At 44.8% G+C, this 57,671-nt stretch carries 37 protein-coding genes, 2 pseudogenes and 1 riboswitch (1 of these 40 only partly in view); of the genes and pseudogenes, 20 read left to right on the top strand and 19 right to left on the bottom strand.

The features are described from left to right. A protein-coding gene (locus DWX84_RS10510; protein ID WP_048927120.1) for a porin family protein crosses the window boundary here: on the bottom strand, positions 1-990 show its 5' portion. It extends 393 nt beyond the left edge of the window; 990 of the gene's 1,383 nt are visible here — the first part of the coding sequence; it begins with the start codon at positions 988-990; its stop codon lies off the left edge, out of view. Beyond that, positions 977-1,528: an RNA polymerase sigma factor gene (locus DWX84_RS10505; RefSeq protein ID WP_048927119.1), complete on the bottom strand. Its 552-nt coding sequence runs from the start codon at positions 1,526-1,528 to the stop codon at positions 977-979. The genes DWX84_RS10510 and DWX84_RS10505 overlap by 14 nt, the downstream gene beginning before the upstream one ends. 101 nt (positions 1,529-1,629) lie before the next feature. Between DWX84_RS10505 and DWX84_RS10500 the strand changes: the two genes are divergently transcribed. Further along, positions 1,630-2,448, top strand: a complete 819-nt coding sequence (locus DWX84_RS10500) for a hypothetical protein (RefSeq protein ID WP_048927118.1) — start codon at positions 1,630-1,632, stop codon at positions 2,446-2,448. Here DWX84_RS10500 and DWX84_RS10495 read toward each other — a convergent pair. The 9 genes and pseudogenes from DWX84_RS10495 to DWX84_RS10455 form a co-directional block, all read right to left on the bottom strand. Then, positions 2,401-3,516, bottom strand: a complete 1,116-nt coding sequence (locus tag DWX84_RS10495; protein ID WP_048927117.1) for a DUF4249 domain-containing protein — start codon at positions 3,514-3,516, stop codon at positions 2,401-2,403. The two genes, DWX84_RS10500 and DWX84_RS10495, sit on opposite strands and share 48 nt — an antisense overlap. 4 nt (positions 3,517-3,520) lie before the next feature. After that, positions 3,521-6,282 (bottom strand): annotated as a pseudogene (locus DWX84_RS10490) (TonB-dependent receptor domain-containing protein). Between the two features lie 140 nt (positions 6,283-6,422). Next, positions 6,423-7,445: a DUF4249 domain-containing protein gene (locus DWX84_RS10485; RefSeq protein WP_009016870.1), complete on the bottom strand. Its 1,023-nt coding sequence runs from the start codon at positions 7,443-7,445 to the stop codon at positions 6,423-6,425. 3 nt (positions 7,446-7,448) lie between these two features. Continuing rightward, a complete protein-coding gene (locus tag DWX84_RS10480; protein ID WP_009016869.1) occupies positions 7,449-10,112 on the bottom strand; it encodes a TonB-dependent receptor in 2,664 nt (887 codons plus the stop codon). A 13-nt stretch (positions 10,113-10,125) separates the two neighbouring features. Further along, on the bottom strand, positions 10,126-10,971 hold the full coding sequence (locus tag DWX84_RS10475; protein ID WP_048927116.1) for a FecR family protein: 846 nt from the start codon (positions 10,969-10,971) through the stop codon (positions 10,126-10,128). 201 nt (positions 10,972-11,172) lie between these two features. Beyond that, positions 11,173-11,982, bottom strand: coding sequence for a porin family protein (locus DWX84_RS10470; protein ID WP_005867490.1), 810 nt, complete (start codon positions 11,980-11,982; stop codon positions 11,173-11,175). An 88-nt stretch (positions 11,983-12,070) separates the two neighbouring features. Then, positions 12,071-12,583 carry an RNA polymerase sigma-70 factor gene (locus DWX84_RS10465; RefSeq protein ID WP_005859552.1) on the bottom strand — a complete coding sequence of 171 codons (513 nt, stop codon included), beginning with the start codon at positions 12,581-12,583 and terminating at the stop codon, positions 12,071-12,073. 149 nt (positions 12,584-12,732) lie between these two features. Beyond that, positions 12,733-13,785, bottom strand: coding sequence for a tryptophan--tRNA ligase (trpS, locus tag DWX84_RS10460; protein ID WP_005859555.1), 1,053 nt, complete (start codon positions 13,783-13,785; stop codon positions 12,733-12,735). An 82-nt stretch (positions 13,786-13,867) separates the two neighbouring features. Continuing rightward, positions 13,868-14,170: a PAAR domain-containing protein gene (locus DWX84_RS10455; protein WP_005859557.1), complete on the bottom strand. Its 303-nt coding sequence runs from the start codon at positions 14,168-14,170 to the stop codon at positions 13,868-13,870. 99 nt (positions 14,171-14,269) lie between these two features. Between DWX84_RS10455 and DWX84_RS10450 the strand changes: the two genes are divergently transcribed. Both DWX84_RS10450 and DWX84_RS10445 read left to right on the top strand, forming a co-directional pair. Then, positions 14,270-15,211: a DMT family transporter gene (locus tag DWX84_RS10450; RefSeq protein ID WP_048927115.1), complete on the top strand. Its 942-nt coding sequence runs from the start codon at positions 14,270-14,272 to the stop codon at positions 15,209-15,211. 129 nt (positions 15,212-15,340) lie between these two features. Beyond that, the gene (locus tag DWX84_RS10445; protein ID WP_009275353.1) at positions 15,341-16,603 is read left to right on the top strand and encodes a DUF4933 domain-containing protein; all 1,263 of its coding nucleotides are present in this window, start codon (positions 15,341-15,343) and stop codon (positions 16,601-16,603) included. Positions 16,604-16,610: 7 nt separating this feature from the next. Here DWX84_RS10445 and DWX84_RS10440 read toward each other — a convergent pair whose 3' ends face one another. Next, positions 16,611-17,783 (bottom strand): ATP-binding protein, encoded by a 1,173-nt coding sequence (locus DWX84_RS10440; protein WP_005859561.1) that lies wholly within the window; start codon positions 17,781-17,783, stop codon positions 16,611-16,613. Between the two features lie 929 nt (positions 17,784-18,712). Continuing rightward, on the bottom strand, positions 18,713-19,720 hold the full coding sequence (locus tag DWX84_RS10435) for a helix-turn-helix domain-containing protein (RefSeq protein WP_224201987.1): 1,008 nt from the start codon (positions 19,718-19,720) through the stop codon (positions 18,713-18,715). A 192-nt stretch (positions 19,721-19,912) separates the two neighbouring features. Here DWX84_RS10435 and DWX84_RS10430 point away from each other — a divergent pair, with 192 nt between their 5' ends. From DWX84_RS10430 to DWX84_RS10360, 14 genes and pseudogenes are all read left to right on the top strand, one after another. After that, the gene (locus DWX84_RS10430) at positions 19,913-20,131 is read left to right on the top strand and encodes an NVEALA domain-containing protein (RefSeq protein ID WP_005867482.1); all 219 of its coding nucleotides are present in this window, start codon (positions 19,913-19,915) and stop codon (positions 20,129-20,131) included. An 8-nt stretch (positions 20,132-20,139) separates the two neighbouring features. Beyond that, the gene (locus tag DWX84_RS10425; protein WP_005867481.1) at positions 20,140-21,189 is read left to right on the top strand and encodes a TolB-like 6-bladed beta-propeller domain-containing protein; all 1,050 of its coding nucleotides are present in this window, start codon (positions 20,140-20,142) and stop codon (positions 21,187-21,189) included. A gap of 12 nt (positions 21,190-21,201) precedes the next feature. After that, a complete protein-coding gene (locus DWX84_RS10420) occupies positions 21,202-22,056 on the top strand; it encodes a DUF1573 domain-containing protein (protein ID WP_005867480.1) in 855 nt (284 codons plus the stop codon). A 206-nt stretch (positions 22,057-22,262) separates the two neighbouring features. Next, the gene (locus DWX84_RS10415; RefSeq protein WP_005859565.1) at positions 22,263-22,493 is read left to right on the top strand and encodes an NVEALA domain-containing protein; all 231 of its coding nucleotides are present in this window, start codon (positions 22,263-22,265) and stop codon (positions 22,491-22,493) included. A gap of 187 nt (positions 22,494-22,680) precedes the next feature. After that, a complete protein-coding gene (locus tag DWX84_RS10405) occupies positions 22,681-23,733 on the top strand; it encodes a BF3164 family lipoprotein (protein ID WP_005859567.1) in 1,053 nt (350 codons plus the stop codon). A 95-nt stretch (positions 23,734-23,828) separates the two neighbouring features. After that, positions 23,829-24,689 (top strand): signal peptidase I, encoded by an 861-nt coding sequence (gene lepB, locus DWX84_RS10400; RefSeq protein ID WP_048927114.1) that lies wholly within the window; start codon positions 23,829-23,831, stop codon positions 24,687-24,689. A gap of 6 nt (positions 24,690-24,695) precedes the next feature. Further along, positions 24,696-26,105 carry a transglutaminase domain-containing protein gene (locus DWX84_RS10395; RefSeq protein ID WP_008777849.1) on the top strand — a complete coding sequence of 470 codons (1,410 nt, stop codon included), beginning with the start codon at positions 24,696-24,698 and terminating at the stop codon, positions 26,103-26,105. Positions 26,106-26,107: 2 nt separating this feature from the next. Further along, complete coding sequence (locus tag DWX84_RS10390) at positions 26,108-27,916, top strand: O-antigen ligase family protein (RefSeq protein WP_009275349.1); 1,809 nt, start codon at positions 26,108-26,110, stop codon at positions 27,914-27,916. Between the two features lie 100 nt (positions 27,917-28,016). Further along, entirely contained in the window at positions 28,017-29,084 is a 1,068-nt protein-coding gene (locus tag DWX84_RS10385) for an efflux RND transporter periplasmic adaptor subunit (RefSeq protein WP_008772846.1), read from the top strand. Between the two features lie 27 nt (positions 29,085-29,111). After that, entirely contained in the window at positions 29,112-32,177 is a 3,066-nt protein-coding gene (locus DWX84_RS10380) for an efflux RND transporter permease subunit (RefSeq protein ID WP_022192522.1), read from the top strand. Further along, complete coding sequence (locus DWX84_RS10375; RefSeq protein ID WP_005867468.1) at positions 32,174-33,667, top strand: TolC family protein; 1,494 nt, start codon at positions 32,174-32,176, stop codon at positions 33,665-33,667. Before DWX84_RS10380 ends, DWX84_RS10375 begins: the two co-directional genes overlap by 4 nt. Continuing rightward, complete coding sequence (locus tag DWX84_RS10370; RefSeq protein WP_121961556.1) at positions 33,657-36,887, top strand: efflux RND transporter permease subunit; 3,231 nt, start codon at positions 33,657-33,659, stop codon at positions 36,885-36,887. The genes DWX84_RS10375 and DWX84_RS10370 overlap by 11 nt, the downstream gene beginning before the upstream one ends. Before the next feature lie 52 nt (positions 36,888-36,939). Next, positions 36,940-38,286 carry a family 10 glycosylhydrolase gene (locus DWX84_RS10365; protein ID WP_122377507.1) on the top strand — a complete coding sequence of 449 codons (1,347 nt, stop codon included), beginning with the start codon at positions 36,940-36,942 and terminating at the stop codon, positions 38,284-38,286. A 74-nt stretch (positions 38,287-38,360) separates the two neighbouring features. Then, positions 38,361-38,736, top strand: a pseudogene (locus DWX84_RS10360) (DUF6078 family protein). A gap of 193 nt (positions 38,737-38,929) precedes the next feature. Here DWX84_RS10360 and DWX84_RS10355 read toward each other — a convergent pair. Further along, positions 38,930-40,648 (bottom strand): ATP-binding protein, encoded by a 1,719-nt coding sequence (locus DWX84_RS10355; RefSeq protein ID WP_048927111.1) that lies wholly within the window; start codon positions 40,646-40,648, stop codon positions 38,930-38,932. A gap of 316 nt (positions 40,649-40,964) precedes the next feature. Here DWX84_RS10355 and carB point away from each other — a divergent pair, with 316 nt between their 5' ends. The 3 genes from carB (at position 40,965) to DWX84_RS10340 (ending at position 47,900) form a co-directional block, all read left to right on the top strand. After that, positions 40,965-44,183 (top strand): carbamoyl-phosphate synthase (glutamine-hydrolyzing) large subunit, encoded by a 3,219-nt coding sequence (gene carB / locus DWX84_RS10350; protein ID WP_005867460.1) that lies wholly within the window; start codon positions 40,965-40,967, stop codon positions 44,181-44,183. Positions 44,184-44,260: 77 nt separating this feature from the next. Next, positions 44,261-46,321, top strand: coding sequence for a transcriptional regulator (locus tag DWX84_RS10345; protein ID WP_034530151.1), 2,061 nt, complete (start codon positions 44,261-44,263; stop codon positions 46,319-46,321). A 202-nt stretch (positions 46,322-46,523) separates the two neighbouring features. Further along, positions 46,524-47,900, top strand: coding sequence for an NAD(P)/FAD-dependent oxidoreductase (locus tag DWX84_RS10340; RefSeq protein ID WP_005867456.1), 1,377 nt, complete (start codon positions 46,524-46,526; stop codon positions 47,898-47,900). A 100-nt stretch (positions 47,901-48,000) separates the two neighbouring features. Here the strand turns inward: DWX84_RS10340 and DWX84_RS10335 are convergent, their stop codons facing one another. The 5 genes from DWX84_RS10335 to DWX84_RS10315 all read right to left on the bottom strand — a co-directional run bounded on the left by DWX84_RS10335 (position 48,001) and on the right by DWX84_RS10315 (position 57,377). After that, positions 48,001-50,772, bottom strand: coding sequence for an FAD-binding and (Fe-S)-binding domain-containing protein (locus DWX84_RS10335; protein WP_044544685.1), 2,772 nt, complete (start codon positions 50,770-50,772; stop codon positions 48,001-48,003). A 63-nt stretch (positions 50,773-50,835) separates the two neighbouring features. Next, on the bottom strand, positions 50,836-51,954 hold the full coding sequence (locus tag DWX84_RS10330; protein ID WP_122377506.1) for an ABC transporter substrate-binding protein: 1,119 nt from the start codon (positions 51,952-51,954) through the stop codon (positions 50,836-50,838). Continuing rightward, a complete protein-coding gene (locus DWX84_RS10325) occupies positions 51,954-53,318 on the bottom strand; it encodes a DUF5074 domain-containing protein (RefSeq protein WP_005859612.1) in 1,365 nt (454 codons plus the stop codon). The genes DWX84_RS10330 and DWX84_RS10325 overlap by 1 nt, the downstream gene beginning before the upstream one ends. A gap of 20 nt (positions 53,319-53,338) precedes the next feature. Beyond that, entirely contained in the window at positions 53,339-55,342 is a 2,004-nt protein-coding gene (locus DWX84_RS10320) for a TonB-dependent siderophore receptor (protein WP_005859614.1), read from the bottom strand. Positions 55,343-55,379: 37 nt separating this feature from the next. Further along, positions 55,380-55,585: riboswitch (cobalamin riboswitch) on the bottom strand. A gap of 109 nt (positions 55,586-55,694) precedes the next feature. Next, a complete protein-coding gene (locus tag DWX84_RS10315) occupies positions 55,695-57,377 on the bottom strand; it encodes a putative transporter (RefSeq protein ID WP_005859616.1) in 1,683 nt (560 codons plus the stop codon). Positions 57,378-57,671 lie beyond the last annotated feature (294 nt).

Below are 57,671 nucleotides of genomic sequence, written 5' to 3'. Positions count from 1 at the left end.
TGTAGTGGATAAATACGTATACATCAATCCACTTTCCACGGCTATACGCCGGCTCAAATCCTTCCGTACCGTAAAACCAAAAGATATCGGAAGGGAGTAGCTAACGTCCGGATAAGATTCGAACGAACGATTATCCAAGAAGTTCTCATCCACCTTAGAACTCCGTAATACCGGGGCATTACGGAATGAGGCCGTTTGGGGAGGCGTATTGCCATTCTCCTTCTCATTATCGTCTTTATCCGGCTTATTCGGATCAGGATCTTGGGAAGGAACATTCATATCTCCCGGAGAAGAAACATCGCCATAACTCATATCCGTATTTAAAAAGCTATCTACATAACCACTAGAGCCAACGGCGGCGGCCAATAACCACTTATTCCGTTTACTCTTCTTGGCTTTCTTTTTCAAAGAGGCTTTTCGTCGGGGACTTCGTTCGCCTTCCGGTAGAGGAACCGTAGAGTCACCTCGCTTAACGACTATGTCCGTCGAATCCTCAGACGCATCCTCCTTCGCAGACGGTTCTTCTACGATAGCCGCAATCGCATCCTTCTCAATAATCTCGATAGTCTCACACTTCTCATCCTCCCGGATCGCTTCCTTTTCCCCGACAATAGCGGAAAGCTTAGCCTTTTTTTCCCATTTCAGCACTTTCGCTATACGTTTCTTTACAGGCTCTACAGGTAAAACGGGATGCTCCGGAAGAATATTCATTTCCTCCGCTTTCTCCGATATCTCTTTCTGAAAGGGGCTCAATTCCTCCAATGGCATCTTCTCCGGGGAAGGTAGCAGCCAAATAACCAAAGCCAGCACTGCGGCGGCGGCCAAGCCTCCCGTCCACAACCAACCCCGTGATCTCGCTCTCCGGTTCATCCGGGCCTCCACCTCATCCCAGCAGCCGGCATCTACCGGCAACCGGTGCTCTTCCAAGCGCTGCCGCATATAGCCGCTGAAATCATCCAGCCGTTCGTTATGATCCTTATCGTCCCGCATTTTCATGCCTTATTAAAGATTGTACACTCTTTTGCAAAGCGTTCCTCGCCCGGATAAACTGGGAGCGGGAAGTCGCCTCCTGTACATGCAGCATCTCGGCGATCTCGCTATGCGTATATCCCTCTATCGCATATAAGTTGAAGACCGTACGATATCCCGGCGGCAATTGGGCCACGCAAGCCAACAAGTCGTCCGCCGATAAACGGTCCAATACGGAATAGTTGATATCTTCCAAACTGTCGTCATAGCCGTCCAGACCTACACTTAGCCTCGTGTTCTCTGAAGACCGGAGATATTCAAGAGCCGTAGTGACAAAGATCCGCCGTATCCATCCCCCGAAAGCCCCGGAGCCGGAATACGACCGGATCTTCGTAAATATCTTCACGAACCCGTCCTGCAGAAGATCACGGGCCGTCTCCCTGTCACCCACGTAACGCATGCAAACACTCATCATAGCAGGAACATATTGCTCGTACAATTCCTTACGAGCCCATGATTCGCCTCGCATACATCCATCGATTAACAGTTGTTCATCCATAAGTACTTATGCTCTCTATTATATGGATGAAATAGGTATCCTAAAAGTTGCATCTTATTCAAAAAAAAGTTACCTTCACATCAAAAATAGGAGGAGAGTGTATGAGACGAGGATTATTTATATTCATGGCATGGATATGTGTCGTTGGAATCCAGGCACAGTCTGACTTTTCGTTTATTTTAAATAAAGAAGGTAAAATCATCGTCCTGCCTAAAAACAAGACGTATGAGTTGAACATCCCGAAAGCCTCTTATAAGACATTTACCCCTGCGGGGACACGGGATATCGATATTAAATTGCGGGAGTTCACGCCCGATATTCCCCATACGTCCCTACAAGAGCGTCCGATGGATATGCAGATATCTTCCGCCGCCTATCAGCCGTTCTTTAACGTATATACCCCGATGCTTCGGGAGGTATCGCCAATGGCGTTGGATTTCAATGAGACTTATATGAAACGGCTAAACGAGAGCTTCGATCTTATCGCTAACGGTGTTCAATATACATGGCCGGGAGTCGGAGGCATGACGATCATGAACGGGGGTATTTCTTGGCACAGCGGCAATTGGAGTCTTTATGGCGGAGGATTCGGTGGTCGTTTCTTTAGTCCCTTCAACCCTAGTCCCGGAATAACAGCGGGCGCAAACGTACAAGTGGAATATCAACCTACTGACTGGTTGAAACTGAAAGGCTGGGGACAATACGCTTATTACGCCGACGAGTACAACAACCCCCATATGCTCAGCAACCCTTTTCTCTACCATACCCAAGTGGGCGGCTCAATGGAGTTCAAGGTTACTGATAATTTCTGGATGGGAGCCGGTATCAACTATGAATACAACCCGGTACGACGGAAGATGGAACCACAGTTCCTAGTCTATCCCGTCTTCAAATCGGGCCGCTTCAAGATTGGAATGTGAGGAAGACGCTATTTCCGTCTCAAACATTCCTACATGGCAACTGCCTAGGATACCGACACCACCGTCTATATTGCTAAATACACGGATCGGTTCGGCCAGACCGCCATCGATCAAAAGGTTCGAAACTGAATCCGTGTCTTTATCTTGCAAAACTTTCAGATATCGATAGTATTCCGCTGAGATAGCATATAGGTGTACCCGTAGGTGCTTGGGAGGAATCGGAAGAAAATCTTCCTCATTTAGATCTTCTATCCCTATCGAATCCGGGACTACTTTTAGCGGATATGATCCATAATAAGGTTCATAATAATACTCATCCGTTAAGTGCAAGGTATATTCTTGCCCGTTTATTAACTCATCAGAAAAGACCTTCCCATCATACCCATACATCCAGTCATTGCCAAAGATTTGATCCAAGGCCGTCAACGATTGGCCAAAAACAGGTTCAGTCGCATAGTTTGGACTCACCGAGAACCATTTATATTCTCCTGTATATTCCTTAGCTATTCCATCAAAAACAGGAATGCCCTCTTCCATACGAAGTAAATAATAATTCTCCTCGGCAGGGTTATCTTTGAGCGTTACCTGATAAATCGCATTCTGGCGAGCAGAACCAAAAGAGCCAGCTACCGTGGCATAGGTTACCCCCGCTTTCAAGACCTGAGCAGGCTCAGGCATGACCGTCTCAGCACTTGCCACACCATATTCCGGATAAGAGGCTTCCACACGGATACGATCCCCTTTCACCGGTATAAAATCAGACTTGAAATAACCTTTCGTGTTAAATGCCTCATCCCCCTCCTGAAAGCTCATACGCTCTTTAAAAACGCCATTCACGAATAAATTCACCTCGGCTTTATCCAAAGTCACGTTCGGATGATCATCCGTGAAAAACCAAGTACGGGAGACACTTACAGTTAAGGGTTCGCCGGTTATAGCGACACAGTTCACTACCAAGGTAGGATCCGGCCGTAAGGATTCAAGGTCGATCTCCTTGATGCAAGACATCAAACCAAACAGGCTTACTATACAAATCGTATTTATTAGAATATTCTTTATCTGTTTCATCTTCCTAGAATTTATAAGTATATGATATGGAAGGTATGATAGGCATAATACCTATCAACTTAAAACAAGGTTTTGTTTTACCGCTATAGGGAGAAGAAGAACCCGGGACTAAGTTATTCGTTCGTTCCCAGTTATCACTTTTATAGACCATAAACGGATTCATCCGGCTATATACATTATAAATACTGATATTCCAGATGCCCATTCGTCCCTTCTTCTTCGGACGGTAAATATTAAGTCCCAAATCCAGACGATGATAAGCCGGCATCTGGTAATTATTACGGCGTGTATACAAATCCACCACTTCCCCGGATGATCCCGACCAGTTATCCTGTCCGTATGGGTCAAGGGAATTAAGCGTGCCAGCCTGCGCTTGCTCATAACTCTCCAACGACAAGGTCATTCGATTGCCGGAAGTATACGTCCAAGCGGCTGTCAGTTCCACCTTGTCCGACAGTTTATGCGAAACCACGATATTCAGCTTATGCCGGTTATCGTAACGTGCCGGAAAGCGTCGCCCGTTATCGATCTCATCGAAACGCCGATCCGACCATGAAAGTGTATATCCTATCCAACCGGTCGTACGTCCGCTTTCCTTGCGAGCCAAGAACTCCACGCCATACGAACGTCCCTTGCCGACCGCCATTTTTTCCTCCCAAGCCGCCGTACCGGGCAAGAAGGAATAGCCGTCTTTATAATCCAACAGGTTCTTCATCCATTTATAATACCCCTCCACCGAGAAACTATAAGAACGCATCAGATTATAATAGAAACCAGCGGAGACTTGATCGCTGATTAAAGGTTTCAACTTACGGGTAACAGGCATCCACGCATCCGTCGGCAAATTTATATAACTGTTGCCCAATAAATGGATATATTGCCCCATACGGGCGTATGAGGCTTTGAAGCTAAGATCGTCACGTAGCAACCATCTCAAGGAAGCGCGAGGCTCCAATAAGGTATAAGCCTTCCGCTCCACATTGAACAGGCTAAACCGAAGCCCCGCATTCAAACGCAAGCTAGGTAAGACATTCCAATCATCCTCTCCGAAGACAGCCGCCTCACGGGCCCATAGCAGATCATTCGTATATATTTTCCCTATATTCGAAAACTCCAGCATACCGGAACCGGCTGCTTTCACCTCATTATACTCCGGGCGGAAACGGTGCATCAAGAAATCCCCTCCAAAACGAATCACATGCGACGTAGAAGGCGTGTAATCAAAAGAGGAACGGACGCCCATATCCAAGATAGAGGTAGAACTACTCGTTTCCGATGAAGAAGAGAGATAATTATCTTCTCCTTCCACACCATAATTATATTCTTTTGAACTCCGTACATTCGAGCGATACCGTGAAAAGACCCCGGAAACCCGTCCGAACAAACGGTTATTGAAGACATAAGTCCAGCCCAAGGTTCCCATCAAATTACCCCAACGCAGCGATGAATGGGTACCATCCGTATAAGGGACTTGCTCTTCTTTTGTTGAGAAATCCGTTCCCCCTCCTTTTAATACATCATTCCCGTTATATAAGCTGAAAAACATCCGGCTGCGATCGCTGAAACGATGATTAAGCTTTAAATTCAAATCGTGAAAAGCGTAACGAAGATTTATTTTATGACCGTCTTTTCGAATCTTATTTGCTATCGCTATCGCTGGGGCAGAGAGTACATCCAGCCACGAGCGTCTAAGCGCTATCTGAAAAGCCGTGCGGTCCTTGATGATAGGGCCTTCCAAGCTCAGATTACCGGAGATCAGCCCGATCGTAGCGCTACCATGGTACTCTTTCATATTGCCCTCTTTGGTATGGACATCTACTACAGACGAGAGTCGCCCGCCATATCTCGCAGGGAAACCCGCCTTGAAAAAGTCCAGATTACGGATCGCCTCCGGATTGAAAGCGGAGAATAGCCCGCCGACATGATTGATCTGGTAAACCGGATTACCGTCTATCAAAAACAGATTTCCATCTTGGTCGCCGCCACGAACATATAAACCGGCCAGTCCCTCTGTCCCACTGGCTACACCCGGAGTCAGTTGCAAGGTCTTCACGATATCGGACTCACCAAACAGGGTCGGTGTCGCCTTGATCGTCTTCTGGCTAAACCCCATCGTTCCCATCAAGGTGTTATTTACAGACAAACGATCCCGCTCCGAAGCCGTAACTACCACTTCCTCCAGACGGGCGTTCGGACGCAACTCAATATTTAACAAAGTATCCCTATCCAATTCCGTGAAATTAAAGGAACAGCTCTCATAGCCAATGTAAGAAGCATGCAAGCGGATATTCCCGGCGGAAGCGTCAAACTGAAAAAACCATAGCTATTCGTAGCCGAGCCTTTCCGGCTGGCGACCTCATAAACAGAGGCTCCGATCAGAGACTCCGAGGACGCTTGGTCCCTCACGAAGCCGCTGATCGTTACCTGTCTCTGTCTACGCTTCAGAATCACGATCTTTCTACTCACCTTATACACGATCGGATACGACTCGAACAAGCGGGTCAAACAATCCGTCAATGCCTCATCTTTCACTTGGAAACTGATCTTCGGAAGCTCTTTCAACAAAGAAGACTCATACGAGAAGCTCACGCCCGCCTGCCTTTCGATCTCCGACAAGACCTCCGGCAACGAAACCTCCTTCATACGCAACGTAATCCGGGGATCATCCTTCGTCTTGGCTGATTGGGCCAAGAGGTCTGGTACAGGCATAAAAATCATCCAGCAAAAAATGGCCATAAGCCATTTATTCATCCACTCTGTCATCATTCTACTTTATTGAGTTCATTGATAAGACAGGATCTCCCGGGAATACCCTTATCAAGGAAAAGCCTTTTTTTCATACCTCGTGAACTTACCGCTTCATGATGTATGAACCGGCAAGCGCAGGTCGTCAACGCGGGATGGGCTTATCCATCCCAAGGATTCCAATAAGGAGGCACCGTGTCTCTCGGCATCGTGATACGCAATTTATCCTCTTGATATCCGGCGACAATCCCAAAGCCGTTCTCCACATTCGAATACGTATCGGCAGGCTCTATCAACGCCCCGAAATTCGCGTCGCCGATCGTGATAGAGTACCCCCTCATAATCTTCATATATCGATAATAATCCTCGGAGATAGACAACAGGCGCACATCGTAATGAACGTCCATAGAAAGGGTATCACTCTCATACGAGTATTCAACAGGAAAAACAGAAACCTTAATAGCATTCGTATTAACCAGATCCTCCCCTCTAAATACACCCATACAGTAACGCCCATCCATCTGGCTCGTGATAGGACTACCTCCAAAAGACTGGAAAACAGGATCCTCATAATCCACGCTAAAACCAGAATAATACCAACTATATCCTCCTAAGCTACGGAAAGAGGTTACGGTACGGGTACTATCCCCCTTCCGGAAGTCCAAGATCTGCTCCACGATTAAACGATAATAGGAATCCGTCTCAACCCCGATTTTAACAGAGAAACGCAGATATTCGGCATAGCAGGCAGAAGATCGATAGGATAAGGTATCCACCTCATAAATCCGTGCCCGACCGGGGATACGAGTTTCCCCGGATACCGGCTCATACCCATCGGCCTCGGCCTCTATACGCAAACAATCCCCCTGTCTCACGAAACAACCGGGCAGAACATATTGCCCCCGTGAATGTATAGAATCTTCCGGCAGGTCATCATTGCGCATAAGACCTTGAAACTCATCATTGACATAGACACGGACTTTTGCGTCGGATAGCTCAAAATCGGGAACGCTATCCATGATAAACCATGTTTTCGAGAGATGAGCACACACCTCCTTTCCGGGACATACCGATGCGTTCAGTACAATCCGATCCGGCAGATCCTCCAAATCAATCTCCACATCCCGAACGCAAGAGACCATCAATAATCCTAACACGAACAGGTAAGGTAAATATCTTCTCATAAGCTAGAATTTATAAGTATAAGAAACCGAGGGCATGCAATAGAACAAAATCGTCTCCTGTAGCACTACATGATATCGCTGATTTATATCCTGGTTTACCATAACCTCCGTCATGAAGGGATTCGGTTTCAAATACGTATTGTATATACTTATGTTCCAAATCCCCATCCGACCCTTCTTTTTATATCGATAAAAATTCACGCCCAGATCCAAACGGTGATAAGGAGACAATTGATAATTATTACGAGCGCTCAAACCTGAATTCATCGGTCTGTATGAATCTACTCCGGCATACCCGTTCTCTTTCTGATAAATCGGAGACAGATATTTATACTCCGGCAAGCTAATATGGTTTCCTGAGGCGAACACCCAAGCTCCCGTTAACTCCACCTTCCGGGATAACTTACGAGAAACGACCACATTCACCTTATGCCGGTTGTCGAAGCGAAACGGGAAATGACGCCCCTTATTCACGGAACCATCCGGAAACCACCGATCCGACCAAGAGAGCGTATACCCGATCCATCCGGTTGTCTTCCCATTTGTCTTTTGCGCCATAAACTCCACACCATAGGTCTTACCCTTTCCCAAACCGACCCGGTCTTCCCAACCGGAGAAATGTGTCTCAACCGGCCAATGATCCTTATAATCAATCAAGTTATTCAACCGTTTATAATACCCCTCGATCGAGAAATCATACATCCGTTTCAGATTATAATAAAGCCCGGCAGTAATCTGGTGAGAACTCATCGGAGGGACTTGCTCCGTCACCGGGACCCAAATATCCGTAGGCTGGTTCACATAGGTATTCGATAATAAGTGGACATATTGGTTCATCTTACTGTAGGATATCTTCGCCGATAGATCCGGACGAAGTAAATAACGTGCCGACAAACGAGGCTGAAAAGAATGATAGATCTCATTCTCTACATGAAACAAGGTATACCGCAATCCGGCATTCACCCGCAAGCGATCCGTGACCCGCATCTCATCCTCGGCAAACAAAGAGAACTCATGCCCTTTTATCAAGGAATAATCATACAAAAGCTCATATACGGGATTTACTAACGAATCGTTCACCCAAGACCGTTGCTGGCTATTCTCCGGGCGAAAATTATGATACAGGTAATCCGTGCCCATTCGTATCCGGTGATTCATTGAAGGACTGTAATCCACTGACAGCCGTACGCTCAGATCCTCCATCTCCGATTTATAACGGCTATCCCGCTTAATTGATTGCCGTTCTGCCCTATTTCCTTCGATTTCATACCCCTTCGCCTCTTGCCGGATATGCGAGCGAAAACGGCTGTAGCCCACCATTAGATTACCAAACAGCTTTTGCCCGAACACGTAGTTCCACCCTGCGGAGCCGATCAAGTTTCCCCAACGCCAGAGAAACATATCATCCGAATCCTCATGCTTCTCCTTGCTTCCCTGCCGAAAAGCATCTTGCCCCATATAAAAGCTCAAATAGGCCCGGCTACGTTCCGAGAAAGAATGGTTCACCTTCGCATTTATATCAAAAAAGTGATAACCGAAACTCTCCTTGGTATCACTGTTCTTATTAACGATCGCCAAAGCCGTCCCTGTTATCAAATCCAACCACGTACGGCGTACCGAGACATTAAACGAGGAGCGATCCTTAACAATCGGCCCCTCTAGATTCGCCCGTGCGGAAAGCAACCCTACGGAGATATTCCCGTGATACTCCTGCCGGTTACCGTCATTCATACGGACATCTACAACCGACGAGAGCCTTCCCCCGTATTCCGCCGGAAAGCTCCCTTTATAAAACCGGGTATTCTTTATCGCGTCCGGGTTGAACGCCGAGAAAAACCCCAACAAATGGTTCACATGATAGACCGGATTTCCATCCAGCAGATACAAATTCTCATCGGCCCCGCCCCCACGAACATACAAGCCGGTCATTCCCTCGGTGCCTACCGCCACGCCCGGCAACTGCTGTAAGGTCTTCACCAGATCCGCCTCCCCCAGCAAAGCGGGCATCGACTTCACCCGCTCGGCAGGTACGTCGATCACCCCCGCACGGCTACTCAATATCTCGTAGCGAGGCCGGGTCCCCCGAATAACGACCTCGCCTAACGAGGCCAATGACCTCAACGGGAAGTCGATCATCGTATCCCTTTGCAAATCGATCTCTATCTCCATCGCCTTAAAGCCCACGTACGAGGCCCTAAGGCGAACCTTACCGGGTGGAAGTATCAAGCTGTAAAAGCCGTAATTATTAGACATCGTCCCTCCCCTCGAACTTTTCACCAGAACCGAGGCCCCCAACAAACTCTCATACGAGGCTGAATCCCTGACGAATCCGCTGATCGTATATTGACGGGGCTTTCGCTTTAAGATGATATATTGCCCCGTAACCCGATAAATAATCGGTAATGGGGAAAATAAGCGCTTCAAGCAGTACGACAAGGATTCATCCCGGACCGACAGGGAAACCTCTGGCAGCTCTTTCAGCAGAGAGGACTCGTACGAGAAGAACAATCCGGTTTGTTTCTCAAGCTCCATCAATATATCCAACAGGGGAACCTGCCGCATATCCAACGTAACCGTCGGCGTAGGTTCGGGCATCTGCGCATATAGATGTCCCATCCAACCGGGAAGCAAAAGAATCCCTATCAGCCATACAACAATAGATCTCATAAATGATCTGATTTTATTTCTTCGAAGTGGAAACCAAACGTGCGTCCAATGTCTGGTTAACAACCTGCAAGACATCCTCCAAAGGCAGATTATTAAAAGTAGCGGTCAATCTCGCTCCCTCATTCTTTGTCTGGTTCGCAATCTTGACTTGATAATAATCACTCAAGTCCTCAATCACCTTATCCAGCGGTGTCTCCATAAAACGAAGTTGCCCTGTCCTCCAAGCCAACTTGTTCACGTCTTCTTCCGTCACTACCGTTATCTCCTTGTTCTCCATAGAATACTGAGCCGACATTCCAGCGGTAAGTATCACATTCTCCTTTTCCTCCCCGGCGGTAAAACATACCTTGCCGGTAACTACATTGACTTCCGTAACGGTAGGCTTCTCATCTATCTGGAAACTTGTTCCCAGCACCGTAACTTCCGTTTGGCTCGTTTTCACTGAGAAAGGGCGTGCCTCGTTCCTCGTCACTTGGAAAAAGGCCTTTCCATTCATCTCCACGGCACGCCTCTCTTTATCATATCTCTTCGCGTCATACCGGATCCATGAATCGCCGGCCAAAGCGACCAAGGTACTATCCGGAAGGTAAACATCTTTCATTTGTCCGGGGGCGGTAGTAATCGCAACCCAATCCGGGGCGTTTCTCTCTACCGTAAACCATGTCCCCAGACCTACGAGCACTAACACGACAGCGGCCGCCCCGATCCAATACCGGCGAAACGAGACCTTCCGGCTAATCACATGCTCAGAAGCGAACTTCTGCCATGCCTTATCCGAGTCAAGGCTTCCTTCCCGATAGCGTTTCGCTACGAAACGGATGCGTTGTTCCAATTTATTGTCATGCTCGTTATTATTCATAACTATTCCTTCTATTTAATAAGTCCTTCCAGTCTCATACCATTGGAATCCGACATTTGGGGCCTGCCCCTTCTTCAATGGAACTCCCACGCTCATACTCGGCGAGATCCTAGACGATACGCAAGATGAGAAAATCATCATCGACACCGCGAATATAAATACCCACTTTATACAAACCATCGCTTTCATCCTATTTTCTCTTTAAAATGTGTATCCCAAGGTAAAACTAGCCGTATGATAGTTCAGACCTATGTTATAAGCATATCCCTTGTATTGCTTATCTATACCCAGATCATAGCCAACCTTAAAAGCGACCCGTTTCACCTCTATACCAGCCTCTATGGTAGCTCCCCAGTCAAAACGAGGCGCTACCGCATATCCTTGGCCGGGATTAAACGGGTTATATGATATTTCCTTATTATAGGGCAGCTTTCCTTTTAAAGAATAATCACTTTCCTCATACGTCACTTTTCCTCCCAAGCCAACCGCCAAATAGGGACCGACCGCCAAATGTAACCGAACATCCTTACTTACCTGCCAATCGAAACGAGCCAAGATCGGTAATTGGATATATTCACGATGCTCCTTCTGACTGCGATGCCTTATACCTTCTACATCAAAATCCTTAATTCCATAGGTATCATAATAGAAGCCCGTAAAGCCGTAACCATTACCATAACCGTATCCCCACAGATTCAAATAATCACTGGAAACGGGATAGAGAAATATACTCGTACCTTCCCGTCCCCCATATGGACTCTCACTAGTTCCATAAATCTCACTATAAGAAGACAGCCCCTTCCCCCGTCGCACATAATACAAACCGGATTGAAGCGAGAACCAGCCCGATCCGAATGTATAAGAGACTGCGGCCCCAGCCTTAAAGCCTACCTTAGCGGCATCTCCCTTATACTTTGTCACGTTCATACCGGCTTCCGGCGTCACTTTCCATTGCGCTTGGGCCGAGATCACGCACGTCATCAACATCACAAATACCACCAACTTCCTCATACACTCTCCATGCTTTAATGAAATAAACAAGTAACCTTTATCTCTAAGACAGAGAAATATGAAAAACCCCCATTCCTTTCTATAAAATTTATCCGAAAAAGAACATATAAACACGGATAGCGGTCTCTCGCAAAGCTTTCAATGCCTTGCTCATCTGGTTCTCAACCGTTTTTACCGATAAATTCAATTCCTCCGCGATCTCTTGGTATTTCAAGCCATCCCGTTTGGATAACAAGAAAATCTTCTTCCGTTCGGGAGGCAACCGATCGATAGCGTCCCACAGGCGGGCGTCACGCTCCGATCGCAGGATGTCTTCCTCTTCCGAGGTATCTTCTACGTCGGGTAACTGCTCGGTGGCCTCAGCGTTTACGGGTTGTGAGGTAAATGAAAGAGAACGGTTCCTCACCGCTTGATATAAATAAGCCTTGAGATTCCCGATCACATTACCAGCCCGGTTCTTATCCCATACATCCGCAAAGGCCTGTTGCACGATATCCTCGGCATCGTCCACCTGATCGGTATAACGAAGCGCAAACAAACACAAGGGCTTATATAAACTCTTGAAATGATGTTCAAATTCTTGGGTGGTAATAGCAGCCATACGTTTGTTATCTGTAACTATTCACCGCAAAGTAACAACCTTTTCTTTTTAACAAATCGCTTTTCAGGTTCTTTATAATGGTTTTAATAAAAAGAAAGCGTTTAAGGACTTATCCCTAAACGCTTTTTCTTATTTTTAATTAATAAGCATCAATATGGACGAAAACCGATAATCTGGCGTACCTCATTTAAAGTCTTAGAAGCGCTCTCACGAGCTTTCTCCGCACCCATACGGGCTACCTTATCCAGATATTCCGTATTGGCGGCCATATCCAAGATACGCTCACGGATCGGAGCGCAGAACTTATTGATATCCTCGGCCAACTGCTTTTTCATATCGCCGTAACGGATCTCGCAATTGTTGTATTTCTCATTAAAGAAATCATAGGTCTCTTTCTCGGAGACAATTTCCATCATCGTGAATAAATTGGCGATCGGCTCGGGCTTCACGCTATTCGGCTCGGTTGGTCCCGCATCGGAAACCGCTTTCATAACCTTCTTCTTGATTGTTTTCTCATCATCGATCAAGTAGATCGCGTTACCCTCACTCTTACCCATCTTACCGGAGCCATCCAAGCCCGGTACTTTCACGGACTTATTGCCCAAATGGAACGACGCAGGTTCCGGGAAGAAATCTACTCCATAGGTAGAATTGAAACGGCGGGCGAAACGACGAGCCATTTCCATATTCTGCTCTTGATCCTTACCTACAGGAACCTTCAACGCCTTATGGATAATAATATCGGCGGCCATCAAGGTCGGGTAAGTCAACAAACCAGCACTTACGCTATGTTTATTACCTTCATTAAAAATCTCTTTCTCTACATCGCCTTCACATCCTTCCCGGCTGATATGCAACTGCTGACGGGCTTTATCCTTAAAGGAAGCCGTACGCATCAACTCGCCGATACCGGCGTTCATATTCAAATATAGATACAACTCTACCACCTCCGGCACATCGCTCTGAATATAAATGGTAGCTTTTTCCGGATCGATACCACAAGCCAGATATTCCGAGAGGATCGTCTTTACGCTATTTCGTATATTGTCAGGATGCGGGTGAGTAGTCAACGAATGCCAATCAGCGATAAAGAAGAAGCAATTATACTCATCTTGCATCCGCAAGAAACTCTTTACCGCGCCAAAGTAATTGCCTAGATGCAGATTACCTGTTGGTCTGATTCCACTTACTACTGTTTCCATGTCTTGTTATTTTTAGTTTTCAAGTGGCGGCAAAGATAGTAATATTCTCACAATATACATATATTATATGCCGCAGATCCTCCTAACCACCTATTATAACGGTGGGACATCCCAATACGATTTGCCCTCCGTGAGCTGTCGTATCTCCCATTCTGGCGGCAGGTTTACCGCAGATCATCACGGTGGAAGATCCTTTAATGATCGTATCCGGAGGGCCTACACAAACGCAATTATCTCCCATTACCGCCGCCGGTAGCTTGCCGATTAGAACAGTCGCCGCTCCCGGCCCTACAATAGGACCGCCTACATGGGGTATCGGTGATGGCCAAGCCGGGGTTTGCATAGGACACGTATGCATATCTGTCAATCTTGCTGCTGGAGGCATATTTATTACTTTTTAGTTAACGATTTATTGAAATGATAGTCTACAAATATATAATATTTATCATGAATATACTACTTTTGCGCGCTAATATTTTTAATCATGAATGCAAAAGCAAAAGGATATGTTCTAGGGGCTATCGCCGCCGCGACTTATGGAATGAACCCCTTGTTCGCCCTACCCTTGTATAAAGCCGGTATGAATCCGGATTCAGTCCTGTTTTTCAGATATTTATTCGCGATCCCGGTATTGGGTATCATGATCAAAGCGAGAGGGCGGAACTTTAAGTTGAAACCCAACGAGATCGTTCCTTTAATCCTCATGGGGCTGTTGGTTTCCTTCTCTTCCCTAGCGTTATTCCAAAGCTATAATTATATGGAAGCAGGCATCGCCTCGACTTTGCTGTTTGTCTATCCGATCTTAGTGGCGCTGATCATGGCGTTTGTCTTCAAGGAGAAATTAACGTTACAAACCATCTTTTGTATCTTGCTGGCATTAGGCGGTATCGGCTTACTTTATAAAAGTGGCGACGGAACGACTCTTAGTTTAACCGGTATCCTGTTGGTCATGGCTTCCGCTCTTTCCTATGCTATTTATATCGTAGGCGCGAATCGTCCGCTATTGAAGAATATCGCTACGTTGAAACTTACGTTCTATGTCTTGCTTTTCGGAATGACCTTGTTTTTAGTCCGTATAGATTTCGGCAGGAGCCTTCACATTGTCCATGATTGGTATTTATGGGGTAACCTGATCGCTCTAGCCATATTCCCAACCGCTATCTCTTTCCTTTGCACGACACTGGCGGTCCAATATATCGGCTCCACCCCGACGGCTATCCTCGGAGCTTTGGAACCGTTGACCGCCGTATTCTTCGGAGTGACTGTCTTCGGTGAATCATTAACGTTACGATTGTGTTGCGGAATCATCCTGATCATCCTAGCCGTTACCCTCATTATCGCAGGAAGTAACGTAACAAGCCACCTAGTTCGTTTTCGAAAGCTTTTCCCAAGGCTTCCGCTTAAGAAAAAGAACGCTAAATCATAAAATCATATACAGGCATCATTTCTAGACACTATTCTACGGGGCTATCGCAAATCTATGATAAATTCGTAAAATCATTTGTTACAATCAATTATTTTACATATGTTTGCGAGAAACAATACGTATCCAATCATGATCACCAAGTTCTCAACATGCTTATTGTTCCTTGCATTGCTCTTGAATAGTTGCCAACAAAGGAATCAACCCACCTCTCCCCAATATGAAGCGGAGTATAATCGTTCGACAACTCCGGCCCTCATTGATATAGAAAAGGCGCTGGACCATCCAGCGATGTTGAAACTGAGTCAAATAGCCTCTAAGCTGGAATATTATAATGTTGGAGACGCTCGTTACACGGTAACACAAGCGATCGCTATTCCGGATAGCGACGCTTTTATCACATTCAATAACCCACGTATTTATTATCGTAAGCAAGGCATTCCCAGCAAACGATATGGATTTAAGGCCTTGGATTATAAATGGAACCATGGGATGAACGGCCTTAATCTATTTTACGACAAGAAAACAACCCGTATGTACTGCGCCTTGAGCGGCCTCGACCAAGACAATAAAAAAGATTCGACCACATTCAACGATATAAGGCCATGTATCGGGGAATTACCCACATTAGATACGATGCTGACCATTCAGAATTATATATTCCCCGAAAACCTGCCTACCAAATATTCGATAAATGCGGATGCCAGTCAAATAGTAGGCTTCTCCTCCTCGGGATATATGCTTTGTGATTACGCGGAAGGCTCTAAAATCCCGAAAGGAATAACGACATTCAACCTTCGAGGAGATACGCTTTGCAAATTCATCCTTGCGGATGCCAAAGATATTAACGTCTCTCCGGATACGATCACCCGGTTTCAAACCTTTTATTGGAATACGGATCAAGACCGAATAAATTTCTTGATTCCTTATCGAGATACGGTATACCAGCTTTCAAGTTCCCACTCGATCACCCCTTTATATGCGCTTCATAAAGACAATCAAGATAAACCGACCGGTCTTCGTTCTTTCTTGGAGAATCCGAATGGGCTATTTATGGGAGTCTTTCAAAAAGGTTCTCCCGCCATCTATAATTGGCTGGGATGGCTGGACGATTACAAACCGGTTATCACCCATCGAGTAGTCTATCTCAAGAAAGAGAAGAAAACATACGCCTTACCCAAAAGCTCCGGAGGATTTATCAATGATATAGATGATGGACTTCCGTTCTGGCCAGACGGACAAACCGATGACTGTGTTTATATGATTCGTACCGTCACCGAAATGCGTGAGACCGTTAAACGCACAGGCTCCTCCCGCCAAAAAGACCTGATCAAATTCTTAGACGATCCTAAAGTGTTCGAGAGGGATTATGTAATGATCGTGGCAAGACCTTGATGGATATTCAATAGATAAAGCCAAACATCCATAAAGGAATCATATTGCGGAAAGCATACTCTATGTCATCTTTCACCACATACCCATCCGCCGCTTGCTTGATCTGTTGCCGCGTCTTATTCTTTCCCCCAATCTCAAAGGTTCGGCCATCTATCTCAAAGTCTGAAATCGCAGAAGAAGTAACGAAGCATACGACTCGCATCCAAGATAGAAAAACCGTCTCACGCACGGAACCGATATCCGGTACCTGCTCCGACAACGCATAAGCCAGATTCGTATTATTCAGATAGATCTTCTCTACTTTCTCCAATAATTTCAAGCCCTGCGCTTTTTCTCGCAGTAAATTAACCAGACCTGCCTTCTCCAAATAACTCATGTAGTCGGGCAACACATTCCGGCTGATATCCAAATCTCTCGCCAACTTCGTATAATTTGGTTTGAAAGGGACACTTTGAGCTAATACATATAATAATTTCTTCAACTTTACGGCAGAAGCCACCGTCATATCCGCAAAAATCGGAATATCAGATTCCACCATTTGGTTAATCACGCTACGCAGACGCAAGAGATATTCCGTATCTTGAAAAAATGGATAATAACCTGTCGATAAATAATCGTTAAATAATTTGAGTGGACGAGCTTCCTTATAAGGGAACTCAACCTTCCCAGCAAGAATCTCTTCCAACGAATACGATGGAAGCTGCCACCCCTGCGATATATTCAAATATTCCCGAAAAGAAAGTCCGGGTAATCTATACTCTACCTTCCTGCGACTTAAATCCGCACCACCTTTCTCCAGATCAAGAATAGACGAACCTGTATAGATAACTTGAAGACCAGGAATTTGATCGTATATATTCTTCACCTCCCTAGACCAATCCTTGTATTTATGAATCTCGTCAATATAAAGTTTTTTCCCACCCAGATTATAAAATTGATAAGCCATGTCGAATAACCGATACTTGGTAAAATAGAAATCATCTGCCGTAACATACAAAGACTCATCCTCACGATCATACAATTTGATATGCTGCAACAATAGGGTAGTCTTCCCAACACCACGAGCACCTAAAATCGCAACCAATCGGCTATCCCATGCGATCTGATCGTGAAGAAAACGCACGACTTCTGTCGAAGTATGCTCTAATTGAGTTCTAAAGGAACGAAATAAGGTCTCCATATCGATTCATGTTTAAAGGACAAATATACAAAATTGCACGATACGATGTGCAATTTTGTATAAAAATTGCACATCGTATCGTGCAAATACCTTTATATAAATTGCCCTAAGGCTATCTGCTTAAAAACGCTCTCGTCCCACTCACTATTAATTTACCACCCTATCCTTTCCTATAAATAATCAAAAACATCTACAACATCTACAACTTCGCATATAGACCTCTGGTTATATGATGTTTAACCCATGATTGCAGATAAAAAAACATCTACAATAATCCGATCCTATCTACAATCGCTTACGCTTTTTCACCACAAAACAGAACGATCTTCTTACACTCGCCGTATTTCATCACTTCAGCAGTCTTCTTGATACCTATAAAGCATTAACGTATAATAGTTTACAGTTTTTCTAAGCAAAAACAAAAGTTTTCCGCTTATGAAACTTTTGTTTTATAACTGTAAAACTTTTGTTTCCCTAGGAAGAAACTAAAGTTTCCTACAGGAGAAACCATTGTTTTCCCTACGAGAAACAACAATACCCCTGTATGTTAACGTTTTTAGTTGACTACTTAGCGTCTTATTTATAAAGCAGGTTGACCAGTTTGCGACTTAGTAATAAAAGAGGTTGACCATGTTCTATCTTATTCATGAACGAGATTCACCCGGACAAAAATAATTAACATTGTTTGCACAAATTCATTCAACTCACGATATAAATAGGTGACCTTAGACTGGCAAGCCTCTTATTCTGGGACTATCAGCTAAAAGTCAGCCCAAAAGATTGGCAATCCTAAGACCAATACAGACTTAGCTAAGTAATATATACTGTGTTGGGCAAGTCAGTATATATTACTTAGCCAAGTCAGTACTACTGCCGATAGCAAGCTCATCACACAAATAAACCATCAAATGAACGTTGAGATAGAGAATTTACTCTCCCGAAACGATCTTTAGCGAATATCCTTTACCCCGAGCACTCTCTATCACCAAACCCGGAATAGGAGACAAATCCTCTTTAAGCCTTTTAGCCGTAGCGGTAAGAGCATCTTTGGACACACTTCCATCCGGCCAGATTTCTTCTTTCAGCTGATCGGACTCTATGAAATATCCTTTATGTTCTAATAAAATACAAAACAGTTTCAGCCGTTGATTTGCCAATTCGATACGATGCCTATGATAATGCAATACGCCATGTGTTTCATCGAACAAGATATCTTCTTTTATTTGTATCATCTCTTTAGGTGCTTCTTGTAGTGGCAAGATATTTATCCTTGGTCTTTTCCATGTCAAGACAATCGCAATAACCCAGAGAATAACCATTGCCAGAATCCAAAATATATTTCGCAAAAACACTTCACCTACTATATAAAGGAAAGGAAATTGAACAAACGCTTGCAAAACGATCGCCCGATTCGCTCCAAAAACAATTTCTTTTAATGGTATAAAAGATTGATAAAAAGAAGTATCCGAAGAGCTACATTCCGTCTTGTCTATAAAGGTATAACAAGTTACGGTCTGAGCCGGAATCGCATGTTCATACAAAGATGCACGAAAAGCGCTATCCAGCAAGGTTACTTGAATCGGATTCTCCATGGACAAATAATGTTGGAGGCTAAAATCAGACTTCTCCTGTGAAGACATCCTCCGTGCCACCTCCTTATTATTCTTCATATGTATAATCGTATCGGCAGTCTTGATTGTAATGCTATCTCGTTCCAATCGATTAGCGCCTGAATAGGAAAAACAAAAAGCATCCCCTAAATCTTTTATCCGCCTATTTGTATCATCTTGAACTGCCCGCTGAAATAACGTTTGAGACTCTTCTTGTAATTCATACTTTACATTTTGGTATGATTTATAAAAAGACAACAAGCAAAGCATCGTCATCAGAACAAATACACTCCACTTCCAATAAAATTTCCAATTTTGCTTCTCCATAATGATTCCTCGTTGAAACTGCAAAGATACGTTTTCCATTCCTTTCTACGAATAAATTCATTCAACTCGCAAGATGAAAGATGACTATAGGTAGACTAAAGGCTTATTTTTCAACTGTCAGCTAAAAGTCACCTAAAAAGATTGGCTATCCAAAGACCAAGCCGTACGTTTGTAACAAAAATTAGAAACGACATGAAACAAATTACTTTCAAGAAAGCTTTCGCTATCATTTTCATTTGCGCCTTGTGTGCTTCGTATTTTCTTTTGAAAGAAGGAAAACAAAATTTCACAGATCTTACTTTCTCTAATATTGAAGCTCTAGCTTCCGGTGAAAGTGGATCCGGAGATTGCTATGGGGCTGGCTCTCTATCATGTAATGGAGGATATTACAAATATATATACAACCGTTAAAATAACACATGAACTACTACGTGTACATAGTTCTATTAATAGGTAGTCTGGTATCCTGTTCGGAATCCTCACGGCACTTCCCCCGCTACGAGGATTTTCCCGATGAAAAGGCATTAAATGCGCAGGTTATCCACCTAGATACCGCCTTGTTCCGCTATCCTTTCCGGGTAGCGGTCAAGGATGGTATCGCTATTATCATGGACTTGCACAACGTAGATTATTTCTTCCATGCCTTCTCTTACCCCGAATGGGAATATATGACATCGTTTGGCAAACGAGGCGAGGGACCTGAAGAAATGGCATCGGCAGATTGCTTCCGATTTATCTCCAAGGATTCTATCTGGACGCTCGATGCGAACAAAATGCGAACAACCCGGTGGAAGATTGAACAAAATATGAACAACATCATCCCCGTAGAAACGATCGATATGGACAAGCGGCTGGTTAGGGCATTGGACTTTTACCCGATGGAATCGGGCTTTTTGGTATCTGACTACCTCGGTGAATATAGACAAAAGTGGACAGACCGAGAAGGGAAATGGATTCACTCCGCTAATCAGATCCCAACCGAAAATAATTATGAAGACATCGCTCGCCCCGCATTGGCGCAAGCGTGGCGAAGCTTCTTCGACTATAATCCCCAAAAAGGCATCTTGGTCATGGCAACCCAACTAGGAGAAGCATTAGAAATATACAACTTCACAGATACTACACAAACCGTACGATACGGACCTAATGGAGAACCTCAATTCGCAATCTCACAATCGGAGGGAATTCCAACGGGTATCATGGGATTCAGTGATGTTCATATCACAGACAATTTCATTTATACCGTATTTCATGGCCGTAGTTTCAAAGATATCGGGCAGGCATACCAACGAGGGGAAGATATCGAGGATGGCGGGCGATACATCTATGTATTCGACCTCAAAGGAAACCCCGTCCGGAAATACGTGCTCGACCATGCCATTTATGGTATCGACGTAGATGAGGATACGGGGACGATCCTTGCCACGGATGTAAATAGCAACGATCCGATTCTTTCATTTAAAATATAACGACAAAATATCATGAAATACTTAAATCTAATCATACTATTATTATTCCTTCTAGCTTGCCAAGACAAGAAAAAAGACGAGATCAAGCATTTAGTATCCGAATGGCAAGGAAAAGAGATACGATTTCCGAAAGACATGGTCTTTGCACGGTTTGCAACCGATACGGTAGACTTCACCCTGCCAAAATCCCCCCACAAGGTGCTGGTTTTCGTGGATTCCATAGGATGTACCAGTTGCAAACTCCAACTGCACCGATGGAAAGAACTGATTCAATACACCGACTCCATTACCCAAGGAACGGTTCCCTTCCTCTTTTTCTTCCAGTCCGATGACAAGAAAGAAATACGGTATCTATTGAAAAAAGACAATTTCGACAAACCTATCTGTCTGGATCAATCCGACAAGCTGAACGAACTAAATCATTTCCCGGCCGATGGGAGATTTCAAACCTTCCTATTGGATAAGTACAATAAGGTCGTAGTGATAGGAAATCCTATCCACAACCCGAATATCCGGGAGCTATACCTAAAAGAGGTCACCGGAAAACAACCCGCTTCACAAATACAGACCACCGTGAAAGTGGAAGAGGCATCCATACAGCTAGGAACTATCCAAATGGGAGAAAGCAAAGAAGCTGTTTTCCGATTAACAAACACAGGAAATAACCCGTTAGTCATACTAGACGCAGCTACAACCTGCGGCTGTGCCCGCCCATCTTTCGACAAACATCCCGCCAAGCCGGGAGAGATCCTTCAAGTAAGAGTCATCATGACACCGAAAGACAAAGGAGTCTTTGACGAGACGATTACCGTGAAATGCAATACGAATCAACTGATAAAATTAAACATTCGGGGGATGGCTCAATAAATAAAAAAGAAGGGAGAGCTTGCCGGATATATTGGAACGATCACAAGCAAGCCTCCCACCCCACTTTTACTCATGAAGCAGAAAGGAGGTGACACAAAAGTAGTAAATTAAATTGAAAGAGGAATTCGAGAATATCCTTATCTTGCAGAAGAATAGTAAGCAAGAGATTAAATTCTCAAAAACATAAACTATAAAAAAGAAATATCATGAGAAAAAAGATTTTAGGAATAGCCGTAATGGCAGTCGTAGCAGTAGCTGCGGCATGGAACATCAACCAGAGTGAAAACGAGATTAAACTCTCTGATTTAGCGCTTGACAATGTGGAGGCATTGGCTAGTGGGGAAGGTGGAAGCGGATATTGCAGTTACTCTGGGGGAGGATGTATTATCAAATATTCCGATGGGACATCCACTTACATACCGGGACGTTGGAACTAAAATTTAATCAAAGGAGGGTGTGCCAAAACGAAAAAAATCACAATGGAATACAGTCGGTAAATCAATGGAATGCAGATGTTTTCTCATTGATTTTTAATTTGTATTTCATAGACTCTAGGTATCTTGAGCAAGAAGAAAATGTGTTCAATCCCTTAATTTGGCATGCCCTCCTTAAAAAATCAGTATCATGAAGAAATACATTATCTTACATCTTTCACTCATCCTATTAGTATTCATCGCTTGTACCGATGATCAAAAACAAGATGACAAAAACATAACCTTCCAGAGAAGTGATTTCAAAGTCCGAAAATCACTATCCGGAAAAACTATTGAATTTGACAGTCTTATTTTACGACCTTCACAAATCCAATTATTCGACTCCTTCCTAGTTACTTGCAATCAAGGGGCGGAAAAACAATTCCACATCTTCAACCTCAATACGGCACATAAGGAAGGAGAATGTATCCCTGTAGGACAAGGGCCTAAAGAGATGATGACACCATGTTTCGTCAATCGGAACGATTCCGTAGTCATTTTTGATATGATGACCTCTACGATTTTCACTTACTCTATCCCGGAATTTACCAGTGGAAAAGAACCGGAATACGCCAGCCGTATCTCCCTAGATACAAAACCGCTATGGAGCAATATTCGAAGCTTGGGCAACGGGTTCTTAGGCGTATCCTATCAAGAGACGAGTCCTGGATTCCTTTTTGATCAAACAGGTAAGAAAACGATGGATTTCGGTACTTATCCTAAAACTGAGCAGGAGTATACTCCTGCCGAATTAATCAATGCGTTTCGGGCAGACCTAACCACCAACCGAAAAGAGAAGGTTGCAATCACTCACTACTTCACTGATTTAATTTGCATCTATAACGTGAACGGGACCTTGGAAAAACAATTACGGGGACCGGATCATTTCGCATCTGTTTTCAAAGAATTTAGGGATGGAGACATTATCGGAAGTAAAGCGAGCCCGCAAACTTATAGAGACGCTTTTTATAGTCCTGTAAACGTGGGGAATAGTTTATTTGTTCTTTATAATGGAAAAATGGTGACAGAGCCTAATTACAATATATTATGCAAAGAATTATTTGTAATCGGATGGGACGGTAGCCTTGAATGCCATTACACATTAGACCAAGGAGTCTCCTCCATCGCTGTAGACAATCAAAAACGGAAGATCTATGGTATCAGTGATGATCCGGAATATCATATCGTAGTGTTCGACTATTGATGACTGATATCCAAAGAATTTGGATTTAGGAAATGAGGCATAAACATAAAAGAATGGGAATAGAAAAACGTATATACAAAACAAATATAAATCAGATGTTACGATATCTGACACTTATATTTTATGGGGTATTTGGTATTGGTTGCATATACGCATTCTTCCTCATCTTCTGTTTCAGCACGTTCAAAATCCCTTCCGATTCCATGGAGCCTCAACTCCAAACCGGAGATCAAGTATTAGTAAACAAATGGATAGCCGGACCTAGGCTATTCAATATTTTCGCATCTATGAAAGGGAAGCGGGTAGATATATACAGAGTACCCGGAGTCGGGCAAATCAAACGGAATGATATTCTCGTATTCAACTACCCGCATCCCTATTCATGGGAGCGGATCGAAATGCACATCATGCAATATTATATCAAACGCTGCCTCGGGTTACCGGGAGACTCCATCCGGATCGAACAGGGATTCTACCGAAACAACCATACAAAAGAGCCTTTGGGGAATGTGGAAAGTCAAGCGAACTTATCCAGACAAAAAGCGGATCGGATGCCGGACGGTGTCTACCGTTGTTTCCCTTTTGATTCTACATTCAATTGGAATGTTCATGATTTCGGTCCTTTGTATATCCCCCGAAAAGGGGATAGAATTACCGTGAATCAAACAAATTATAAGCTATACAAACAAATGATCGAGTGGGAATCAAAAGATTCCCTATCGTGGAAAGATAGTAAAGTTTATATAGGAGACAAACAGGTAAGACAATACCAGTTCCAAAGCAACTATTACTTCGTGGCCGGAGATAAGACAGAAAACTCTAGAGATTCCCGTTATCTCGGACTTATACCGGAGGAATTTATCGTAGGGGTAGCTTGGAAAGTGTGGAAATCCGTTGACCCTTACACGGGGGAATACAGAAAGGGACGTTTTTGGAAAAATATTCGAAACAATTGAAGAATTATGAATAAGCTTATTTTATATGTATGCGCTTGGATCTGTCTGCACTCTTGCGGTTTCTCAAAAAGCCAAGAAGAAAGTATGTTGGAATATGCGTTGTCGCAAGCCGGCGATAACAGGAAAGAGTTGGAATATGTCATCAAATACTATGAAGGGGATTCATTAAAAAGAGAGGCCGCCCGCTTTTTGATACGCAATATGGTCTATCATTTCGGATATGAGAAGCGAGAGAGGGTATCAGACATCACCACCCTATCCTCGGACTATCTAATCCGTAATATCGAGCTGGCGTTTCAGGCGTGGCCCAAGCCCTGGAATAAATCGGTAAGTTTCGAGAATTTTTGCAGGTATATACTTCCCTACCGGGGGTTATACGAACAGCCCTCCGGTTTACGTGAGGAGCTGATGCGGACGTACCTCCCTTTGCTGGATAGTTTGCATATTGATAACACGTACGATGCGGCCGTGAGGTTACAAAAGATACTACGAACCCGAGTCACCTATCAAACGGAGATACCCATCCACTATCCAACCGCAGAGGAGATCCACCGGACAGGGGTTGGACGTTGTGATGGGGTAGTCTTGTATGGTATCCAGCTGATGCGTGCGGCCGGTATTCCCACTGTAGCAGAACATACGATCTGGACTCGTAGGAACGGGGAACATTATTGGTGCGCATTCTTAAACGAGGATGGGCGATTCCTACCTTTCGCTCCGGAGTACGAAGGCCCGGATTCCTTGATCTACAACCTAACCAAGCCGTTCTTGACCCCGGCCAAGGTTTACAGATACGGATTCGCCCCCTTACATCCGGTAACGACCGAGTCGACCGATGAATACCGTACGTTCTTAAAAAATCCGTTATTGACCGCTGTCACGGAGCAATACCTACCACCTGTCGCAGATATCCATACGACTTGCGACCTCCCGGTGAGATCAAAAAGAGCACCTATTTACCTCTGTACCTATAATCATGGTAACTGGAGGCCTTTCGCCATGAGCGAACGGATCGGCAACCGCTGTACCTTCCCGAAGATCGTAGGCGATGATGTGTTTATCATCGCCGAATATGACAAAGAGGCTTATGGCTCACTACGCTTCATCACATCCCCTTTCCATGTGAGCAATACGGGGATCATCACGAAAATTAAGCCCGATCCGGCCCGAACCGATTCCATCTTTATCGCCTCGGACAACCCGTATCAACAGCAAGTGCCGTATACACTCGCTTATTGGGAACAGGAACAGCAGTGTTTTAAAAACGGATATTTCCCGACAGACACGATACCCGGTGGCATCCTCATTCGCAAGATACCTAAAGGGAGCCTGTTGAAAGCGATGATCTCGCGACCGGAAAAGGCTGCGGAAGATCGTATCTTTTTGGTGGAAAACGATACGGTAAAAAGATATTAACCATGAAAGAGCTGTTGAAACTCGGCGTATATACCCTACTCGGGACACTTTTGCTAAGCGCCCCTTTCGCAGGATTGGGAATGCTATCCACACACTTGGTGACAGAGAAAACCTTTTGGATTCAACTAATCGCCCTGTTCTTATCCGCCGTGTCCCTACAAGGTTTGTGGTTGAATCCAAGCAAGGGGCTGTGCCCATGGACTTACGTGGATATCCTCCCCCTTTCCCTCTTGGGGCTTATCCTCCTCTCTTATCCCTACTCCATACACCCGGAGCCGGAAAAGCTCCTGTTTATCGGACAAATGGTTGTCTTGTGGTATCTGCTTCGGCAGGTGTTCCATGAATATCCGGTGCTCATAGGATATTTTTCAATGTTCTTTATCGCGACAGGCCTTATAGAAGCCATCTGGGGCTTCCGTCAATTACAGGGATGGGCCTATTCGAACCATTCCCTGTTTCGGCTGACCGGCTCTTTTTTCAATCCGGGGCCTTATTCCGGATATTTGGCGATCACATTACCGGTGGCTCTTGGCATCTTGCTGGAACAGTCCAAACGAAATATGCCCTATTACCTGTCCATGGGATGTATAGGCACAGCGATCGTTGTACTTCCTGCGGGAATGAGCCGATCGGCATGGATAGCGGTGGTCGTTTCTTGCGCCTGGGTATATGCCCTGTACCGCCTTGACAGGAAACAGGCAGCGACCAGACTGAGACAACACAAAAGGTGGTATATCATAGGCGGTATCCTAGGCGGCATATTGCTTCTTGGCGGGAGCGCATCACTCTATACATTAAAGAAAGATTCGGCAGACGGAAGGTTTCTGATGTGGAAGATCACGACGAAAGCGATACAAAAACAACCGATTACAGGTACCAGCCTAGGTGGGTTCCCTGCCGCTTACGCTGAAACACAAGCGGAATACATGGCTTCGGGAAAAGCGACTGAACAGGAAAAGTTGGTTGCCGGATGCCCGGAGTACGCATTTAATGAATACTTGCAGATTGGATTAGAACAGGGGTTAGTAGGATTAGCCCTATTTATAGGCTGGCTGGGGCTTCTATTTTATAAAGGAATAAAGAACAAAAGGTATGCTTGTTGCGGGGGATTGATGTCTATGGCTATATTCGCCTTCTCTTCTTATCCATTGCAATTGCCGGAGTTTTGGGTAGTATTGATATTCCTAGGGGTGATGAGCGTAACACCGGACAAGGATGAGATCCGTGAGAACCAAGCCGAATCAAATGGCCATAGATGGGGCAAACAGATATTTTTTATGGGAATCGCTATTCTTGGAATTGGTTTGTTCTGGATGCAAAAAGATCATTATAAGGCTTATCAACAATGGAATAAGGCGCAAATGTTTTACAATAATAAAGCTTACGAAGCGGCCTTGGAGGTATATGAACCTTTGTATCCATTATTGAAGCATAAACCGGAATTCCTTTTCGAGGTCGCTCAATGCCTAAGCAAGACCGGACGATACGAGAAAGCGAATGGATATCTGGAAAGAGCTGTCTTATTAAGCTCCGATCCCATGCTTTATTACGTAATGGCTAAAAATGAGCAGTGTTTAGGTGAATACCGACAAGCGGAAAAGCACCTGTTACATGCCATTGATATTTTACCGGAACGTATCTATCCGTATTATCTGTTAATGAATCTTTATACGGAACCATCTTATTTTCAACCTGCAAAATTGAAAAAGGCGATTGATTCCGTATTAACTAAGAAACCCAAAGTGGAAAGTTCCGCTATTAAAGAAATGAAAGAGAAAGCACGAAGTATGTTAAACAACACATCAATATGAATACAATATCCTTATTTTTATAGCAATTACGACTACATCGTAACAATAAATACTTATATTTGCGAATGACAAATTGTACAAACCGATCAATCATACGAGTATGAAATACTATAAATTGTTGACCTTTACGCTTTTATTCTGTTTAAGCGCATGCGGCGGAGAAAAGAAAGATACAGATGCCACACAGGATTCCGTAGAGACCGTATTGCCGGATGAGGCGAACGAAGTCACGATCATGACATTGAAGCAAACGGAATTTAATCATGAGTTGATAAGCAATGGTAAACTGTCCGCTCGCAAGTTGGTGGACTTACGGTTTGAGTCGGCGGAACCCATCGCCCGTATCTACGTGAAGAACGGAGACCGGGTAAACAAAGGACAGAAAATAGCGGAACTCGCTACTTTCCGGCTCACGAACAAAACAGCGCAAGCCAAAGATGCCCTAGAGAAAGCGAGGCTTGAATTAAAAGACGTATTGATCGGTCAAGGATATATGCTGGAAGACTCAGCGAAAGTCCCGCCCGCAACGCTCAACCTAGCACGGGTAAAAAGTGGATATGATCTGGCGCTCGCCCAATATCAACTTGCCCAATATGAGGAACAGAATGCGACGCTAATCGCGCCTTTCGACGGTATTATCGCAAACCTTTTCGCTAAACAAGAGAACGTGGCGTCTACGACGGACGCATTCTGTACCGTTATCGATCCTCATAGTCTGGAAGCCTCTTTCACCGTATTGGAAAGTGAGTTGCCGCTTATCCAAAACGGAGATAAAGTGGAAGTTACCCCTTTCGCCACCACCAGCTTAAAGACTGAAGGACGTATATCCGAGATCAACCCGCTAGTGGATGAGAACGGGATGGTACAAGTGAAAGCGGCGGTAAACGACAAAGGTAAATTATTCGAAGGCATGAATGTACGGGTTAGCGTACAACGCTCGCTTGGGAAGCAATTGGTCGTACCTAAAACGGCTGTGGTATTACGTTCCGGAAAACAAGTCGTATTTACTTTAGTTGATGGGCACGCTTATTGGAACTACGTGCGCACCGGACTGGAAAACGCGGATAGTTATACCCTTTTGGAAGGATTGAAAGAAGGGGATGTCGTGATTACAAGCGGCAATATTAATCTGGCGCATGAGTCACCGGTCAAGGTAATTGAAAATTGAGAATTGAGAATTGAAAATTAGTTGCGTATGATTCGCTTCCTGCTACAACGTCCGATAGCGGTATTGATGGCTTTTACGGCTTGCTTTATCGTGGGGTTGGTGACTTATTTCACCATACCGGTCTCCTTATTGCCTGATATCGCCATACCTGAGATTACCGTTCAGATATCCGGACAAAATACATCCGCACGGGAATTGGAAAACACCGTCGTGAAGCCGGTCCGTTTGCAATTGATGCAAGTGGCAGGATTACGGGATATCCATAGCGAGACTCGTGATGGAGCGGGTATTATCCGCCTTAGCTTCGACTTTGGCACGAACACGGATCTTGCCTTTATAGAGGTCAATGAGAAAATAGACGCCGCCATGAATTACCTGCCCCGTGAGGTAGAACGTCCACGGGTAGTCAAGGCGAGCGCTACGGACATTCCGGTGTTTTGCCTCAACCTCACACTCAAGACAATTGAAAATGATGCCGCTTTCCTCGATCTTTGCCAATTCGCGGAAACAGTGATCAAACGAAGGATTGAACAGTTGCCGGAAGTGGCGATGGTGGATATCACGGGCATATTAGGACGGCAATTACAGATCGTACCGGATATGAAGCTCTTGGATATGGCTGATATTACGTTAAATGATTTGGAATCAGCCTTGTCTGCCAATAATATAGAGCCGGGAAGCATGACCGTACGGGATGGTTATTATGAGTACAATATCAAATTTTCTACCTTATTACGTACACCGGAAGACGTACAAAATATCTATATCCGTAAGAATGACCGGATCTTCCAGATAAAAGATCTGGCAAAAGTAGCTGTCGTACCAGAAAAAGAAACCGGCTTATCGCTAGCCAACGGGGAAAGGGCCGTCACGTTAGCCGTTATCAAGCAAGCGGATGAGAATATGGACAATATGAAAGAGGCGCTTGCCGAGGTTACCGATTATTTCAAGTCTATTTACCCGGATATTGAATTTACGATCACAAGAAACCAGACCGAGTTATTGGATTATACGATCTCCAACCTCAAACAGAATCTATCGTTAGGTTTCTTATTTATCTGCATCGTGGCGATCCTTTTCCTCGGGGACGTAAAAAGCCCGGCGGTAATCGGACTAAGTATGGTAGTCAGTATCATCATTAGTTTCTTGTTCTTCTACCTTTTCAATATGTCCTTAAATATCATCTCCCTATCCGGATTGATTTTGGCATTGGGTATGATGATAGACAGTTCCATCATCGTGACGGAGAATATAGCGCAATACCGGGCAAAAGGAGATAATCTGGAAGAAGCGTGTATAAAAGGGACCACAGAAGTAATCACCCCCATGCTTAGTTCCACATTTACCACGATCGCCGTATTCGTCCCGCTGGTATTTATGAGTGGTATAGCGGGAGCGATTTTCTTCGATCAGGCGTTTGCTGTTACGGTTGGTTTAATGGTCTCTTATTTCACCGGAATCATGTTACTGCCTGTACTTTACAAATTAGTTTACAGCATACCGGAGATCAAGCATTCCTTTTTCAATCTGAAAATAAACAATTTGATCAAGGAGCATACGCTAGACCGATTCTATGACGGAGGGGTTGATTTCATATTCAGGCATAAAACCACTAGCCTACTATTTGTAGCTGTCACTATCCCCCTTTGCGCGATCCTATTCTATATGATCCCCAAAAGCCGGATGCCGGAAATCGATCAGAATGAGTTAATCGCACATGTTGAATGGAATGAGAACATCCATATTGATGAGAATAGAAAGAGAGTCACCGAATTATTTGGTGAGGCCGATCGGTTAGGTGCGCAACACACGGCCTATATCGGACAGCAACAATTCCTGCTAAACCGAGACAGGGAATTATCCATCTCGGAAGTAGAGCTTTATTTCAAGACAGAAGAGACCGATGCTATCGCTCCTTTACAACAAGAAATCTCCGCTTGGGTAAAGCGAAATTACCCGACAGCCGTATTATCGTTCTCTCCGCCGGAGACTGTGTTTGAGAAACTGTTCGTAACCGGTGAGGCCGATATCGTAGCCGAGTTCTATGCCCGTAACAAAGAACAAGCTCCGGATGCCCCTACTTTGCAAAAACTAGAGAAAACACTAGAGAGTAAGACCGGTCTCGCTCCCGTTGGCGTAGCTTTCGAGAATCAATTAAACATATCCATAGACCATCAGAAACTATTACTTTATAATATCTCCTATGAAGAGGTCTACCGGGTACTTAAGACGGCCTTCAAGGAAAATGAAGTCGCTACTTTACGCTCTTATCAACAGTATTTACCGATCACGCTAGCCGGAAACGAGCAAACGGTCGATCATATCCTACATAATACGTTAATCCGTACGCAACCGGACGAAAACCAAAAGACGAATCATGTCCCTCTTAGTGCAGTAACAAAAATTACTCCCGGAGAGGATTTGAAGATACTCACCGCTGGAAAGAACGGGGAATATATTCCTTTTAGCTTCTATCAAGTAGAGAATGCGGAACAGTTAATGGAAAATATTCGGGAGCTCGTCCGCAGCGAATCCAAAGATAAGACGAATTGGGACATCGATTTCTCGGGAAGCTTCTTCTCGAACCAACAAATGCTGAATGAACTGGTCGTCATCTTGTTCATATCCATTCTCTTGATGTACTTTATCTTAGCGGCGCAATTCGAGAGCTTCTTGCAGCCCTTGATCGTCCTGCTGGAAATACCTATAGACGTAGCCGCCTCCTTACTGGTATTATGGATATGCGGGCATACCTTAAACCTGATGAGTGCTATCGGTATCGTGGTAACTTGCGGTATCATCATAAACGACTCTATCTTGAAACTGGACGCGATCAATGAGCTTCGGAAAGAAGGTGTACCCTTGATGGAAGCGATCCATGAGGCGGGTCGTCGCCGTCTGCGCCCGATTATCATGACCTCATTGACAACTATATTCGGTATGGTACCGCTACTATTCACGTTCGATATGGGAAGTGAGTTGCAAAAGCCACTCTCCATTGCCATGATCTCGGCGATGCTGATCGGTACGGCTGTCAGTTTATTTATTATCCCTTTGGTTTATTGGTTTATCTATAGGAGACATGCATTATGAAAAAAAGATACAAGAGGACATTCCTAGTTTTATACGCGTTCTGTTCGCTATTAGCCGAAGGAGTATCGGCCCAATCGCTCGTCCTTTCCCTTGAGAAGACGATCTCATTGGCCGCCGATAGCTCGCTGGAGGCTTTTCGTACGAAAAACCTATTCTTGTCCGGCTACTGGGAGTTTCGTAATTACAAAGCGGAGCGACTGCCTAGTCTTACATTGAATATCACACCCGCCGAATATTACCGGGATATCACGAAACGATACGATTCAGAAAAAGACATCGACGAATACCGTAAGCAACAGTCCTTTTATGCGGGAGGAAACTTAAAGATCAAACAGAACTTCGATATGCTGGGTGGTAGTTTCTTCGTGGACACGGATCTGGGGTATATGCGCTATTTCGGCTCGAATACTTATAATCAGTTCACCTCCGTTCCAATCCGTATCGGATACAGCCAAGATTTATTGGGATACAATCCTTTCCGGTGGGAGAAGAAGATAGAGCCTCTAAAATATGAGAAAGTAAAGAAAGAGTTGCTTTATAATATCGAGACCGTCAGCGAGCAAGCCACCACTTATTTTTTCTCTTTAGCCATGGCTCAAGTAGAATATGATATGGCCAAAGAAAATGTAGCGACAACCGATACGTTATACCGTACCGGCCAAGAGCGGCATAAGATCGCGGCTATTAGTCAAGCGGATTTACTGACACTCAAGCTGGATGCGATCAATGCCCGCAATACGTTACAAAACGCCGATATAGCCTTGAAGCGAGCCATGTTCAGCTTGGCCTCGTATTTGAATTTCGATAAGAATACGGAGATACGGCTTCGTCTGCCGTCACGCCCCCATGATATGGATATTCCGGTGGATCAAGCATTGACGTTAGCCCGGGAAAATAACCCCAAGTTTCTGGAAGTGCGGCAAGAGGTACTAGAGGCCGAGCAACAAGTAGATAAGACCAAGAAGGAAACCTTATTCAACGCATCCTTAAATGCCAGTATCGGTTTCAATCAAGTAGCGACCCAGTTTAAGGAAGTTTACAAGAATCCGCTGCAGCAGGACTTGGTATCGATATCTATCTCTATTCCCCTTATAGACTGGGGAGTACGGAAGGGTAAATACAATATAGCCAAAAGCAATCTAAATGTTACGCAAATATCCGCACGGCAGACGGAAGTCACTCTGGAGGAAGACGTAATCATGACTGTCGGCGATTTCAATGTACAGCAAAACCTGATCGCCAGTGCCGAAGAGGCTTTGGACATCGCGATCATGGCCTATAACGAGACCAAGCAACGTTTCATGATCGGCAAAGCGGATATCAATAGCCTTACGCTCTCCTTGAACCGACAGCAGGAAGCGCAACGTAATTATATCACGGCCTTGCAAAATTATTGGTTGAGCTATTACAAAATACGTAAGCTCACCTTACATGATTTCGAGACAGGCATCTCATTAGCCAACGAATTTGATTACGAGCATGGGTTCTAAGCCGAACATATCATCCTTTACGATCATCGTCACCTTCCTCTGTATCGCATTGGCGGGGATCGCTTTCGTGCCTTTATTGCCGATCAAGCTATCTCCCTCCCGTACGCTGCCGAAATTAAGTATCAGCTATAATATGCCCTCCAACTCAGCGAGGGTTATCGAGATGGAGGTAACCTCCCGGTTGGAGGCGATGCTTGCCCGTATCAAAGGAATCAAAGAGATCTCCTCGACCTCGGGAAACGGATGGGGAAGGATTACCTTAGAACTAGATAAACATACGAATATAGATGCCGCACGTTTTGAGGCATCAACAATTGTTAGGCAAACGTGGCCGGACCTTCCGGAAGAATTAAGTTATCCGATTTTAGAGATGAGCCGTCCGGACGACAAGGAATCACGCCCGTTCATGAGTTATACCTTGAACGCTTCCGCTACCCCGATATTCATCCAGCGATTCGCCGAGGATCAGATAAAGCCCCGGCTTAGCAGCGTGCAAGGTATTTATCGTATCGATGTAAGCGGAGCGACCCCTATGGAATGGCGCTTGGAATACGATAGCCGCCAGCTACGGGATCTGGGGATCACGATAGAGGATATCCAATCGGCGATCAGCCAATATTACAAAAAAGAGTTCCTTGGAACCGCTAATATGGGACAAGGAGATATCGGCAAGGAATGGATTCGTCTGGCGTTAATGCCGGAAAAGATCACGAATGGGTTCGAACCATCGCATATCACCGTCGCAAACAAAGATGGTAGCTTAATCCGGCTGGATCAATTGATAAAGGTAACCCGGCAAGAAGAGGCCCCGCAAAGTTACTACCGGATCAATGGTTTAAACTCTATTTACCTGTCTATCCGTGCGGAAGAGACTGCCAACCAGTTGCAATTAGCCAAGAAAGTGAAGGAAGAAATGGAACATATCCGCACCTTGCTTCCTCCCGGTTACGAGATCCATACCAGTTACGACGCTACCGAATTTATCCAAGAAGAATTGGATAAAATCTACGTCCGTACAGGCTTGACCATCTTGATCCTCTTGCTCTTCGTTCTGCTGATTACCCGGAATGTACGTTATCTATTCTTGATCATCATCAGTTTAAGTATCAACCTGTGTATAGCCGTTATCCTTTATTATTTATTAGGGTTGGAGATGCAATTGTACTCGCTGGCGGGTATCACGATCTCTCTCAGCTTGGTGATCGATAATACGATCGTGATGACTGATCACATCCGGCACCATCATGACCGGAAAGCTTTCTTGTCTATTCTGGCGGCAACTTTGACGACTATGGGTGCTCTCGTAATTATCTTCTTCTTGGATGAGAAGATACGGTTGAATTTACAAGATTTCGCCGCTGTCGTGATCATTAATCTGGCCGTATCTTTGTTCATCGCGTTATTCTTGGTTCCGGCATTGATCGATAAGATGAATTTGCACCCGAAGAAAGCCGCTTCTTCTTCCCCAAAAGCTCGAAGTCATTGGAAACAACATCCGGTGGTCCGTCCGATACGGTCGTTCATACACCGTTTCCCAGTCTATTTCTCTCATTATTACCGGACGCAGATCCGTTTCCTTTGCAATTGGAAAAAGCTGGCTTGCCTTATTCTAGTACTGGCTTTCGGACTACCGATATTTTTATTGCCGGAGAAGATCGAGCCGGAAGAGAAGGATCTATCCGCAAGGGACTCTTTGTGGATCGCCCGCTACAATGAATTCGCAGCGAAAGATATTTGGAAGGAAACGATAAAACCTATCGTCGATAAGAGTTTGGGAGGAACCTTGCGCCTATTTGTCCAAAAGGTATACGAGGGAAGTTATTTTACCCGGAATGAAGAAACGGTATTAAGTATCAGCGCTTCCATGCCAAACGGTACGACCCTTGATCAAATGAACCACTTGATCAACCGAATGGAGGCTTACTTGAGTACCTATAAGGAAATACGGCAGTTCCAGACCAGTATCTATAACGCACGTCAAGCCAGTATCAACGTCTATTTCACCCGTGAGAACGAGCGAAGTGGTTTCCCCTACACCTTGAAAAGCAGGGTGATTAGCAAAGCGTTGGAATTAGGTGGTGGAAGTTGGGGCGTATGGGGACTTATGGACCAAGGTTTCAGCAATGATGTCCGTGAGAACGCAGGTTCTTTCCGGATCGAGATGTACGGATATAATTATGACGAGCTATACGAATGGGCGGAGAAACTGCGGGAGAAATTGCTTACGTATCGCCGTATCAAGGAAGTATTGATCAATTCCGAGTTTTCTTGGTGGAAGGATGATTATCAGGAATTCTACTTCAACTTGAATAAATCCCGTATGGCGCAAGCGGATATATTGCCTATCGATTTATTCGCGTCTATCCGGCCTGTTTTCGGTAAAGATATCTACGCAGGTACCATCGTCGTTGATAACGAGACGGAAAAGCTAAAACTTTCTTCCCGCCAATCAAAGGAGTTCGATATATGGAGTATGCAATATGTACCTCAAACCATCCGTGATAAATCCTATAAGTTGTCCGAACTCGCTATCGTCGAGAAAAGCCAGACCCCTCAACAGATAGCGAAAGTAAACCAGCAATACAGGCTCTGCCTGCAATATGAATATATCGGAGCTTCCTCACAAGGCGAGAAGATACAGAAAAGGGAACTTAGAGAGTTTAACAAGATCCTGCCTATGGGATATACGGCTAAAGCGGAAAAGAACTATTGGTCATGGGATCAGAAAGATAATAAACAATATGCGTTATTATTCTTGATCATCGTTATTATTTTCTTTACGACCAGTATCTTGTTTAATTCCTTGAAACAACCGCTGGCGGTCATTTTTGTCATACCGATCTCTTATATCGGGGTATTCCTGACCTTCTATTGGTTCAAACTGAACTTCGACCAAGGTGGATTCGCCTCCTTCGTTTTATTATGCGGTATCACGGTAAACGCCAGTATCTATATCTTAAACGAATATAACCAAATTCGGGAACGGATACCCGCTATTTCCCCAATCCGTGCTTATCTAAAGGCATGGAACGCCAAGATCACGCCGATTTTCCTAACCGTTATATCGACCATACTCGGATTTATCCCGTTCATGCTAGGCACCGATAAAGAAGCCTTTTGGTTCCCGCTCGCCGCCGGAACGATAGGCGGCCTTATCATGTCTATCCTAGGCATCTTCTTTTATTTACCGATATTTACGCTGAAAAAAGAACGGCATTAAACAGGAATACGTATCTTTAACGGATAAATCGTTAATCAAATTCATTAAACTTATGAGACACATAAATTATTTAGTATTGCTTCTGGTAGTTTGCTGCGTAGGTGCTTGCAGTTCCCCGAAAAATGATACGAAAGATGCTTATCCGATGTTCTGGACTTGGTTGGATTACCAGCCCGGAATGAATTTCGACTCCATCTGCACGATCATGAATGAGGCGGGGATAGACGGTGTCATGCTAAACGCCCCTACTCCGGATGATTATCGGGTCGCTATTCCCATCGCCCAGAAACATGGGATAGAGGTCTACGCTTGGCTATGGACAATGAATCCGGAACATGACCGGGACGCTATCTTAAAAGAACATCCCGAATGGTTCAGCGTAAACCACAATGGACAAAGCTTGGCCGATACGACCGCTTACGTGGATTACTACAAATTTATGTGCCCTGCCTTACCCGAGGTACGGGAGTTTATCAAGAAGAAAATAGAGGCTTACTGCGAGGTAGAGGGTTTGAACGGTATCGCTATCGATTACAACCGTTTCGTGGACGTTATCCTGCCGACTACCCTTTGGCCGAAATACGGTATCGTGCAAGATCAAGAATATCCGCAATGGGATTTTGGCTATCACCCGGCTATGATCGAGAAGTTCAAGGCCGCTTACGGATATGATCCAAGGGAACAAGAAGATCCCTCGCAAGACGAGAAATGGCTTCAATTCCGTTGTGACCAGATTACCGAGGTTGCCAATATGATCGCCGACGTGGTTCACTCCTATGGAAAGAAAATGGCGGCCTCTCCTTTCCCAACCCCCAAGATGGCGTCCAAAATGGTTCGTCAAGACTGGGGTAAATGGAATCTGGACATTGTCTTCCCCATGGTATACCATAACTTCTACACGGAAGATATTAGTTTTATCTCAGACTGTATGATAGAGGATGTTCGGGATAAGAACCCGAAAACAACGCTTTACTGCGGCTTAATGGTTTCAGACGATATGCAAGCCAGCATGGACGCCGCGCTAAATCATGGGGCGGAAGGAATCTCTATCTTTACCGTATCCGCTTTACGCACTCCGGAAAGCCGTGCGATGTTCAAGGCTTATGCGGATAGTGTTCGTGCGGTTCGTGCCGAGAACAATGGGGTGAATCCGGCTTTATCCAAGAGTACCAAAGTAACGAATCCTTTCGAGAACATGGATATCTTGAACATGATAAACGCAAAGATCAAGGAGCTCGCCAACGTGCCTATTCCGAATATCGCCGATTATAAATTGGTGAACGAAAAAGGTGCCACGAAATACTACGAGGTCAAAGAGCTAAACACAGGAAAAACATTCTGCGTAGACTTTTACTTCTACGGAGGTATTCTTTCCGGATGGAATGTTACGGTTAAATAAGTACTTGATAATAGCTATTTTTATGCGGCCTACCTCGTAAATTCATGAGGTAGGCCGCACGCGTAAACACCCCTATTCCAGAACGCCGAAACAAACAATCACCTTTAACAAGAATACTTAATAAAGCCCGACGAGACGGCCTATTGGCAGATCATCAGCCCGAGACACCTCGCCTCATTGAAGGGAACTTGCCCTTATTACCGTCCGAACAAGAAAGTACGCTATGCCGCGGGATTCGTAAGCCTATTGGAGAGCTTGCCGCACAAACAGATGCTCTCCGTTATCCCGGGACTCATGAGGCACTTCAGCCGGCGTACTTACTACCGTGTCCGCAAGGGAGAAAGGCCGCTTTCACCCTCCGAACAACAGGTCGTATTGAATGCGCTTAAACGCTGTGGGGTGAAGGAACCAAAAGACTTCGACGCTTATTTCGAAGAGTACGACTGGTAAACCAAGGAAGAGAGGCTTGTGCCACTACCCATGTTACGAACGTGCCATCACCGTGGCATGCGTGTGCCATCGCAGTGGCACGCCTTTGCCATCGAGGTGGCACGGGCGTGCCAGCATGGTGGCACAACTGTGCCAATAGCATGGCACATCATTGGCACCACAAAGTACTATTAATAAAGCAATTGGATTGATATCACGGAGTCACCTCCCAGCATTTCCATCCTTTGTTGGCACAGATATATACAATGTAGGAACGGACATGGTAGTACGGGAACTTCTCCTTGGTATCCTTGGCGTAGGCGAGTACTTGCGCCACGTCCTCGGGACGGGGATCGCTGAGCGCCAGCATGCGCTCCGCCTCCTTCGCCTTGAAATACTTGAATTCCACCAACCGGTCATCCTTGTAATAGTCCGTACCGGGGATACCGGTCATCTCGAAATCCGAACGGCCCGCCGAATTGTTCTGCTCGATGGCGAACGTATAGTAGCTGCTCAGGTAACGGGAACAAAGCTCGAAGAAGGAGCAACGGATGAAATTCTCGTTGATCCTGTCGAACACCTGCGCCGGGAACTGCCCGAGGTATTGCTCGAAGTAGTTTTGTACCAGCGGCTCGAAACGACGCTCTTCCGTGAAACGCTCGTAAGTAGGCACATAGCGTTGGGCGTTTCCCTCTATATGATTCATCTCGTTATAATAGTCCATGTAGATGCTGCGCATCGTAAGGTTGGGTAGCACCATGCGGTAATTATTCCGCAGCGTGGTCATACCCAGATAAAAGAGGCTGACCGGATAGAAGTTCTTGTCGAAGAATTTCCTCTTGTTGAACTTGCTCGACAGGTCGGAAACGTTATAGGATAACTCGTCGTCAATCACCAACGCATCCAGCATCTCCTTGGAGTTCTCTTGCGAGAGGGTCAAGCGACGGATCCAACCGATATCCGTACGCAGGTTCTCATCCACCAGCTCACTCGGGATCATACCATCCATCGTGGCGAAGTTCTTAAAGAAATAGGTCAAGATCGTGGAATTGAACAAAGGCTCCGCGCCGGGACGGAAACGATAGCCGTCGTAGTTGTTCACGATCAGTTGCCAAAGTTCCTCAAAAGAGTCCTGCCCCGTGCCGTATTTGTCAAGGACATAACGAAGATAAGCGCTCGCTTCCTCATACGTAAAACCAAGCATATCCAGAAACCTCGGATGCAAGGTCAGGATCTCCGCTATATTATATCCGCTTGTCAAATCGTCCATCGTGACGGGAAGAACCCCCGTGCAGAAACATGTACGGATACTACCTTCGCCGATACCCGCTTTGATCACCTTGAAGAAAGTGCGCAGGAAACTATCCTTCGTGGTTACCTGCTCATAGAGCGGATCCTTGTAGGCCGTCAACAACTGATTGGTGAAATTATCGTACTCATCGATCAACACATACACTTTAGGCAGTCCATGCTCACGGGCGTACCCCAAAGCTTCCTCAAGCATCTTGGAGGCCTCTTTCTTGCTGGAGAACTGAAAATCCTTAAACAAGTCCCGGTTATGCGTTACCATGATCTCCACGGGAGAACGATTCAGATCGTTGAAATTCCGCTCCAACCCTTCCATGTCATCGGCCATCACCATCTTGGAAAAATCATAGCGCACGATCATATAACGATTATGCTCCTCCGTCGGGTGCTCCCCGATCCAAGTCCCGCCGAACAGTTCCTCGAACCGGTCGGCCTTGGTACGGTCGTAGTAACAGGTCAAGGTAGAGATAAACAGGCTTTTCCCGAAACGACGGGGACGCAAGAAGACTGGAGCCTTATAGTCTTCCAAGCCCGGAATGAAATCGGTCTTGTCCACATAGTAGAAATTGCGTTCCCGCATCTCTACAAAATCCGCTACCGCATAAGGAATCGTTATTCGTGCCATAAGCTTTCTTTTTTCTGATACAATACTACAAATTTAAGAAAATAACTTGTTCTTTCAAACAAAAGCCCTATCTTTGCCGAAATTTTGAAGAGAGAGCAGATGACAAACAAGACACATAAGGATAATCCGAAGTTCTATTCCGGTTATATGTCGGAGGTTGAGGCTCTTTTCTCTATTTTACGGGATTATAATTTGGTTATATAAGATGCGTTGGTTACTTTTACTAACGCATTTTTTTTGTGTCCATCGGTCCGGTGATATAATATAAATATAATATTCTAAAATCATTATAATAAACAAAACAACCCAAATTACTATGTCGAAAAGTGATATCAAAAAGGTGATTGTTCTGGGCTCGGGTGCCCTGAAGATCGGACAGGCCGGGGAGTTTGACTACTCTGGTTCGCAAGCGTTAAAGGCTCTGAAAGAAGAAGGGATCAGTACCGTATTGCTAAATCCGAATATCGCGACTATCCAAACATCCGAGGGAGTAGCCGATAAGGTATATTTCTTGCCTATCACTCCTTACTTCGTGGAGGAAGTTATCAAAAAAGAACAACCGGACGGAATCCTATTGGCGTTTGGCGGGCAGACCGCTTTGAACTGCGGTACTCAACTTTACACCAGCGGCACGTTGGCTAAATATGGCGTGAAAGTATTGGGTACATCCGTTGAGGCTATCATGTACACCGAGGACCGTGACCTATTTGTTAAGAAACTGAACGAGATAGAAGTGAAGACCCCGATCAGCCAAGCCGTAGAAAGCATGGACGACGCCGTGGCTGCCGCTTATAAGATCGGTTTCCCCGTAATGATCCGTTCCGCTTACGCATTAGGTGGTATGGGCAGTGGTATCTGCAAGGACGAGGCCGAGCTTCGCACCTTGGCGGAAAGCGCTTTCGCTTACTCATCCCAGATCTTGGTCGAGGAATCTTTGAAGGGTTGGAAAGAGATCGAGTTCGAGGTGATCCGCGACAAGAACGACCATTGCTTCACGGTAGTGAGCATGGAGAACGTAGACCCGCTAGGCGTACACACCGGCGAGAGTATCGTAGTAGCTCCGACTTGCTCCTTGACCGAGAAAGAATTAGATTTATTGAAAGAACTTTCTACCAAGACGATCCGCCACTTAGGTATCGTGGGTGAATGTAATATCCAATACGCTTTCAACTCCGAGACTTGCGATTACCGTGTGATCGAGGTGAACGCTCGCTTGAGCCGTTCTTCCGCCTTGGCATCCAAGGCCAGCGGTTATCCATTGGCTTTCGTCGCCGCTAAGTTGGCGTTGGGCTACGGATTGGACGAGATCGGCGAGATGGGTACTCCAAACTCCGCGTACAAAGCGCCGGAGGTAGATTATATGATCGTGAAGATCCCGCGTTGGGACTTGACGAAGTTCGTGGGTGTCAGCCGCCAGATCGGTTCCAGCATGAAATCCGTCGGCGAGATCATGTCGATCGGTAAGAGCTTCGAGGAAATCATGCAGAAGGGTCTTCGTATGATCGGACAAGGAATGCATGGTTTCGTAGGTAACAACGATATCCATTTCGATAACTTGGACGAGGAGTTGGCGAACCCTACCGACTTGCGTATCTTCGCCGTGGCGCAAGCCTTGGAACAGGGATATAGCGTAGACAAGATACATGAGTTGTCAAAGATCACACGCTGGTTCTTGGAGGGCTTGAAGAATATCGTGGATTACGCCAACGTATTGAAAGGTTACAACAAGATCGAGGATCTTCCGGAAGATGTATTGAAAGAGGCGAAACGCCTTGGTTTCTCAGACTTCCAGATCGCTCGTTACGTAGAGAACCCGGAAGGAAATATGGAGAAAGAGAATATCCGCGTACGTAACTTGCGTAAAAAAATGGGCATTCTCCCTACCGTGAAACGTATCAACACGATCGCTTCCGAACATCCGGAATTGACCAACTATCTATATATGACTTACGACGGCACGCCGCACGATATCACCTACTACCCGAATGAGAAGAGCGTGATTATCTTGGGGTCCGGAGCTTACCGTATCGGCTCGTCCGTTGAGTTCGACTGGTGTTCGGTGAATGCCGCCCAGACCGCTCGTAAGCTAGGTTATAAATCGATCATGATCAACTATAACCCGGAGACCGTATCTACCGACTACGATATGTGCGACCGTCTGTACTTCGACGAGCTTTCATTCGAGCGCGTGCTAGACGTGATCGATCTGGAATTGCCGAAGGGCGTGATCGTCTCCGTAGGTGGACAGATCCCGAACAACTTGGCGATGAAACTGTACCGCCAGAATGTTCCGGTATTAGGTACTTCCCCGCTATCGATCGACCGTGCCGAGAACCGTCATAAATTCTCCGCGATGTTGGATTCGCTAGGTATCGACCAACCTCGTTGGGCAGAGCTTACCAGCATGGAAGAGATCGACGCGTTTATCGAGAAAGTAGGTTTCCCGATCTTGATCCGTCCGTCTTACGTATTGTCCGGAGCGGCGATGAACGTTTGCCATACGAAAGAGCAGATGATCGAGTTCTTGGATTTGGCCGCTAAGGTTTCCAAGGAATATCCGGTGGTCGTATCCGAGTTCATGCAAGGAACGAAAGAGATCGAGTTCGACGCTGTCGCTATGAATGGCGAGGTGGTTGAGTACGCGATCTCCGAGCATATAGAGTTCGCCGGTGTTCACTCCGGTGACGCTACCTTGGTGTTCCCAGCTCAGAAGATTTACTTCGAGACAGCCCGCCGCATCAAGAAAGTAAGCAAGATGATCGCAAAGGAGTTAAATATCAGCGGTCCGTTCAATATCCAATTCTTGGCGAAGAATAACTTCGTGAAAGTAATCGAATGTAACTTACGTGCCTCACGTAGTTTCCCGTTTGTATCTAAAGTATTGAAACGCAACTTTATCGAGACGGCTACCCGCATCATGCTGGACGCTCCGTATACGAAACCGGATAAGAGCGCATTCGATATCGACTGGATCGGAATCAAGGCTTCCCAGTTCTCATTCGCCCGTTTGCACAAGGCAGACCCTGTATTAGGTGTGGACATGAGCTCCACCGGCGAGGTAGGTTGTATAGGCGACGATTTCAACGAGGCTTTGCTTTCCGCCATGATCGCCGTAGGCAACAGTATTCCTAAGAAGAACATTTTAGTATCTTCCGGCGCAGCTAAGAGTAAGGTCGATCTATTGGAGCCTTGCCGCATGCTAGATGCCAAGGGTTACACGATCTATGGTACGCACGGAACCGCCAAGTTCCTGAACGATAACGGAATCAAGGCAACCGCCGTTTGCTGGCCGGATGAGGAAGGTGATTTGAATATCATGGATATGTTCAGCAATCACGCTTTCGAATTGGTAGTAAATATCCCGAAAGATCATAGCAAACGTGAGTTGACCAATGGCTATAAGATCCGCCGTGCGGCGATCGATCATAACATTCCATTGATCACGAACGCCCGTCTGGCTAGCGCCTTTATCGACGCTTTCTGCAATATGAACGTAGAAGATATACAGATTAAGAGCTGGCAGGAGTACAAGTAATCAAAATTTGATTATATTTGCATGTGTGTAATATAAAGAGACAAGGCTTTATGCCTTGTCTCTATAGTTTAAAGACCATGTACAGACGGCTACCTTTTATCATATTATTATCTATACTGGCGGTTTTCGCCTTGCGTGCGTCTGTGGTCGCTCCCTCTATCCTCGTACAAAATTATTCCGTAGACGATTATAAGGCTAGTTGCCAGAATTGGGATTTAGCGGTTTCCTATCATGGCATCTTATATGTAGCTAATAATTCCGGTCTGGTTACTTTTGACGGGAATACATGGAACACATATCCATTACCGGATAAAACCCCTATTTATAAAGTATCTTTCCAGAACGATTCTATCTATACCCAAGGCAAATCATCGTTAGGCTATTGGCTATACGACGAACTCGGGAATCTGGAATACCATCCGATCGATACGCTCCCATCGCACGTCGGTTTCGATAACCCCGAGACGAACTACACGATCCCGAAAGAAATCGAGGAAAAGCACCCTACTTCTTTCGCTAGCGCCGGAGGTCTCAATTTCACGGGAACATCTACGTCCGGCATTTATATCACCAACGACGAAGGGGAGATCTTTCAACATCTCAACATCAATAATCAGTTACAAGATAATATCGTACGTTCCATCTGCGTACAGGATAATAACTTAATCTGGGTCGCCTTGGATAATGGTATCTCCCAAATAGATATCAATCCTCCCATCGCCATGTTAGGTAAAAGAAGCCAGATCGGAAAGTTGGAAGACGCTGTAAAAGAGGATAACCGCCTCTATATCCGGACAAATCTCGGCTACTTCAGCCGGAGCTTGATGTTTGGTGATAAGTTTACCCCGATATCCGGTGAGATCGGACGTTCATATATCCATCCGGATACGGCCGACAATCATTTATCGGTAAGCACTTTATTTAAGAATAAAGATGTATTGGGCGTATTCGCCAACGCAGAAAGTATTTACCCGGTTCCAGACAATTTGTATTGGCTCACGATCCAGAATGAGGCCGGACTCTTCCATCGGGAAAACGGTACAGGAACTTTAAAATGCCGGATCCTATTCGATAATTACGATCTGAATCTGGTGACCAACGGCAAACGGATCATCCCCTTGAATGATTCTCTTGATTTGGTATCCGCCATGCAAGGAACCCTATTAATCAACACCCGCCAATTAATAGAGGGAAGCCTAGGAGGATTGACGATGCCACGGTTTATGCGCATCGAGTATCAAGATCAAGAAGGTACACATTATTTATATCCAGATACTCAAAGAATCAACATGCCCCATAACTTCCAAGAACTCTCGCTATACATCGGGACAACGGTATTCACCCCTAATCACCAAATCAGTTATAAGCTGGAAGGGGTATCCGCCGATTGGTCTTCTTGGCAGAAAGACGGCAAAATTACCTTCTTACAACTTCCGGAAGGAACTTATGAGCTAAGGGTACGTAAATATGTAACCCGGGGTCCGTTTCCCGAGATCACGATGCAAATCACGGTGCGCCCTCCTTGGTATAATACCGTATGGGCCTATTTGATCTACGTCGCTTTGATATGGTTCGCCATTCAAGAAGGGCTTCGGTACCATTTAAGGAATTTGCGGAAAAAAGAACAAGAAAAGCTGGAGGCAGAGCGACAAGCCGAACTGCAAAGGCTTCAACAAATGAAAAGCGAGATGCTGGAAACGGAGTTGCAAAACAAAAACAATGAGCTTACTCTCCAGACGACAGCTTTGGTAAAAAGAAACGAGGCAATCCAAGCTTTGTTGGAAGAACTGGATAAGCAGAAAGAGACATTGGGTGACCGATATCCCAATAAGTTATATACCCGTTTACGTTCCTTGATCGAATCTACCTTGAACGATCAAGCGGATTGGGTGCAGTTCGAGACCTATTTTAATAGCGCCCACCAGAATTTCATGGATCGTTTACGCCAGCAATACACAGATATAACGGCAGGCGATTTGCGCATATGTTGTTTACTCCGCATGAACCTTTCCACGAAGGAAATCGCATCGTTAATGAATGTATCCGTACGAGCTATCGAGCTAAGAAGATACCGCTTAAGAAAGCGATTAGCCCTTGATGGGGATACGAATCTTGTCGATTTCTTAATGAACTACTAAAAATATTTTCTAGAATATGCTTAATATATAATATTCTACATAACAGCATATTAAACGCACATAGAAAGAGATAGAGAAAGTCTTGTAGTAGTCTTATTCAATAAAAAAATCATTTGCGCAAGTCGTGTAGTAGTCATTTTCATGGCTACCGTAATTTATTGTGTTTCCTTTGCCGGCGAATAAAATCTTAAATTCTTTCGACATGATGAAACACGAACTGGAGAAACAATTAGATGCGCTAGAAAAGAAAGGTGTCGACAGACGACATTTCTTTAAGTTATTAGCGGCGACAGGACTGATCGCGGGAGCTAATACCGGAAAAGCAAACGCTTTTTCAAGCAGCGCAAAAGGTAAAATCGTTATTATCGGTGGAGGAGCCGCTGGTATCAGTATGGCTGCCCGATTAAAACATTGGCTTGATGAACCGGATATCACTCTGATTGACCCCAGCGATCGTCAGTTTTATCAACCGGGATTCACTCTGATCGCCTCAGGTGTGTACCAACCGGAAGATGTTTGGAAGAAGCAAGAGGATTGTATGCCTAGCGGTATAAAATGGATAAAGGACTCGGTCGCCGCAGTTGATCCCGTATGGAATCAAGTAACGACCAAAAGTAACGGAAAGATTCCATACGACTTTTTAGTACTGACCCCGGGATTACAATGTAACTGGGAAAAAGTAGAGGGTATTACCCACGATACCTTGGGACAAGGAAACGCAAACTCTATTTACGATTTCGAAGGAGCCCAAAAGACATGGAAAGCTCTTCAAGAATTCGCGAAAAAAGGAGGCAAAGGTATTTATACCGATACCTATACAAAACATAAATGTGGCGGCGCCCCCAAAAAGATCTGTTTATTATCCGAGCATTACGCAAGGAAACAAGGGACACGCGACAAGCTGCAATTGAATTATTTTACCGCATCGAAGGAACTATACGATATCCCGTATTTCACACCTCGCTTGCTAGAAATATATAATGAACGTAACATACCTATTAACTTGAATGTACGTGTAAAAGGTGTAGACACATCCGCGAAGCAAGTACATTTTGAGAAGATAGAGACAAAAGGCGAAGAAAAGATCGTAACGCCGTTCGTAGAGGATTACGATTTCTTACACTTCACCCCGCCTATGTCCGCTCCCGATTTCGTTCGTGATGCCGGATTAGGTTGGACAGAAGGTAAATTGGCTGCGGACGCATGGGTAATGGTCGATAAAGAGACCTTGGTACATAAGAAATACCAGAACATCGTTTCTCTGGGTGATGTAGCCGGTATCCCGACCAGTAAAACATCTGCCGCTATCCGCAAGCAAGTACCTATCGCCGCCAAGAACCTGATCGCGCTCATGGAAGGCAAAGAGCCGACCGAGAAATACAACGGTTATGCCGCTTGCCCGATCGTCACGGATTACGGTCATGTGTTGCTTTGTGAGTTTGACTACGAAAAGAAACCAGACATTTCATTCCCATTCTCGATGATCGATACATCAAAAGAGCAATGGCTTGCTTGGATCTTAAAGGTATATATTTTAAAACCGATGTATTTCAACGGAATGCTTAACGGTTACGCATAATATGAATAAAAAAAATCTATGAAATAAAACTCCCTATAATTTCGAATGCCAAACTACAAAGCCCCGGGTTTCAGTTGTACGAAACCGGGGTTTTTGATTTTTAACGAGTAGCCTTTTCCACTAAATAGACGATCGATTTATAGGATATCCCACTATTCATCGTCAAACCGATCTCGCACGTACGGCTATTGCTATATCCTTCCGTCGCCCCATGCAAATTCGGTTTCAAGTAATGAAGACCGGAAGCGTTTAGTTCCGGATAGAAGAAACCACGATCGCCCGCCCAACCGCAACAAGTAACTTGAGCGGGAGAGACCACCCGGTTCGCGCATAAGCCCGCCAGTTCCACCAGCTTGTCTTGTACTCCCATCTTCGTTGTACTACAAGTAGAGTGTACCGCTACCGTAACCGGCAACTTAGTAAAGTTCAGACGATCACGCATAAAGTCATAGATAAACTCCACAGGTTCATATAATCGTAAACGTTTATCCAAGGTTTCCCTCATATGCAGCAAGCAAGGGCTCATGTCACACAAAATAGGCAAGCGGCCGTTATCGCTCGCCCGCAAAAGAGCCTCATTCAATTCCTCCGCCTTCTGCGCCGCTTGCTTCCGGAACCCTTTACTGCTAAAAGCCATGCCGCAACAAAGCTTACTTAGATTCTCAGGATAACGAATCGTAAAGTCCGCTCTTGTCAATAAAGCGATTATTTGTTCCGTTACACTTACAAAATCCACATCTTCATAATCAGCTGAAGCTCCCATCGTACGGGTAATACAAGACGGGAAATAAACCATTTCCATCCCATTCTCTACACCCGTCAGTTCCTTGAACTTTGACGCGCCAGAAGGTGTATGCCGAGTCCAAAGCGGGAATTTATGAGCGGAAGCCCTAAACAAGAAAGAGGCAAATCTCTCGAATGCGTTATACCCCACCAGCTTTGAAAGCACATGGGGCAGCTTAAGCAAAGGACGAAGCATACCCGTTACGGTTCCCATATTCCCGGCGATGCCCGAAGCGATAGCATTCGCCAAGACACCATTCTCTTTCCACCGTAACTCTTTGATCAATAAACCGGTATTAATGCCAACCGGACATGCCGTAGCACATAGGCCATCGGTAGCGCAGGTAGCGTTACCTTTATAGTTAAAGGCTTTCTTGAGTTCTTTATATCGCTTAGAGTTTGTTTCCCCCTGTTCCGCCAAAGCCGATAATTCCCTATAGATCACGATACGTTGCCGGGGTGTCAATGTCACATGCCTTGACGGACATTGTATCTCACAAAAACCACACTCGATGCATTTATCGATCAGCTCATTCGCCAACGGTATTTGCTTTAAGTTCTTTATAAACACATCCGGGTCCCGATTTAAAAGGACACCCGGATTTAATATATTTTCCGGGTCAAAGAGCCTTTTGATCTTCCACATCAACTCATAAATCTCCTCACCCCATTCATCTTTAACAAATGGAGCCATATTTCGTCCCGTGCCATGCTCCGCTTTCAAGCTACCGTCGTAGTAAAGTACCACATCTACAAGGCTACGCATAAAAGAAGCGTAATGATCGATACCTTCCTGTGCGTTTATATCCGGAAAAATCGTGAAATGAACGTTTCCATCCAATAAATGTCCCCACATCACCGCATTTCCGTATCCATAATCCGACAAGACCCCACGCACTTGTTCCAAAGCCTCTCCTAAAACCTCTTCCCGGAAAGCGATATCTTCAATAATAGATACCGTACCCCGTGGCCGTCTTCCCGCAGCGGAAGTAAATAAACCGTTTCGTACCCGCCAATAAGTAGCGTAAAGCTTCGGATCGGTCGTAAATGATACCGGATATAAGGTCTGTATATCTGCTAGCCGCTCCTCTATATCCCGGAATTGGATTTGAAGTTCTTCTTCCGAATTAGAAGACGTGTCGATCAGCAACGCTACCGCATCCTCGGGTAAAGAATGTAATATCTCCGGCATCCCCGGTTCATCCTCTACCGCATGTAAGGCGTTTCTATCCATCAACTCGGCGGCGGACACTTTGCATTGGCGTAACGGGGCTATGGCTCTGCACGCCTCCATCAAAGAGGGGAAATAAATCAAGGCGGAAGCTTTTAAAGCCTCATCGGGGACTGTCTCGAAAGTAACCGAAGAAATAAACCCTAAGGTTCCTTCCGAGCCAACCATTAAATGCATGAGTATATCGTATGGATCGGTATAATCCAAGAAAGAGTTCATTCCATAACCGCATGTATTCTTCAACTCATATTTAGATAGAATCCGGTCTTCCATGTCTGGATTCAACAAGATCTCCAAACGGAAATTCATCAACTTCTCCAATAAGCCTATATGCGTTTGCATGAAATCCCTGCGACTCGCTAACGAAGAAGTATCCAAAAAGGCTCCATCCGCAAAGATAATCTCCATATCCCGGACCGTATTATAGGAGTTATGGATAATACCATAGCTAGAACCACTCGAGTTATTCGCTACGATCCCGCCGATACGTGCGGATTTGATGGAGGCAGGGCTAGGCCCTAGCTTACGGCCATAAGGTTTCAACCAGCGGTTCGCCTCTTCTCCAGTTATACCACAAGGGAATTTAGCCAAACTCCCATCTCCTGAAATCTTAACCTTTCCATAGTCAGGACTGATTTCCATCAATACAGAATCTGTAATAGTCTGGCCGGATAAAGAGGTCCCCCCAGCTTTAAAGGTTACAGATTTACCAGTCTTCTCACATTCAGCAAGAACACGTTTTACATCTTGCTCACGACTCACGATTTCAACTCGTTTGGGATTCAACCTGTAAATCCCGGCATCTGTTCCCTTCGCTAATGTAGTTAAAGCATCAGCATATACCTTTTTTATCTTCATAGTCTAATACCTTTATTTGTCTAGAAACGACATTTCAACAAAGATATGAAACCTTTAAGACAATCAGGGCATTTCTCTAAAATAACGGGGAGAATACCCGAATACTAGCTCCGGATGGAAAATCCAGATTAAATCTTTCAATAAATATTCCGGATGTATAGGGAATTCCTCGTAATAAGGAACTGCACCTGTATTACAGGTATAAATCCGTTTTTTTTTAAAAGCGTCGAAATTCTCGTAAGGAGTATATTCGGAGCGTAAATCGTTATAGGTCATCTCAGAAGACTGATTATATTTAACAAGCCAAATATCCGCATGGATCGCTTTATCAAACACGGTCTCAAACGCTAAGGGGGTACTTCCGGCACCCGGTAAATCCTTAAACATATAATCAGCTCCGGCGTCCTCGATAAGATGAGCCATATAACTATCTCCGGATGGTACATACCACGAAGAGCCGAACTTTTTCTCCGACAAAACAGTAGGACGATTATCTATATTTGCGGTTAAGTCCTTTAGAGACAAATAGGCTTGCTCTGTTTCTTTAAATATAGAATCGGCCATCTCTTCCTTTCCGAATAGCAAACCATAAAAGCGAATCCACTCCGTACGCCCCAAAGGAAATGCCTCCATATAGTCGGCTCCTTCGATAATGGGTATCCCTATCTTCTCGACAGGCCCATAACTACTGTTCTGGAACGGGGAAGCGATCACTAGTTCCGCGCCGATCTCTATCATTTTTTCTATATTCGGAGAGGTAGCCTCACCTAAATCAGCGATTCTTCCGGCCTGTATACCCTCTTGTATGGCAGGAGTATCCATATAACGAGGCTCACAAACACCTATAACCTTATTGATTTCGTGCAATTGATCAATAATAGCCGCATGGACAGAAGTATAAACCACAATATCTTTTACCGGGACCTTCACGATCGTCCCTTTGAGTAATCCGCCGGGAACCGACTTTGTCCGGTCTACCAATAAATAGCGTTGAAGCAGACGGGTACTATCCCACGGATCACGAACTTCCACCATTGTATAGGTATCAAAGCGCTGAACCGTGAAACCTTGGGCATATTGAATACTATCAGAGGAAAGAGCTTCCTTGGAAGAAGTTTGCTTTCCGGATGGCGTACATGCCACCATCCAGAAAGCGAACCCTAAGAGAATCAGTAATCGCATTAGATATTATCTTTTTGAGCGAGGACTACTTTCATGGGATTTAAACCGGCCTCAAACTTCTTGAACAATTTACCGTCACCTCCGAAACAATAGATATCGCCATTATTCTTATAATCAGACTCTGCGACATAGACATTTCCACCCACGGCACTGATTGAATAAGGGGATTGTATTGAGGTTCCATCTGTAATAAAGCTCGTTCCCGCAGATTGGCTCTTTGTATCAAATGTTAAAAATGCAGGGCTAGACATTCCCCATTGCGCATAGAACAGAAATAGCTTGCCATCCTCATAGGCCATCTCCGTTGCGTTTGGACAATTCGTAAGGGAAGTAACCTCATAAGTCTCCGTATTTATCTTTTGTACCGTATTGGGTATATCCGCATAGTTACCCATAGAAACCACATATACATTTCCTTGCTCATCCGCCTGTATCCGTGTGGGATTCAATACTACATCCAACTTCTTTATCTCTGTAAAAGTAGACAGATCAACCACTGATACCGTTTTATCATACCCAACCTCGGTACTGTAATCCATACCTCCGGAGTTTGAGACAAACAATTTATTAGAAGATACCGCCAATTGTTCCGGATTCCGTCCGACCTTTACTTTCGCCTCAACCTCCAAGGATGCGGTATCCAAACGAGCGACATATCCATTATAATAGCTAATATAGACTTTTCCACCCTCTGATACCATATAACGGGGCTGCCCCTCTGTCTTGACTTGCTTAATGGATTTTGCCTTCAGATCTGTCACTTCTATCGTAGACTCTCCATATACCGCGATATACATCTTATCGCCATACACGATCATATCCTGTGCCGTATCTCCCAGCCCCCTGCCATTTTGAGCCAAGAAATAATCGGGGACAACCTCATCCTTTTCTATGTCGTACATATATAAAGAAGAGTTGTTATTTCCCATATTGCCCGAATTCAAGAAATATAAAGCCATGAAAGAACTATCCTTCACAAAATCAATAACTCTTACGGAAGCATAAACAGAAGACTCACCTTCCGCATTTGCGGCTATAACTAATAAATAGCCTATATTTACGACATCCGTAATAGCATATGAATGTGTTCCAACTTCTACCTCCGCAATTTTCATATCTTTAGCGGTTCCATCAGAGGAACCATAAATCACGTACTTTGTTACATTGTCAACAGAAGACGGAGCTGTCCAATTTAAGGTTCCACTAACTTTTAAAGCTTCCGGATTCTCATCCGTAAAACTGACATTAGTTACAGATACATTTGGTATGTTCAGTGAAGGCTCATTGTCATCATCACAGCTGACAAACGAGAAAGACATCAATGCACACAAGGCAGAGACACAAACTAAATTCTTCTTTTTCATTACTTTACTTTTATAGTTTACTAATAGGATAAACAAATACTTAAACGCCAAGAACGGCCCGGCATGGGATAATACTGAATAACATCATAATTCACGTTCGCAAGATTTAACAATTCACCTTGCAAACGCAAACCGAAATATCGAAAACGAAAATCTCGATTTATAGAAATACTCTGTTCTATATAAGAATCAATCCTGTTCCGATCTATATTTTGCGGCAATGCATAACGATCACCAACCGCAGTCAGTATATAAGAGACATTTACCCATGGATTTTCCAAGGTTACGGAAACCGTGCCTGAATGACGAGGTGTATAAGGAATCTGATCCTTATAATTCTTAGCTTCCGGATCTGTCACATCAACCGCGTATTGAAAAGAATAAGTGGAAGCCAAAAGCAAGCTCATTCGTAAGGGCAATCGGAATTGTGTAGATAAATTTACATCTACCCCTTTAATATCCACTTCGCCCATATTCATCATCTTCCAAACATACATGGTAGGTAAAGCCACGATCTTATCTTTCACCGTATTATAATATCCATCCGCCGAAATACTGAAATGCCGCAGCCAATCCCCACAGGAAGAACTCCATGTTACCCCTACATTATATTGGGAAGTTTCTTCCGGTTTCAAATTTGTATTTCCCATACGGAGGTAATACAAGTCCGTAAATGTAGGAACCCGGAATATATCTTTGTAAGAGGCACGTATCCGCAAAGTACTTTCCGAGAATGGCCGCCAAGACAAACTTACAGCCGGGGATAAACGCCTCTTATCATCCGGTTTTTCCCCTTGCTCCACTTTATCAGTGATATATGTTCCCAATAAACTAGCGGTAGCCGTGAATCGACTGTTCTTATATTGCACCGCTAGTACTGATTGAGAGGCCATTCGCTTTGGATTAGGGCCGTTCACAAAATTATTGTCCAGCATAGAGCGAGTTAAATCCGTAGTCAACGTCGCCGATACATACTTTATAGGAGTATACAGCAAACCTACAGAGCCATAATACTCATTCTGTGTATTCAAATCGACTTGTTCGCCCGCAGCATATTTATCATTTATATCTAAATAACGAGTAAAAGCATAATTATACTTAGCCATGGCCCGTAGCGTAAATTTCTCATTAAGAACATTCTTATACCCCGATTGCACGAAAAAGTTATTATCCCATAATCGTTCAGAAGTGTTCTTGTTATATAAATTAACAGAACCGGGAAGCCCCCGCTCCGAATCAAAATAGTACGCCTTAAAGGAAAGTTCGCCTCCCCTTCCAAAATCGCCGAATAGATTACCTTCCAAATGGTAAGCATGGATATCGCTATTTCTACGCTTCTCTCTCGTCTCCAATTCCCCATTAATCAATGTATAGGGATATTGCCCATCCGCACGCACGAAATCACCATGTAAGGATGCGCTCCAACGCTTTCCTAATTTTTGATCATAATGCAGCACGGGATTAAAAAGCCCGAAGGAACCTCCCTTAACCTTAAGATAAGTATGAAACGATTTGTCTTTAAACGTGGGCTTTCCGGTTTGTATATTCAAGGCTCCTGCCGAGGCATACACCCTTGCCGTTTGGAAGATGTCATCCGATTGTCCGATCGATAAGGAAACCATCTCCACGTTATCCAACGAGAAACGGCTGATATCGACTTGCCCGCTTTGCGCATCCGTAATCGTCACCCCATCGTAACTGACGGCGGTATGCTTCGCTCCCAAGCTACGTACCGAGACCGTTTTCAATCCTCCGATCCCCCCATAATCCTGTACTGTAACTCCCGAGAAGCGTTTCACGGCCTCGGATAGGTCTTGTACTCCCAAGCGATCGATTCCCGCCCGGTCCATAATTTGCAAAGGCGTACCTTCACGGGTGACCGACGGACGTACCTTCTCCACTACTTCCACCCCGGAAAGCTCGTGATAGGCCGTCGTATCGATCTGTTGACCGAAAGCGACACCCAAAGAAAATAACCATACGCTAAAAACGCACAGACATCTTATAAGATATAAATCTCGCATAATAATTCTTAGGTTTACCAACGTCTTCACCCGAAACGTCGCATAACAAAATCATGGCAGGTTTTCTGGCTCGTCCACCCTCTGTCGGCTACCTTCCCGCCTATCCGATAGGCAGTGGCAACAAGATTTGCCGGGGCTCCAAGGACTTACAGCTACGGGTACAGCTCCGGACTCGCACCGGATTCCCTTTTACTGATTATTATCGGAATCGATAACATCTACACCTTGATTGGCCGCAAAGATACATGTTTACTTTTTGATTAGCAACAAAAAAGCCCCCCGGCGAATCACTTCGGCGGAAGGCTAGGGAGTTTACACTTTTCTAAACATTACTAACAACAAAATATTTATTCTATGTATAAAAGAATAATATCATTAACTGTGCGGTCAACACACGCAAAAACATGGTCAATGGATAAACCGTCGCATATCCAACCGCCGGCGCATCATTTCCTGCCGCCATATTGGAATAGGCTAACGCAGGAGGATCGGTCGTACTTCCCGCAATCAATCCCATCAACGTAAAATAATTCAGTTTATAAAAATACCTTCCCACACAACCGATAATCAGTAGAGGCAATAACGTTATTATAAAACCATAACCGATCCAAGCTACACCACCCTTATTGACTATCGTATCGACAAAACCTTCACCCGCACTCAATCCCACGCAGGCGAGAAACAAGGTGATTCCTAATTCCCTCAATAGTAAATTAGAACTTTGCGTGGTATAAGTAACCAATTTATAACGATAACCGAACCGGCTTATCAATATCGCAACGATCAACGGACCTCCCGCTAATCCTAATTTCACCGGTTGAGGAATACCCGGAAAACTAATAGGAAGACTTCCCACGATAATACCCAAAACTATACCAACAAAAATAGTCACCAAATTAGGTTCATTCAAGCGTTTCATTGAATTACCCAGCGTCTCGGCAACTTTCTCCACCGCCAATTCACTACCGACCACTGTCACCCGGTCGCCTATTTGCAAGACCAGATTAGGAGTAGCTACCAACTCCAGCCCCGCACGATTGATCCGAGTCACGTTAATTCCATGTAAACGGCGTAACTGCAAAGCCCCTAATTGCTTACCGTTGATTTCAGACCGGGTAACCAAAATACGCCGGCTGATAAACTGGCTTTCCGCCGGAATCCATTGCTTACGATCCATCTGTATTTCTTGACCGATAAAAGTCTTTATCGCCTCCACGTCATGCTCTGCGGTAATAACAAAAATCTTATCATCCCCATTCAATACCGTGTTCCCCGCCACGATCTCTATCCGATTCGTATCGTTACGTAAAATACGGGAAATAACAAATTCACGGTGTTCCAACAATTTAGATAGCTCACTTACGCTACGACCAAAAATCGCCGGATTCTTCACCACCAAAGAGATAGGTACAGCCTCTCCTCCCGATTCCGTATCCGTCTCTTCTTCCAATTGTTCCGTCTCCTTCGCAAAAGAGATACGGAAAACATAACGGATAAAAATCATCGACAAGATAATGCCGATCACACCTAACGGATAGGCAACCGCATATCCTAAAGCGATCGTTTCATCCGAGATCCCCGTCATATCTGAATAAGCCTGTTGAGCAGCGCCCAATCCCGGTGTATTCGTCACTGCTCCGGATAAGATACCTACCATTGTCGGTATAGGAATGCCTGTAATATAATGTATAATCAAGGCAGTAATCACCCCTAGAAAAACAATACCGCAAGCAAGCATATTCAACGTGATCCCTCCCTTTCGAAACGAAGAGAAAAATCCGGGGCCTACTTGCATACCTACCGAGTAAACAAATAAGATCAAACCAAACTCTCTAAAAAAATGAACGACCGACGGATTCGCCGTAAAACCGAAATGCCCGAGAAAGATCCCGACAAACAGTACCATGGTAATCCCTAAAGAGATACCGAATAGCTTCAGTTTACCAAGCTGGATCCCCAGAGCGATCACAACGGATAACAAAAGGATAGAATGCCCTACCCCTTCTCCCCATAACAATTCATTAATCCATTCCATATCTATTCATGTATATATTAATTTAAGATAAAAAAGTACCTCTGGCGAATCACTTCGGCAGAGATACACATATTGAACATTTAGTATCCCAGTTTAATCTGGCATCCATTCTAACAACATTTACTAATATATTTTCTATTTCTTATGCTGATAATTTAGACAAACTTTCCTCTTCCGGCAAAAGGGTTACCGGCCATTCAAATGTCGCACGACAGTGCGAACAGATCCTTTTCATACGTCTTTGTTCCTTTTAAGATATTGCTTATCTTTTCGTACTGCTTTCCTAATCCCTCG

The sequence above is a fragment of the Parabacteroides sp. AF21-43 genome, assembly GCF_003635435.1.
Lineage (GTDB): Bacteria > Bacteroidota > Bacteroidia > Bacteroidales > Tannerellaceae > Parabacteroides > Parabacteroides distasonis.
The sequence above is the reverse complement of the archived record's forward strand: the minus strand, read 5'-3'. Positions and strand labels throughout refer to the sequence as shown.

Coding starts and splice junctions, on each gene's coding strand:
- DWX84_RS10505 (WP_048927119.1), bottom strand. CDS start 1,528: ATGGATGAACAACTGTTAATCGATGGATGTATGCGAGGCGAATCATGG.
- DWX84_RS10500 (WP_048927118.1), top strand. CDS start 1,630: ATGAGACGAGGATTATTTATATTCATGGCATGGATATGTGTCGTTGGA.
- DWX84_RS10495 (WP_048927117.1), bottom strand. CDS start 3,516: ATGAAACAGATAAAGAATATTCTAATAAATACGATTTGTATAGTAAGC.
- DWX84_RS10485 (WP_009016870.1), bottom strand. CDS start 7,445: ATGAGAAGATATTTACCTTACCTGTTCGTGTTAGGATTATTGATGGTC.
- DWX84_RS10480 (WP_009016869.1), bottom strand. CDS start 10,112: ATGAGATCTATTGTTGTATGGCTGATAGGGATTCTTTTGCTTCCCGGT.
- DWX84_RS10475 (WP_048927116.1), bottom strand. CDS start 10,971: ATGAATAATAACGAGCATGACAATAAATTGGAACAACGCATCCGTTTC.
- DWX84_RS10470 (WP_005867490.1), bottom strand. CDS start 11,982: ATGAGGAAGTTGGTGGTATTTGTGATGTTGATGACGTGCGTGATCTCG.
- DWX84_RS10465 (WP_005859552.1), bottom strand. CDS start 12,583: ATGGCTGCTATTACCACCCAAGAATTTGAACATCATTTCAAGAGTTTA.
- trpS (WP_005859555.1), bottom strand. CDS start 13,785: ATGGAAACAGTAGTAAGTGGAATCAGACCAACAGGTAATCTGCATCTA.
- DWX84_RS10455 (WP_005859557.1), bottom strand. CDS start 14,170: ATGCCTCCAGCAGCAAGATTGACAGATATGCATACGTGTCCTATGCAA.
- DWX84_RS10450 (WP_048927115.1), top strand. CDS start 14,270: ATGAATGCAAAAGCAAAAGGATATGTTCTAGGGGCTATCGCCGCCGCG.
- DWX84_RS10445 (WP_009275353.1), top strand. CDS start 15,341: ATGATCACCAAGTTCTCAACATGCTTATTGTTCCTTGCATTGCTCTTG.
- DWX84_RS10440 (WP_005859561.1), bottom strand. CDS start 17,783: ATGGAGACCTTATTTCGTTCCTTTAGAACTCAATTAGAGCATACTTCG.
- DWX84_RS10435 (WP_224201987.1), bottom strand. CDS start 19,720: ATGGAGAAGCAAAATTGGAAATTTTATTGGAAGTGGAGTGTATTTGTT.
- DWX84_RS10430 (WP_005867482.1), top strand. CDS start 19,913: ATGAAACAAATTACTTTCAAGAAAGCTTTCGCTATCATTTTCATTTGC.
- DWX84_RS10425 (WP_005867481.1), top strand. CDS start 20,140: ATGAACTACTACGTGTACATAGTTCTATTAATAGGTAGTCTGGTATCC.
- DWX84_RS10420 (WP_005867480.1), top strand. CDS start 21,202: ATGAAATACTTAAATCTAATCATACTATTATTATTCCTTCTAGCTTGC.
- DWX84_RS10415 (WP_005859565.1), top strand. CDS start 22,263: ATGAGAAAAAAGATTTTAGGAATAGCCGTAATGGCAGTCGTAGCAGTA.
- DWX84_RS10405 (WP_005859567.1), top strand. CDS start 22,681: ATGAAGAAATACATTATCTTACATCTTTCACTCATCCTATTAGTATTC.
- lepB (WP_048927114.1), top strand. CDS start 23,829: ATGTTACGATATCTGACACTTATATTTTATGGGGTATTTGGTATTGGT.
- DWX84_RS10395 (WP_008777849.1), top strand. CDS start 24,696: ATGAATAAGCTTATTTTATATGTATGCGCTTGGATCTGTCTGCACTCT.
- DWX84_RS10390 (WP_009275349.1), top strand. CDS start 26,108: ATGAAAGAGCTGTTGAAACTCGGCGTATATACCCTACTCGGGACACTT.
- DWX84_RS10385 (WP_008772846.1), top strand. CDS start 28,017: ATGAAATACTATAAATTGTTGACCTTTACGCTTTTATTCTGTTTAAGC.
- DWX84_RS10380 (WP_022192522.1), top strand. CDS start 29,112: ATGATTCGCTTCCTGCTACAACGTCCGATAGCGGTATTGATGGCTTTT.
- DWX84_RS10375 (WP_005867468.1), top strand. CDS start 32,174: ATGAAAAAAAGATACAAGAGGACATTCCTAGTTTTATACGCGTTCTGT.
- DWX84_RS10370 (WP_121961556.1), top strand. CDS start 33,657: ATGGGTTCTAAGCCGAACATATCATCCTTTACGATCATCGTCACCTTC.
- DWX84_RS10365 (WP_122377507.1), top strand. CDS start 36,940: ATGAGACACATAAATTATTTAGTATTGCTTCTGGTAGTTTGCTGCGTA.
- DWX84_RS10355 (WP_048927111.1), bottom strand. CDS start 40,648: ATGGCACGAATAACGATTCCTTATGCGGTAGCGGATTTTGTAGAGATG.
- carB (WP_005867460.1), top strand. CDS start 40,965: ATGTCGAAAAGTGATATCAAAAAGGTGATTGTTCTGGGCTCGGGTGCC.
- DWX84_RS10345 (WP_034530151.1), top strand. CDS start 44,261: ATGTACAGACGGCTACCTTTTATCATATTATTATCTATACTGGCGGTT.
- DWX84_RS10340 (WP_005867456.1), top strand. CDS start 46,524: ATGATGAAACACGAACTGGAGAAACAATTAGATGCGCTAGAAAAGAAA.
- DWX84_RS10335 (WP_044544685.1), bottom strand. CDS start 50,772: ATGAAGATAAAAAAGGTATATGCTGATGCTTTAACTACATTAGCGAAG.
- DWX84_RS10330 (WP_122377506.1), bottom strand. CDS start 51,954: ATGCGATTACTGATTCTCTTAGGGTTCGCTTTCTGGATGGTGGCATGT.
- DWX84_RS10325 (WP_005859612.1), bottom strand. CDS start 53,318: ATGAAAAAGAAGAATTTAGTTTGTGTCTCTGCCTTGTGTGCATTGATG.
- DWX84_RS10320 (WP_005859614.1), bottom strand. CDS start 55,342: ATGCGAGATTTATATCTTATAAGATGTCTGTGCGTTTTTAGCGTATGG.
- DWX84_RS10315 (WP_005859616.1), bottom strand. CDS start 57,377: ATGGAATGGATTAATGAATTGTTATGGGGAGAAGGGGTAGGGCATTCT.